The sequence below is a fragment of the Micromonospora sp. DT41 genome (genome assembly GCF_049841715.1).
In the GTDB taxonomy this organism is placed as follows: Bacteria; Actinomycetota; Actinomycetes; order Mycobacteriales; family Micromonosporaceae; genus Micromonospora; species Micromonospora profundi.
The window spans coordinates 194,834-250,286 of record NZ_JBNCKU010000001.1; the positions used below are offsets into that span (position 1 = coordinate 194,834).

Consider the following 55,453-nt stretch of genomic DNA (forward strand, 5'->3'; position numbering starts at 1 on the left):
CCCCCCCCCCCGCCGCCCCCCCCCCCCCCGCCGGGGGGGGGCCCCCGCGGCGAGGTCGGCCAGCCCTACTCGGGGCTCTCGTAGACCCGGCGGATGTCCACCTCCACGTCGCCGATCGTCTCTGCGAAGATGTCGGCGAACCGTCGCCCCCACTCCACGGCCTCCTCGTGCGAGCGCACGTCCACGAGCGCGAACCCGGCGATCAGCTCCTTGGTCTCGGTGAACGGGCCGTCGGTGACTGTGGTCTTGCCGCTGGTCACTGTGATCCGGGTGGCGTCGTCCTTGGAGGTCGGGCGGAGCCCTTCGGCGGCGAGCAGGATGCCGGACTGCCCAGCCTCCTTCATGAAGGACTCCATCCGGGCCAGGAACTCCGGGCTCGGGTTGAACGCCGCAGGCAGGGTCTCGTCAAGCTTGTGCATCATTATGTAGCGCATCGATCGATCCTTTCGTTGTCGACGAACGATGGTCAGTTGGCGAGCTGCCGACCGCAGAGCGCGGTCAGCCAGCCGAAGACGACGGCGCAGGCGAGTGCCATCCGAACGCTGATGCTGTCCTGGTCGGGCCAGCCCAGGATCGCGACGACGGCCAGCGCGCCGCCGAAGGTGACGGCCGCCCAGCCGCGCTCCCCGGCCCGCCACCAGGCACGAGCGAAGACCAGGCAGGCGATGGTCAGCGACCCGAAGGCCAGCATCGCGCCCACGCCGTGGCCCAGGGCGTGCCAGCTCATCTCCTCCGGTGCACCCTCCGGCGCGCCGGCAGGCCAGCCCATGCTGGGGTCGGAGACCAGCACACCCCCGATGATCAGACCGGCGCCGTGCACGCCGATCAGCGCTGGTCCCCACGTCCCGCCCGGCTTGCCGCGCAGCGTCCGGCGCAGCCCGACCGCGCCGGCCAGGGCGAGCAGCCCGGTCACCACGAAGTTGGTGATCTGGATCCAGCCCAGATCACCGAGGGCGAGCAGGCTGAGTGGCTGCCGGCTCAGGTCGAAACCGTCGCGGGTGAGCACCTGAGCGGCGGCCGCCAGCCCGAACAGCGGGCCGGCGGCGGCTCCGCCGACCAGCAGCGCCCTGGTCGCCGTACGCCGGGAGTCGACGCCCGCCACGGCGGACCCCGCACCACCGGTGCTGGTCATTGTCGTCATGTCGTCCTCCTCTCGCCGGCCCGGTGGCCGGTCCCGCGTGCCGGCCGGGCCGGCTCTTCACTGACGCGTCGAGCGGCCGGGCCGGGATACGACATGGCGGACGAAGAATTTTTCAGCGGGTCGGCGCGACACCACGGGCGCAGTCGCCGGCACGGGCGAGCAGCAGCGTGCGTTCGCGTTCGTTGCCCGTCAGTTCTGCGGCCCGTTCGAACTCGGCACACGCCTCGTCGTGGCGGCCCAGCTTGGCAAGCAGGTCACCGAGGACGCTTGGCAGCAGGTGATAGTGGGCCAGCGCCGGCTCCTCGACCAGCGCCTGAGCCAGTTCCAGACCGGCGGCCGGGCCGTGGGCGAAGGAGACCGCGACGGCCCGGTTCAGCTCCACGACCGGCGACGGTACGACCCGGGCCAGCTCCGCGTAGCCGTCGGCGATGCGCGCCCAGTCGGTGTCCTGCGGGGTCGCCGCGCGGGCGTGGCAGGCGGCGATCTCCGCCTGGAGGGTGTACGGACCGGGCGGGCCGTTCGCCGCCCGTGCCCGGTCCAGGGCTGCGAGGCCCCGGCGGATCAGCAGCCGGTCCCAGCGTCCCCGGTCCTGCTCGAGCAGCAGGACCGGCTCGCCGTCGGCGTCGACCCGGGCGGCGGTACGCGACGCCTGGATCTCCAGCAGCGCGGCGAGCCCGTGCACCTCCGGCTCCTCGGGCATCAGCTCTTGGAGGAGGCGGGCCAGGCGCAGCGCGTCAGCGCAGAGGGCCGGGCGCATCCAGTCGTCGCCGGCCGTGGCCGAATAGCCCTCATTGAAGATCAGGTAGATGACCTCCAGCACGGAGGCGAGGCGCTCGCCCCGCGCGGCCACGCCGGGCACCTCGAACGGCACCTGCGCCTCGGCCAGGGTCTTCTTGGCCCGGGTGATCCGCTGCGCGACAGTGGTCTCGGACACCAGGAACGCCCGCGCGATCTCCTCGGTCTTCAGCCCGCCCAACACGCGCAGGGTCAGCGCCGCCCGCGCCTGCGGCGACAGCACCGGGTGACAGGCGGTGAAGACCAGACGCAGCAGATCGTCGTCGATGCGCTCCTCGAAGGCCGCGTCGAAGTCCGGGGTGAACCCGTCGTCGTCGAGATCCTGCCCGAGTTGTTCGACCGAACGTTCCAGCAGCTTGCGGCGGCGCAGCGCGTCGATCGCCCGCCGCTTGCCGACAGTGGTAAGCCACGCGCCCGGGTTGGCCGGTACGCCGTCCCGGGGCCACTGCTCCAGCGCGGCGACGAGGGCGTCCTGGGCGAGTTCCTCGGCCCAGCCGACATCGCGTACCAGCCCGGCGAGGGCGGCGACGACCCGCCCGGCCTCGATGCGCCACACCGCCTCAACAGTGCGGTGTACCTGCTCAACCCCCATGACTGCCCATCAGAGCAGGGCGGATCGGGCTCCACAAGGACCGCTCGTTCAGTCGGCGTGACGCGGACGGGTCAGCGGGCCCCGGGCCGGAAAGCGCGACGGGGCACGCGGCGGGTACGCCTCGCAGTGCCCGTCCCACTGCGCGGCGGCGACCGTGAGGGCGTCCGCGGAGACGGTGAGGATCAACGGGTAGACGGCTGTGGTCGGGCGGCGCATCCACGGGGGCAGCGACTCGGCGGAGAACTCCACGATCAACTCCAGACGGCGGCGGCGGATCACCCGCGACCGCAGCGCCAGGTTGGGCTCGGTGAAGCGGACCGCTGCCGGTGGCGGGGTCGGCTCGGCGGCGGCTCGTGCCTGGCCGTACAGCCAACTGCCGAGCGCGCGGGCCTCCTCGACCATGAGGCTCGGGTAGTGGTGCGACCAGGTCTGACCGTCGGCGGTGCGGGCGTCCACCTCGACGAGCAGCCAGTCCTGCCAACCGGGGGCCACCCGATCGGGGTCGTCGGGCGGGTCGATGCCGGGCTGGTAGCCGACCGGGCGGATCCGCACCCGGGCGCCATCGTCGGACCGGATCTCCACTCGATCATTGTGGCCGACCGAAGCAGACTTTAATCCCCAAATCGGTCACTTCGTGATGGTCCGGCGTACGCCCCGGTGCTCAGCGCAGGCACCCGGCCGCCCACCAGCCAGGCTGACCGAGCCGTCCCGGCACTGCACCAGGTAGCCCCGACCGGCCCAGAACTGTGGCACGCACTCGAACCAGTCACACACCTCGGCAGCCGGCCGGCGAATCCGGGTGCCGCCGCAGAAGCCGTACCCCATCGGGTTTTCCGGCGCGCCGCAGCGCGGGTCGCGTGACGGGCTTGACGACGGGCGCGGAGACTTCGTCGCCTTCGTGGGTTTGGGCGTGCTGGCCTTCGCAGGCGGTGCGGGCACCGGGCGGACCAGCGCGGGCATGGCACTGGCACTCGGTGCCGGTGTGGCAGCGACAGCCACCTCCGCGCCACCGGCCGGATCGGACGGGTTCGAGTCGATGAGCGCCGCCGGCACCAGCAACGCGATGCCGGCCGCCACAGCTACAGTGCGCCGACCACCGGGCACGAACGACAGGAGCCGCGCCTGCGCGGGCGTGGCCACTGCCGGCCGGAACGGTTTGAGCTGGTCGTGCTCGGCGATCAGCTCGTCGAGCTGGGCGAGCACCGCCGGACGTTGCTCGATGGCGTCGGCGAACGCCAGCGTGAGCTTGAACCGGAAGTCCGCCGCCGCGTCGGCGGGCAGCATCAACCCGGAGGTCCGCGGCCGGTCCAACACCTGGATCAGCGTGACCGGCGCCGCCGGGTCGTGGGCCAGGCCCGTCATCCGGCCGTACGCCCAGTCGCGCCGACCGCGCCCACCCAGCAGCACCAGCCGGCGACTCGTGATGACAGCCATGCCGGCGTCGATGACGCGTACGCCGTCCGGGCGGCGTGGGCGCAGCGGCCCTGCCGGCGGGGCGACCGCGAGGTCCGGCGCGGGCAGCACTGTCGTGTGGCGCACCTCGACCAGTTGCGCGGCGGGCAGGGCCCACAGCACCACCTCGCCGTCGCCCAACTCCAGTGGCAGGCCGGCACCGGCAGCGGCGGAGCCGTGGAAATCGGCGGCCAGGGCGCGGAGCCGCCGTAACTCGTCGTCGCGACGCCGCCACGCCGCCTCGGCGCCACGGAACGTGCTGACCCGCCGCACGTTCTGCCGGTGCGCCCACCGGTACCGCCAAGTGGAACCCGTCGAATCAGTCTTTGCCACGCCGACTCCTTCGCCGCGCAGGCCACCAATCTGGGGTGTCACTGGCTTAACAGCCCCGACGCGCCGACCGGACACGCGAGACTGGACGAAATATCCGATCGGCGGACTGAATCACACGATAGGGCGATATTGCTACGGGAGGAGGTGAGGTCATGCCGCCTGACACCCTGCCCGGGGTGGTGATCGGGGTCGACATCGGCACCACAAGCACAAAGGCCGTCGCGTACGGCACCGACGGGCGGCAGCTCGCCAGCCACACGGCCGGCTATCCCCTCAACGACCCGCAGCCCGGGTACGCCGAGCAGGACCCGGACGTCATCCTCGCCGCGGTCGTCGGGTCGATCCGCTCGGTGGTGGCCGAACTGGCCACGCCGGTGGCCGGGCTGGCCTTCTGCTCCGCCATGCACAGCCTCATCGGGCTCGACCCGGACGGCAACGCACTCACCCCGTCGGTGACCTGGGCCGACTCGCGCGCCACACGGCAGGCCGAACGGCTGCGGGCGGTGCCGTCCGGGCTGGCGCTGCACCGCCGCACCGGCACGCCTATGCATCCGATGTCGCCACTGCCCAAACTCCTCTGGTACGCCGAGCAGGAGCCGAAGCTCTTCGAACGGGTCGCCCACTGGGGCGGCATCAAGGAGTGGGTGCTGGGGAGGCTCTGCGGCACGCTCGTCATCGACCACTCCATCGCCTCGGCCACCGGACTGCTGGACATCCACCACCTGGAGTGGGACACCGAGGCGATCACCATCGCCGGCATCACCGAGGACCAGCTGCCGCAACTGGTGGCCACCACCGCTGTCCTGCCCGGGCTGACCCAGCGGGCCGCTGCCGCGACCGGCCTGCCGCAGCGCACGCCGGTGGTGGTCGGCGCCGGTGACGGGCCGCTGGCGAACCTCGGTCTGGGCGCGGTGCACCCCGGCATGGTGGCCTGCTCGATCGGCACCAGCGGCGCGATGCGGGTCATGGTCGAACGCCCCGGCGTCGACCCGCTGGGCGGAGTGTTCTGCTACGCGCTCACCGAGAATCGTTGGACGGTCGGCGGCGCGATCAACAACGGCGGCATCGTGCTCAAATGGGCGGGTGCGGCGCTCGCACCTGATCTGGGTGAGGATTCCGAGGCCGACCTCGTCGCCATCGCCGCCCGCGCGCCGGTCGGCTCCGGCGGGCTCATCATGCTGCCGTACCTGCACAGCGAGCGCGCTCCACATTGGAGCGCCCTGCCGCGCGGCGCGTACGTGGGGCTGACCCACGGGCACCGGCGCGAACACCTCGTCCGGGCCGCCCTGGAGGGCGTCTGCCAGCAGCTCGCGCTGGTGCTCAGCTCGGTGCGCGCCGCCGGCAACGAGGTGGGCGAGATCCGCGCCGGTGGCGGCTTCGCCCACAGCGGCCTGTGGCGGCAGATGCTCGCCGACGTGCTCGGCGTGCCGGTGAGCTTCCCGGCCGCGCACGAGGGGTCGAGCTTCGGAGCGGCGCTGCTCGGAATGCAGGCGCTGGGGCTGATCCCCAGCATCGACGTGGCCGCCGACCTCGTGCGGATCGACGAGACCATCCGCCCCGACCCGGCCGCCGCCGCCACCTACGCGGCGCTGCTGCCGCTCTTCGCCGAGCTGTACGACGCGCTCGTGCCCGCCTTCACCTCGATGCGCCGGCTGGCGCCCGGCCTACCTGCCACTCCCGCAGGGCCACCGATGTAGTCCGTCTACGCCCACACCAGTGGCAGCCCTCGTCAGGGCGCCTCGACGCCGGAGATCAGGTAGCGGTGCACGTCGGCGTCGAGGATGGCCACCGTCTGCGCGTCGCTGGGCCCGGAGCCACGGAACGCCTCGAGCTGCTCCGGGGACTCCCAGCGTTCGTAGACGTGGATCCGACCCGGATCCAGCGGATCGGCCGCGAGCAGGAAGTCGAGACAGCCGGCGGTCGCGCGGGCCTGCGCGATGACCGGGGCGCACTCGGCGAGGTAGCGGTCGCGCGCATCCGGCCCGACCTGCAAGCTGCCAGCAATGATCAACATCGGAGTGCCCTTCCGGGGGTCGGAGTGCCGATCGGAGTGATGTCGCTGAGACATCTTTATGCCTCTGGGACATCAGGCTATCCAGGACACCGCCGCCCGGTCGGGTGACACCAGCCTCGGCCGCCCCACTCGCCTCCGGCGCTTCATATCGTGCGAACGTGAGAAAAAGCGACAAGAGACGCTCATCTTCCCTGGCGGCGATGCCTGTCCGCGTACCCATGAAGTGGCTGACGACGGCGGTCGCGCTCGTGGTCGTGGCGACGACCGGGCCGGCCACCGCCGACGGTCCAGGCCGCGCTCCCGTCGCGGAGTCGGCGCAGCAGGCCGATCCGGGGTACGGGGTCGATCCCGGCGACGACCAGGGCGACGAGCCCGGGGCGGACCCGACGCCGGAGCGGGCGCCGACCAGCGAGGTGTCCTGGCTGTCGTTTCCCGGCGGGGTGTTCGCGGTGGATTCGCTCGGGCACACCGTGCGGTACCGGGCGTGCGACGGCGACACCGGCCGCGTCGCCGACCCGGGCATGCGGGTCGCGGCCGGGGTGGCCAGCGGCGAGGTCACCGTCGACGGCAGGAGCTTCCGCTACCGGGTGCCCCTGATCGGTCGCAGCGAGGGCGAACTCGTCGTGTACGGGCGGCACACCCAGCCGGTACGTCGCACCGGCGTGGTCGTCACCAGCCCGCAGCCGCCCACCGACCCGGTCGAGGGAGCGCTGTTGTTCCCGCTCAGCGGGCAGCTCGCCCGGGTCGTCGCCGACGCCAGCCTCAACCCGTCCGGGGTCACCGTCCGGGACCTGTCCGGCCGGTACGGCGACCAGCAGATCGCGGTAAACGGCGCGCTGCGCCCCAAGGCCGCCAGCGTCATCAAGCTGTGGATCCTCGTCGAACTGCTCCGTCGCGTCGACTGTGGACAGATATCCCTCGACGACGGTGTGCTGGTGACCCCGGACGACGTGGTCGGCGGCACCGGCCAGTTGCAGTTCGAGACGTTTCCGCAGGTGGTAACCCTGCACCGGCTCGCCCAATACCTGATCAAGTACAGCGACAACATCGCCGCGAATGTGCTGATCACCTACCTGGGCGGCTTCGCCCCGGTCAACGCGCTCATCGACTCGATGAACCAGCGGTCCACCATCCTGGCCCGCCGGATGCTCGACAGCGCGGCCGCCCAGCGCGGCGAGGAGAACTACACAAGCCCCGACGACGTGGTGTCGCTGCTCGGTGCCGTCTGGGACGGCGACATCCTCACCCCGGACTCCCGCGACCTGATGATCGGCTTCATGCGGGAACAGACCCTGAACACCAAGATCCCGGCGGCGCTGCCGCCCGGGGTGCCGGTGGCACACAAGACCGGTGACCTGCCCGACGCCTCACACGACGTCGGCTACTACCTGATCCCCGGCACGGAGACCGCCGTCGCGTTCCTCACCGCCGGGCCGATGGCCACCGGCGACGAGACGGTCCGCCGCATGGCCCGTACCGTCTACGACTTCCTCGTCACCCCGACCGCCGGGGCGGTCGAGGAGTGAACAGCCGTCACACGCCGGGAATGTTCGCCGGCGGGTCCTCCCCCACCAGGTCCGCCGCCGGCGGGTCGGCCACCACGGGAAGCCCGAAATCCGAGTACGTCAGGTCGAGCTGGGCCGTCTTCGACTGCTCGGTGGCCAGCTCGATCCGGTAACGGACCAACCGACCCTGCTCGTCCACCGTGGCGGTGAACGGCACAGCGGCGGCCCGGTCGCCGAGCACACCGCCGACAGCGCTGCCCAGCACGGCGGCGCTGTCGCGCAGGTCCAGCGTGCCCGCGTACTCCCGGATGCCGGTCTGCCGGGCCTTGGCCGGCCCGGTAAGCGTGCTGGCCAGCCGGGTGTTGTCCAGGCCCTTGTTCGTGGCCGGCGAGCCCGGCGCCCCGACGTGCCACCACGTCTTGCCGTCCCACACCGGGATCCGCCGGTCCGGTGCGCTGACCCGCACGTAGACGTCCTGGCCCGTGGTCAACCGCTCGATCTTGACCTCGCCGTTGGGCACCTTCAGCGACGTGGTCTCCAGACCACGGCGAGCCTTCGGATCCCAGACGAGCACAGTGGCGTCCCCGTCGCCCGCCCCGCCGGTGCCCAGCGTCAGCTTGTACGGCTGCTCGTCCACCTTCGCGGCGGCGGCCGCCAGCACACCGACCGGATCGGTCGGGGCCGGCGCGGATGACGCGCCGGTCGAAGGGCTGGTCGGAGCGGCCGATGCGCCGGCCGACGGGCGGCTGGAGTTCGGCTCGTCACCGACGGCGATCAGGGCCCACACCCCGGCGGCCACCGCCACGGCGAGGACGACGCCGGCGGCGACCAGCTTGGGCTTCTTCACTGTCATCTCCCCCGAGCGGGGCGCCCGCCCGGCCGGTCGCCGATCGACGCTCACCGCGGTGCGGTCCGGCCAGACTAGCCGGACCGCACCGGCTCACGCGCGGCTGATCGCGTTGGCGTGGATCGCCTCGTTGAGGTACTCCGCCAGGCCCGGGGCGATGTTCTCGTAGTGCGCGGTGAACCGCTCGTCGGCAAGGTACATGTCGGCCAGCCCGGTGTGGATCTCGTACGAGCACTCGTAGAACCAGCGGCTGATGATCTGCCGATGCTCCTCGGCCAACTCCATCGCCTCCGGACTGTCCGCGGGCGCACCCGAGGCGAGCACGGCGACGATCCGCCGACCCCACTCCTCGTTCTCCGCCTTGATCCGCAGCCAGTCCTCCTTGCTGTGGCCCGCAGCCCGCCGGTTCGACTCCCGGTACGCGTCGGTGTCACCCCAACGCCGCTCGGCCTCGGCCTCGTGCTCCTCCGGCTTGAAATCCCCGAAGACCTCGAAGCGCTCCTCGGGAGTGAGGTGGATGTTCAACTTGCTCGCCTCCATCGCGAACTCGATCGCCGCAACCATCTCCTGCAACCGTTTGATCCGTACCGTCAGCAGCTCGTGCTGCCGCCGCAGGTGCGCGGCCGGGTCGACCGCCGGTTCGTCGATGATCTCCGCGATCTGCTCCAGCGGGAAACCCAGCTCGCGGTAGTACAGGACGAGCTGTAACCGTTGCAGGTCGGCGTCGTCGTAGCGGCGGTAGCCGGCTGCCGTCCGCCCGCTTGGCGAGAGCAACCCGATCTCGTCGTAGTGGTGCAACGTCCGGACCGTCACTCCGGCGACCTTGGCCACCTGCCCCACCGTGTACGCCATGGTTTCCCTCCCTTCCGGAAACCAGGCTCCCGCCTGCCGCTACGTGAGGGTCAAGCCCGATTCTGACCCACAGTGGCGGCGGCGTCCGGCCTCCCGTACAGATAGCCCTGCCCCCGTGGGCAACCGATCGCGGTGACCGCCTCGTGCTGGCGTTCGGTCTCCACACCCTCGGCGACCACTGCCAGGTCGAACGCGCCGGCCAGCCGGGTGACCATCTCCACCGTGGCGTGCGCCCGGTCGTCCGACCCGAGCCGGGCAACGAACGATCGGTCGATCTTCAGCTCGGTCGCCGGGATGCGGTGCAGATAGCTCAACGACGAGTAGCCGGTGCCGAAATCGTCGATGGCGATCCGAATGCCCAGGTCCCGGAGTTGACTCAGTCGCTCCAACACCGCGTCGGTGCCCTCGATCAACGCCGACTCGGTCAGCTCCAGTGTCAGCGCCCGTGGCGCGAGCCCCGCGGCGCTGGTGGCCGCCGTGACCGTGGCGATCAGATCGGGCCGGCGCAGGTGCGCGGCGGAGATGTTCACGGCGACCGTCGCCTCCGGTGCCCGGTCACGCCAGGTCGCCGCGGCCCGGCACGCCTCGTGGATCACCCAACGGTCGATCGGAACGATCAGCCCGGTCTCCTCGGCCAGCGGCAGGAACCTCGCCGGCGACAGCATCCCCAGCCGGGGGTGCCGCCAGCGCACAAGCGCCTCCGCGCTGCGGACCGCGCCGGTGGCCAGGTCGACGATGGGCTGGAACTCCAGGTGCAACTGCCCCTCGTCCACCGCCCGGCGCAGGTCGGCGATCAACTCGGCCCGCGAGACGGCCGACTCGCGCAGCGCCGGAGTGCACGTCCGGTACGCGGACTTGCCCGCCGCCTTGGCCGCGTACATGGCGATGTCGGCGTCGCGCAGCAGGTCCGTATGGGAGGTGTGCTGCGGCCCGTACTCGGCGATGCCGATGCTCGCCGACGGGTGCACGCCGACGTCCTCCTCGCCGTCGGAGGGCCGCAGAGCCTCCAGCAGCCGTTCGGCGAGGCGTTCCGGAGGCACCGGGCGGTCACCGTTGACAAGCACGCCGAACTCGTCCCCGCCGAGACGGGCGATGGTCCCGTCATCGCCTACCGCCGCCCGCATCCGCACCGCCAGGCCGGTCAGCAGGGTGTCACCCGTGGCGTGCCCGAACCTGTCGTTCACCTGCTTGAACCCGTCCAGGTCGAGCAGCAGCACAGCCACCGGTCGACCGTCGCGCAGCGCCAGACGCAGCCGCCGGTTGAACAGCAGCCGGTTGGGCAGGCTGGTGAGCTGGTCCGCGTACGCCAGCCGGCGCAGCCGGACCACCAGCCGCAGGTTCTCGTTGGCCGCCAATCCCTGTCGCACGGCGAGGGCGGCGAGCAGCACCATCATCGTCACGAAGATCAGTTGTGGGGTCTGGCCGCTGGGCCGACGGGCCAGCACCACCGCGATGATCGCCCCACCGACCGGCAGGTACGGCAACGCCACCCGCCACCAGGGCGGCAACGGCGACTCGGCGGTGTCGTCGGTGTCGTCGCAGTCCGGCGGCGGCGGGTTCCTGGTCGCCAGGCCGATCAGCAGGTAGCTCAACGGCCAGCACAGGTCGATCGGATGCCCGGCGGCGTAGTCGCCGCGGGCGACCAGCGACACGTAGACGACGTCGGCGACCACGCGCAGGGTGAGGCTCGCCGCGAGCACGCTCATCGGCCGCCACATCGGCCGGACCGGGCCGGAGACCGCGACCAGGATGGTGAGCTGCATCAGGTCGAACATCGGGTAGAGCAGCCCCAGTGTGCGCGCCGGGTCGGCCAACTCCGCGGCGGCGACCCCGCGGAACACAAGCACCCAGGCGATCGGCACCAGGGCCAGCGCGACGATCACCCCGTCCAGCAACGTACGGGCCCGCCCGACGGCGCTCCGCGGCGCGGACGGCGAACTGAGCAGCGCGGCCGTGCCGGTGAAGATGCCGGCGACGAAGACCGCACCCACAAGTGGCGTGTGCGGCAGGTCGCCACCGACGAGCCGCTGCGCCGTCCAGATCGCCCGACCGAGCGCGGCGAGCGCCATGGTGACGGCGAGCATCGTCCAGAAGCGGCGCAGCGGCGCAGGATGCCGGCGGGCCACTCCAACGCACGCGGCCGTCGCCCAGCCGGCCACAAGCATTCCGCCGATGTCACTGACCAGGGCGGCGCCGGGCAGCGCGGCGATCAGCCAGCACGCCTCCGCGACGATGACGGCAGCCGCGACGTACGCACCGGCAGGGCTGCGCGCCCTCGCAGCCTGCTGCACGTCCTGTCGGGACACGGTCGCTCCGGCTCGTCGTCGTGCGTGCACCCTCGGGAGGACCGGTCCACGGTAAACCCCGAAAGCCTAACCACCGCCCGAGTACGCCGCCAGGCCCGAAAGTCTCGCCGTCGGTCGCGGCGCCGCCTCTGGCGACGCAGGTCATGCCGCGTCCCGGCCGGCAGGTTCTGGCGCGCCCGGCCGGCCGGCAGATCGTGGCGCGCCACGGTGGAGCGGGTCGCTGCGTGTCTGGTGGAGCGGGCAGCGGTCAGCGGCCGGCGGAGCGGTTCCAGGGTGAACGGGGCAGTGCGGTGCCGGCCAGGGGACGGCGGGCGCGGCGACGCTTGCGCCGACCGGGGGTGCAGGGCGGGCGCGAGGCGCTGTGCACCTCGGAGCCGGCCGGCGGCGGTGGCCGGCGGATCAGCCAGCAGAGGAAGCGTTCCATCGACGGGTCAGCCGACCGGAAGACGCTCGGCGTCGGACCTGGAGATCTCGTACTGCGCCCCGCAGAACGTGCACTGCTGCGCGTACCGGGTGCGGATCGGGATGAGCGGAATGAAGAACAGGGAGAACTTTGTCGACCGGCGGGTGATCACCTGCGCGGCCTGGTTGCCGCAGTGGCGGCAGACCTGCTGCACGACACCGGACCGGTCGACCTTGGTCCGCAGACCGAAGATGAAGAACATTGCCCGCCAGTACCCACTCCACAGCGAAAAGTCACCGGATCCCGCAAGGCGATCGCAGGACAATCCCCCGCAGGACAAGATCGTGCCCGATCCAGGATGTAGTGCCCTCCGGAGCAAACGAGGCCACTGCATCCTTGATCGAGCACGATCAAGCGCCCCACGATCAAGGCGCGACCGTCAGTTTGTCGGCGCGGGCTCCAGGCCGGGCACCTCGGTGTCGAGCCAGATGGGCTGCCAGGGCTGCTCCTCGTGGAAACGACGCAGCTCGGACAGCCCGGCCACCGACCCACTCCAGGCCGCGTACGGAGGGTTGCCCTCGTCGAAGCCGCTCTGCACGAAGGTCAGCGTGGTGCGGCCGCCGGATTCGGCAAGCTCCCAACTGGTGACGCCGGTCGGTCCCCAGTCGACGGACATCCTGCGACCCGGCTCCAGGTCCACGATCTTGGCCGCGTACCCGCTCTCGAAGCCGCCCATCGCGTACCGGCCGCCGACCCACGGCTCGATCCCGATCGGGTAGCCGAACCAGGAGCTGGACTGCTCGGAGTCGGTGAGCGACTCCCACACCTTGTCGGCGGGGGCTGCGATGACCAACTCGCCGCGCAGGTCGGCGGAGGTGAAGTCGGTGCGCGGCAGGATCGGCCGGCCCTCAAGGTGGGAGGCCAGGTTGGCGATGGCCAGCGACCAGTACGTCTGGAGGACGCCACGGATGCTGGAGCCGCTCATCGCCTCGGCGAAGTCGAAGTGGCTCTGCGTAAGCGTCAGCACCGTGCTGTCGGCGCCCTCGGCGGTCAACTGGAACTCGGTGGTGGTCTCCACCCCGTCGAGCAGCCAGCCGAAGCGCAGTGTGTCGTCGTCGGCGTGCAGCAGGCGCTGATGCGGGGCGTCGCCCTCGGGCGTGTACCGGCCCCAGAACTCGTACCGTCGGGGCAGCTCGACCTCGGCGTGCTCGGCAAGCCAGAGTCGCAGCTCGGCCGGGTCGGTCAGGGCCTGGCGGACGCGTCCGACGGGCGCGGAGAGTCGGGCCTGCAGTTTCAGCAGTTCACTCATTGTCGTTGCCTTTCGGATAGCAGGCCACGGCGAGCTTGAAGGCATCCCCCTCGCTGCCGCCGTAGCGGGTGAACAGGTCTTGGAGTGCGGTTTGCAGGTCGTGCAGGAACTGCTGGCGCTGCTCGGCCGGCACCCGGATCTCGCCGGAGACCCCGATCGAGGGCAGCTCGGGGGCGGCCCGGTCCAGGGCGGCGATGTCGGCTTGGACCTCTTCCATCAGGTCGAGCAGGAAGCCGAGGCTCAGCTCGTCGCGGGCGCGGCGGAGCCCGATGCGCCCGACGAGCCGGGGCGAGAGCCAGTAGGACCGTGCGGCGGCCTGGTAGATGCCCTCGGTGATGCCGCGGACCTTGCGCTCGTTTACCAGCTCGACCAGGCCGGCCGCGACGAGCTGCTTGACGTGGTAGTAGACGCGCTGTGGCGTCTGGTCGAGTCGGGCCGCGACCTCCGTGCAGGTGCGCGGCTCGGCCAGTTGCCGCAGCACCTCGACGCGCTGCGGCTTGAGCAGGACCTCGGCCTGCTCGATCTTCTCCAGGTACAGGACATCTCTCATGGCAAAATCAGTTTGTACGTACAAAATCTGTTTGTCAATCGCTTCGCCGAAAGCCGCGCCGACTTTCCGACGCGACTTTCAGGCGATGATCAACAGGTCTGTCAGGCGAGCCAGTCGGGCCGCAGCGGATAGCCGTTCACGCCGTCCGGGCCGTTGTGGGTGGCAAGCACCTGGTGCAACTGGATGCCGTTGCGCTCGAACGCCATCCGCGACCCGGCCATGTAGAGCCCCCACACCCGGGCGGTGCCCGCGCCCACCTCCGAGACGCAGAAGTCCCAGTGCTCCACCAGGTTGCGGCACCAGGCGGCAAGCGTCAGCGCGTAGTGCTGGCGCAGGTTCTCCTCGTGGTGCACCTCCAGCCCGGCGTCGTGCACCTCACTGATCAACCGACCCGGGCCGGCCAGCTCGCCGTCCGGGAAGACGTACCTGTCGATGAACGCGCCCGAGCGGTGCGGCGCCCGATTGTCAGCGCGGGTGATGCAGTGGTTGAGCAGCCGCCCGCCCTGCCGCAGCCGGTCACGCAGCGCACCGAAGTACGCCGGGTAGTTGCGCACGCCGATATGCTCGGTCAACCCGATCGAGGAGACCGCGTCGAACTGCTCCGCCGGCGCATCCCGGTAGTCCATGTGCCGCACCTCGGCCAGCCCGGTGAGCCCCTCCCGCTCGATGGCGGCCTGCGCCCACTGCGCCTGCGCCTTCGACAGGGTCACCCCCAGCGCCTTCACGCCGTACTCGCGCGCCGCGTGCCGGACCATGCCACCCCAGCCGCAGCCCACATCCAGCAGCCGCATCCCCTTCTTCAACCCGAGCTTGCCGGCGACCAGGTCGTACTTCGTCGCCTGGGCCTGCTCCAAGGTGTCGTCCGGAGACCGGTAAACCGCGCAGGTGTACGTCATCGACGGGCCGAGAACCTTCTCGTAGAAGGCGTTCGAGACGTCGTAGTGGTGTGAGATGGCAGTGCTGTCGCGGACCCGCGAGTGGACCAGCCCGTTCATCACCCGCTTCCAGCGGGGAAGCGCCTCCTGCGGCGGGGCCGGCGGCGGCATCAGCCGCTCCCAGCCCAACCCACGCGCCAACGCCAACCCGTCGGTAAACGACGGCGGACGCAACCGCAGCTCGTCCTTGAGCACCCGCAACGCCTCGTACGGATCACCCGGGTGCACCCCCTGCAACGCCAGGTCGCCACTGACGTAGGCCCGTGCCATGCCCAGGTCGCCAGGGGCCGTGAGCAGGTACGACAGCCCCCGCTCGGAACGGATCGACAGGGTGATGCCGGCATCGGACGGGCCGACGGCGCTGCCGTCGTACCCGGTGATGCGCACCGGCAGCTGCCCGGCGGTGACCGCGCGGATGACGTCCGCAACGGTCGGACCCGTGGGCCGGCCCCCCATCGGCGGGGTGGCGGGGACGCTCGCCGCCCCCTGATCTCGGTCGGTCAGGCTCATGCTCGTGCCACCGCCTTCTCGTACAGTCCCGTCAGCCGCTGGTCCGGGTCGTAGCGGTCCTTCACCGCGCGCCAGGTCTCGCCGCCGTAGAGGCGATCGAAGGCTTCCCGGTCGTAGTACGCGTCGGAGTAGAGCGACTTGTGGCCACCCAACTCGGACACCCTGCGTTCGATCGTGCGGTTGACGTCGCCGTCGGCGGCGCCCGGCGCGATCGGCACGCTCCCCCAGAACCCAATGTTGACGTAGTCCTGCCCCGGCCGTAGGGGATACAGCGGCCAGGGCCGCGCGGAACCCGGCCCCGCCGGCTCACGCAACCGCAGCGGGCAGAGCCAGACCGGGGTCATCCCGACACTGCCCGCGAACCAGCGCAGGAAGTCGGCCGTGCGGTCCAGCGGGATCTCCACGTCCTGCACGACCCGCTCCCGGGCCGGCTGGCCGCGCAGCCTGTCGACGCGGGCCGCCACCTGGTGCCGGTGCTCCAGCCGGACCAGCCGGTGGTAGACGTCGCTGCGCCGGTAACGCGCCGGCCAGAGCCGCCGCAGCACCGGGTGCTGCGCGCCGAACGCCGCCGAACACCAGAACCAGTCGGTGTCCCAGCGCCAGAGATAGTCGTACGCGGTCAGCACGTCCCGGGTGCGCCCACGCAGCGACCGGTAGTAGATCGACTGGCCGGTGTAGTCGCTGGGCGGGCCGGCCGAGTCGGTGAACGTGCCGAGCACCAGGTACGCCTCGCCGGGGCTGAACATCACCCCGTCCAGGGCGTCGACAGGCTCACCGCCCCAGGACCGGGTGGCGGTCACCTCGGCTATCGCGTCGGTGAGCGCCTCCAGCCTGGTGAACCGGACGTTGCGCAGCGCCACGTACCTGCCGACGGGTTGCAGTTCGATGCGCAGCCGGGTGGCGTACCCGAGACTGCCCAGCGAGTTGGGAAACGCCGCGAACAGGTCGGCGTGCTCCCCGTCGGGCCGAGCCGTGACGATCTCGCCGGAGCCGGTGAGGATGTCCAGCTCCCGCACCGACTCGTGGGGCAGGCCGTTGCGGAACGACGTCGACTCGATGCCGAGGCCGGTCACCGCGCCGCCCAGGGTGATGGTGCGCAACTGCGGCACCACGAGCGGCATCAGCCCGTGCGGCAACGTCGCGTCGACAAGGTCCTCGTACGTGCACATGCCCTGCACGTCGGCCGTTCGAGCTGTCGCGTCGACCGACAGCACCCGGTTGAGACCGCTCACGTCGAGGCCCGGGGTCCGGGGAGCGGACCGGGGGCGGAACAGATTGGAGGTGCGTTTGGCCAGCCGGACAGGCTCGCCAGTGGGCACCGCGGCGTACGACCGCCGCAACGTGTCCACCGCTTCATCATGGTCAATGGGGTGATCCACACGCTCCGCGCGCATGTGATCACCTTACGCCCGCACCCGCGACATTCGTGGGACGTCGCCAGCGGTCATTTCCCGTCCGCCGGCAGGCCCGACGGCTACCGTTGCGATCATGCCGTCGCCCGCGATCGCCGCCCTGGATTCCGCCGGTCTCCCGTACCGGTTGGTCAGCCACGGGCCGGTCGGCAGCCTGGCGGAGGCCGCCGCCGCCCGGGGTGTCGCCGTCCCGGACGTGGTCAAGACGATAGTGGTCCGCCGGAGCGCGGACGACCACCTGTTCGTGCTCACCCCCGGCGACCGGGTCATCTCCTGGCCCAAGCTGCGGGCTCTGCTGGGGGTGCACCGCCTCTCCATGCCGGACGCGGCGGGAGCGCTGGCCGCCACCGGCTACGAACGCGGCACCATCACCCCGTTCGGCGCGAGCACGGCGTGGCCGGTGATCGCCGACGAGCGGCTGCGCGGTCGGCAGATCACGCTGGGCGCGGGTGAACGCGGTCTCGCCGTCGCGGTCGACGCCGACGCCGCGATCGCCGCGCTCGCCGCCACAGTGGCCGATGTCACCGACCCGCAGCCGGCCCGCTGAAAGCTGTCGTCGTCGCTGTGGCGGCCTAGTGTTGGGGACATGCCGAAAGCCGTGTGGAACGACCTGGTCATCGCCGAGAGCGACGACACCGTGCTTGTGGAGGGCAACCACTACTTCCCCCGCTCCGCCCTGCGCGGCGACCTGATCCGCGAGTCGCCGACGCACACCGTCTGCCCGTGGAAGGGCACCGCCTCGTACTACTCCCTCGAACACGAGGGCAGCACCAGCCAGGACGCGGTCTGGTACTACCCGGAGCCGAAGCCGGACGCCGAGATGGTGCGCGACCGGGTGGCGTTCTGGAAGGACGTCCGGGTCGTCGACTGACCGCTGGGTTGGCTCCGGCGCGCCGCCGTGGGCGAGGATGGCCCCTATGTCCGCGCCCGAGGAACGCCCCGAGCCCGCCGGCACCGTCTACGGCGGTCGCCGGGCGCCCCACTCCGGCCTGTTGAGCGACCCGCTGCTGCGGCTGGCGGTGGCGGTGGGGTTGGTCGGCGTACTCGTGGGGGTGGTCTTCGCCACCGGGCTGTTCGACGGTGACGAGGAGCCGGTGGTGCCGGCGACTGTCGGCGTGCCGTCCAGCGTGCCGGAGCCGACCACCGAGACGGCCGAGCCGAGCCCGACGGCCTCCGCGGAGCCGTCGCCCACCACCCCGGCCGGCCCGCCCACCGGGCCGACTGTGCTGCGGGCCGCCTCCGGTCTGTGCCTCGCTGTCGACGGCGACGGCGAGAAGGCCGAGGCACAACTGGCCGCGTGCAGCGGCGGCCCGGAGCAGCAGTGGGTGGTCAACCCGGCCGCCGCGGATGTCGTGACGCTCACCAACGCCGCCTACGGGCAGTGCCTCGACGTCGAGGGCGGCAGTGGGGACGACGGCGCGCGGATGATGCAGTTCCCCTGCCACGGCGGGCCCAACCAGCAGTGGCGGCTGAGCGCCACGGGCACCGGCCCGGCGCTGCTGGTGGCAGCGCACAGCGGCAAGTGCGCGCAGCCCGACGACGACGGCGCCGAGGCCGGCGACGACGTTCGGCAGCGGGCCTGCGACGGTCGACCCGCCCAGCAGTGGACCCTCGGCTGAGCGGTCCGGCTCAGCCCCGGAAGCTCCACGCCTTCGGGGCGGTCGCGGCGGCCAGCACGGCCTCCGGCACCGGCCGACCAGGCCGTCGGCGCAGCAGCAACGACAGCCCGGCGGCACCTATCGACAGCGCGCCCGCCACGTACCAGGCCACCGCGTAGTCACCGAGACGGTCGCGGACCAGCCCCGCGCCGGTCGCGGCGATCGCCGCCCCGAACTGGTGCGCGGCGAACACCCAACCGAACACGACAGCACCGGCGTCGCCGAAGTACTCGCGGCACAGCGCCACAGTCGGCGGCACGGTGGCCACCCAGTCCAGGCCGTAGAAGATAATGAACACCAGCATGCTCGGCCGGGCGGTGCCACTGAACAGGCTCGGCAGCACCAGCAGCGACGCACCGCGCAGCGCGTAGTAGGCGCCGAGCAGCAGCCGGCTGTCCACCCGGTCGGTGAGCCAACCGGAGGCGATCGTCCCGACGATGTCGAAGAGCCCGACCAGGGCGAGCAGCCCGGCCGCCGTGGTCTCGGCCATGCCGTGGTCGTGCGCGGCCGGCACGAAATGCGTACCGACGAGGCCGTTCGTCGTCGCGCCGCAGATCGCGAAGCCGCCGGCCAGGAGCCAGAACGGCCGGGTCCGCGCCGCGACGGCCAGCGCACCAAGCGCCCGGCTCGCCGCGCCGCCGCTGGGCGGCGGCACCGTCACGACCTCGGTCGCGCCGTAGGCGGGCAGGTCGAGATCCGCCGGGTGCTCGCGCAGCAACCACACCACCAGGGGTACGACCGCGAGGGCGGATCCGGCCACGACGAGTGCTGCCGTACGCCAGCCGTGATCGCGCACCAGCACGGCGATCAGCGGGAGGAAGATCAGCTGCCCGGCCGCCCCGCCCGCGGTCAGCACACCGGTGACGAGACCCCGGCGGCGGACGAACCAGCGACCCGTGACGGTAGCCACGAAGGCCAACGCCATCGAGCCGGTGCCCAACCCGACGAGTACGCCCCAGCACAGCAGCAACTGCCAGCTCGCCGTCATGAAGACGGTGAGCCCGCTGCCGGCGGCGACCAGCAGTAGCGCCACCGAGACCACCCGGCGGATGCCGAAGCGGTCCATCAGGGCGGCGGCGAACGGCGCGGTGAGCCCGTAGAGCAGCAGGTTGACCGAGACGGCAGCCGAGATGGTCGCAAGCGGCCAGCCGAACTCGGCGTGCAGCGGATGCAGCAGCACCGACGGGGTGGCCCGGAACCCGGCCGCGCCGACCAACGCCACGAAGGCGACGGCCGCGACCAGCCAGGCGGGATGCAGGCGGCGGTTCTTTCTCACGCCATCAGTCTGGGTGCCGCGCAGATCACCGACGAGTGGCCGGAAAGCCATCATGCGCAATAATCGGGCCATGAGCGTACGCCCGCACCGGATCGCCGTCCTCGCCCTCGACCAGGTGGTCGGCCTCGACCTGGGCACGCCGGCGCAGGTCTTCAGCACCGCAGGGGGTGCCGACGGCACATCCCGCTACGACGTCCGGGTGTGCACTCCCGGCGGGCTTCCGGTGCGCAGCACCGCCGGCTTCCAGGTGCTCCCGGACCACGGGCTGGAGTTGCTCGACACCGCCGAAACGGTGATCGTCCCGGGCATCCACGCCGGCACCGCGCTGACCGACGGCAGCATCGAGCCGGAGGTGGCCGAGGCGCTGCGCTCGGCGTATGACCGTGGGGCCCGGGTGATGTCGATCTGCACCGGGGCGTTCGTGCTGGCTGCCGCCGGCCTGCTCGACGGGCGCCGGGCCACCACCCACTGGGCGTACGCGCAGCGGTTCCGTCGCCTGCACAGCCGGGTGGACCTCGACCCGGCGGTGCTGTTCATCGTCGACGACCGGGTGCTCACCTCGGCCGGGGTCGCCGCAGGCATCGACCTCTGCCTGCACGTGATCCGCCTCGATCACGGCAGCGAGGCCGCCAACCGGGTGGCCCGCCGTTGTGTGATGCCGCCGTGGCGCGACGGAGGTCAGGCGCAGTACATCGAGCAGCCGGTGCCGAAGGTGACCGACACCAGCACCGCGAGCACGCGCGAGTGGGCACGGCAGCGGCTGCACGAGTCGATCGCCCTGCGTGACCTCGCCGAGCACGCCCGGATGAGCGTGCGCACCTTCACCCGGCGCTTCCGGTCGGAGACCGGGCTGAGCCCGGCGCAGTGGCTGCTGCACCAGCGCACCGAACACGCCCGGCTGCTGCTGGAGACGACCGACCTCACGGTCGACCAGATCGCCCACCGCTGCGGGTTCAACACCACTGCCGCCCTACGCCAACAACTCCACCAGCGCATCGGAGTGAGTCCGACAACCTACCGCCGCACCTTCCACCTCCGCCCGCCCCACTCCCCCCGCGATCTTGCACTTTCGGTCGTGGATCTGCCCGTTACGCCCTCTTCGACCAGGCAGGAAGCGCAAGATCGACGAGAATCAGGGGTTGGTGCGGAGCGCGTGTAGTTGGGCCTGGTGTTTTGGTAGGTGGACCTTTGTGTGCAGGTTCAGGGTGCGGGACCAAGGTAAGGGCTCGTCGATGTCCAGGTCGGGGCCTTCCCGCAGGCAGGTCGCTACCGGGGTTTCCGCGTTCAGGCCGAGCTGATCGACAAGCGCGCAGAGCCGTTCACTGGTGTCGTGCAGCAGCGCGGTCAGGCCACGCATGCCGCCCTGCTCGGCGACCAACGCGTCGAGCTGCGGACGGTGCATGTCGTCCAGGTCGTAGTACGCGTAGGGCGATCCGGCAAGCAAAGCCTCGGTGGCCTGAATCATCAGCTCGTCGTTGGCAACCAGATGCGCCATGATCTGCTCGGCGCTGAGCTCCCCCCGAGCAGGCGACCCGAACTCCCCACCATCGACCTCACCAAACAAGCCCCGGTAAGCAAGTCGCAGCCCCGCACTGTCCACGCCCCCAGTCAACCTCGCCCCACCCCGTCGATCATGGACTTGTGGTGCCCGGTTCACCCGGACGTGAGGCTTTTGTCACCCACCACAACTCCATGATCGACGGGATTGGGCTGGGGTTAGCGGCGGGGTTGGCGGGAGCGGAGGTAGTCGGACACCACGTACTCGCCCAGGTCGTCCGTATCGGGGGTGAACATGCGGCCTCGGCTGCGGCGGGCCACCGCGTCGACGAAGCGGCGCAGGCCCGGATCGTCCCCGAGCATGAACAGGTTGAGCGTTGCGCCGTAGCGGCTGAGCCGGTCGACCTCCCGGACGGTCGCCTCGATCGTCTCCGGCAGCGGCGGCCAGTGGAACAGCGCCTCCCCGTCGTCCGGATCCAGATGCGCTGTCGGCTCACCGTCGGTGACCACCAGCACCACCGGCTCGGCGTCCGGGTGCCGGCGCAGGTGCCGACCGGCCAGCCGCAACGCGTGCTGGAGGTTGGTGCCCTGCTGCATGTCCGGCTCGACCGCTGCCAACTCCTGCTGGGTGAGCGTCATCGCCTCCCGGCCGAAGCCGACGATCTGCAAGGCGTCCTGCGGGAAACGCGTCTCCATGAGGTGGGCAAGCGCCAGCGCCGTCTGCTTCATCGGCCCCCAACGCCCCTGCGAGATCATCGAGTACGACAGGTCGACGCAGAGAACCACCGCCGCGGACGCCCGCTTCTCGGTCTCCAGCACCTCGAAGTCGTCCACCGCGAGCTGCACCGGCACGCTCGGCCCGGCCCGGGTGACCGCCCGCGTCAGGGTGCGTACGACGTCGATTGGCTGCTCGTCGCCGTACTCCCAGGGTCGGGACGCGCCGCTGACCTCGCCGGCGGCACCCGCCGAGCGCAGGTCGTGCTGGCCGCGCGGGCCGGCGGTCAGCTCGGCGAAGACCCGCCGCAGTGCGGTCCCGCCGAGCCGGCGCAGCGCCTTCGGGCTCAACGTGAGCCCGTCCGCGTCCCGGCTCACCCAGCCCTGCCGCCGCAACTCCCGTTCCAGCTCGCGCAGCCGGCGCACGTCATCGGCGGCGTCCCGGCCCAGGGTGCGGGCGACCGCGTCGACGTCCACGTCGTCCAGGGTGGCCCCGGGGTGCTCCTGGTCGAGCTGGTCCAGCAGATCGTCCAGCTCACCGATCTCGCCGAGCGCCCCGGCCGCGTCGGCGTAGTCCAGTGGTTGCTCACCCCGGACCCGCTCGCCGCGCCCCCACCGCAGATCCGGCCGCAGCGCCCGCAGGTTCGCGTCCAGTGCGGACAACTCCCCCGCCAACCGGTCCCCCAACGACTGCTGCATCAGACCGGCCAGCTCGGCGCGCTGCCGCTCGGAGAGCGAGTTCATCAGCCGCTCGCCCGCCGCCGACCGGCGGGCCAGTACGTCGATCAGCTCGTCGACCGTTCCCGGCCGCTCCGGGAAGAACTCGCCGTGCCGGCGCATGAACTCGGCGAACGCGTCGGTGGTGTCCTCTGCGCGACCGTGCCGGGCCAGCAGGTCGTTGAGGTCACGCATCATCTCGGCCAGCCGCTGCTGCGCGGCCGGATCGGCGGACGCGCGCACCGCGTCACGCAGCCCCGCGAACCGCTGACCGAGGACGTCGTCGCGGAGCTGGTCGAGGATCTGCTGGTACGACCGGCGGGCGTCATCGCTGGCCCACTGGTAGCCGGCCAGTTCCTCCACCGCCCGCGCCGTGGACCGGGGCAGATTGTCCAGCACCGCCTCGGCGAACCGCGCGCTGTCGTCGTCGCGGCCCCGCAACTCGTCCCGCTCGGCGGCGAGCGCCTGGTCGAGCAGGGCACGAGCCCGGGTCACGGCGCCGTCCAGGTCGCCCCGGCGCAGCGCCTCCCGGCGCAACCGTCGCGCCCGGGCCGCCAGGTCGTCGAGGCCACCACGCCCCTGCGGGCCGCGACGCAGCAGGTTGCGTAGCGCCTCGCGCAGGCTGCCGCCGGCCAGCACCTCGGCGCCGACCGCGTCCACGGCCTCTTGCACGTCGTACGGGGGTGCCAGCGGGTCGGGCCCGCCGCGCCACTGCCCGTACCGGAACCGGTTGCCGGCCACTGTCAGTCCCGGCCGCCGTAGACGGTGCGCCCCGAGTCGGTGACGTCCTTGCCGAGCCGGCGGGTCAGGTGCAGCCCTTCCAGCACGAACTCGACGGCGGCGGCCGCCTCCTCGGGGGTGGGCGCGTCGCCCAGGCCGAGCCGGTCCATGACCTTGGCAAGGCCGGGTACGGTGCCCACCTGGCGCAGCACCTCTGCGGAGCCGACCAGTTCACCGGTCTCGATGGCCGCGCCCTCCTCGACGAGGGCGGTGAAGCCGGACAGGTCCAGCCCGGCCAGGCGTCCCCGGAACGTCTCGGCGGTCGCGGTACGCAGCAGGTGGGCGAGGATTTCGATCTCCCGCCCCTCCTCGCCGCTCTCGAACTCGACCTTGCCGCGCAAAGTGCTGGTAACCGAAACCGCGTCACCAACGCGCGCCACCGCCCCCTCCGCTGCAAGGAAGGGCCCCTTGTTATCGCTTTCCGTTGTAGAAGGGCCCCTTCCTAACACCTTGCTGGATGCGGCGAGCAGCCCGGCGCGGCGCAGCGCGGCACCGGCGACGGTCTCCGCGGCAGCGATCGCGAACCGGGCGGAGACGCCCGAGCGGGGGTCGACCGACGGCGACTCCCGCACCGCGCGGGCGAAACGGGCCAACACCTCCAGCACGTGCTCCGGCACCTCGGCGACCAGGTCGGCCTCCTGCCGGATCAGGGCCAGTTCCAGCTCCAGGTCGACCGGGTAGTGGGTACGGATCTCCGCGCCGAACCGGTCCTTGAGAGGTGTGATGATCCGACCGCGGTTGGTGTAGTCCTCCGGGTTGGCGCTGGCCACCAGGAGCAGGTCCAGTGGCAGCCGCAACTGGTAGCCCCGGACCTGGATGTCCCGCTCCTCCAGCACGTTGAGCAGTGCCACCTGGATGCGTTCGGCCAGGTCGGGCAGCTCGTTGACGGCGAAGATGCCCCGGTTGGTGCGGGGCACCAGCCCGAAGTGGATGGTTTCCGGGTCGCCGAGGGTGCGCCCCTGGGCGATCCGGATCGGGTCGACGTCGCCGATCAGGTCGCCGACGCTGGTGTCGGGGGTGGCGAGTTTCTCGCCGTACCGCATCGAGCGGTGCAGCCAGCCGACCGGCTGGTCGTCGCCGGCCTCGGTGACCTGGGCGCGGGACGCGGGGGTGAGCGGACGCATCGGGTGCTCGTTGAGCACCGAGCCGGGGATCACCGGGGTCCACTCGTCGAGCAGCGCAACCAGTGCACGGATGAGGCGGGTCTTGCCCTGGCCCCGTTCGCCGAGCAGGACCATGTCGTGGCCGGCGAGCAACGCCCGCTCGACCTCGGGCAGCACTGTGTCGTCGTATCCGACGATGCCGGGAAAGCGGGTCTCGCCGAAGCGCATCCGGGCGAGGAGGTTGTCGCGGAGTTCCTGCTTGACGGTGCGGTACTGGTGACCGGCGGCCCGCAGCGCGCCGAGCGTGCCGGGCAGGTCGGCCGGTGGAACCGGGATTACCGAGTTAGGCGCAGTCACCCGATCCACGCTAGCTCACGTTCATTCAAGGCCCTGAAATAACCGCAAACGACAAGAAGGACCGCAGAACCGACAGTATCGATGCCATGACGCTCAGCGGTGGTCGGCGACGTACCGCTGCGGGTCCTTGTCGTGGAACGACAGATTGCGGCCGGCCTTGTGCTCGCCGTAGAAGGTCAGCCACCGCTGGCCCAGCTCGGCCCGCAGTTCGGTGCTGGCGTGCCGACGGAAGTCGGGCAACGCCTCGTCCTCTTCCTCGGCCAGGTGCTCGCTGTTCTCCCGGCGGGCCGTGCCGACGGCCTCCCACCAGGGTTTCGAGCCGACCGGGTGCAGTTTGGCCTCGGCGATGGCGTCCCGGATCTTGTTGTGGTCGCCGATGGCGTCGGCGGTCTCGTCTTCCCCGTCGTCGCCGTGCTTGACCAGGTGCGGGTAGAGGATCGCCTCTTCTGCCTCGGCGTGGATGTCCAGGTGCAGGGCGAGGGCGTCCCAGATGGCGAGCAGTTCCTGCTCGCCGCGGGCGTCGTCGAGGCGGGCGAAGCCACGCCGGAAGGAGGCGTGGTCGTCAAGTATCAGTGCGGTGATGTCGTCCACTGTGCTCACTTTCCCGATGGGCCGGCGAACCGGGCCCGCAGCATCCGGGGCATCGCGGCGAGCCCGGTGACCGGGCGGAACCGTTTGGCGGCCTCGACAAGCGCCGCGTACTCGTCGTCGGCGAGGTCGATGTCGGCGGCTGCGGCGTTGCGTTCCATCTGCTCCACGCCGGACGCGCCGGGGATGGCCAGCACGTTGGGGTGGCGCAGCAGGTACGCGAGGGCGATCTGGCTGGGGGTGGCGTCGTGGGCGTCGGCGATCTGGCGCAGGGTGTCGATCAGAACCCCGCCGCGTTCCAGATTTTCGGGCAGGAAGTACGGGTTGGCCCGCCGGACCGCGCCGGTCGGCGGGTTCTTGGCGTCGTAGCGGCCGGACAGGAAGCCCTGGGCCAGCGGGCTGTACGCGATGACGACCCGGCCGGCCTGCCGGGCGTACGGCAGCAGGTCCTGCTCGGGCGCGCGGTCCAGCATGCTGTAGCGGACCTGGTTGCTGAGCACCCGCCGGCCGAGTGCGGCCTCGGCGGCCTGCCAGCGGCGCAGCCCGTAGTTGCTGACGCCTACTTCGGAGACCAGACCGACGTCCTGCAATGTCCGCATGCCGCGCATTGTGGTGTGGTCGGCGACGAGCGGGTTGGGCTGGTGCACCTGGTAGAGGTCGAGGGTGGTGACGCCGAGCCGGCCGGCCGAGGCGACGGCCCGCTGCTGCACCACTGCGGCCACTGGCAGCACCGGGAAGATCTTGGTGGCGATGGTGACCTTCGGCCGGTCGTCGCCGAGTGCCGCGCCGAGGATCCGCTCGCTGCGCCCGAACCCGTAGACCTCGGCAGAGTCGAAGACGGTCACGCCCAGCTCGATGGCGCGCCTGACGATCTGGGCGGCCCGCTGTTCGAAGTCGGGGCCGTAACCCCACTCCCGGGAGCCGAACTGCCAGGTGCCCAACCCGATCTTGGAGAGCGGCTTGGGGGTGTCGAGGGGGATGAACCGCATGGTGTCGAAACTACCCCGTTGTCCGGGTTCCAACGCCTCAACTCGGCTAGTCGAAGGCGGGTCTACGCTCGTGATCGTGACCTACCTCGCCGCGGATGACCGCTACGACACCATGACCTACCGGCGCAGCGGACGCAGTGGCCTGCGGCTGCCCGTCGTCTCCCTCGGGCTGTGGCACAACTTCGGTCCGGACCGCCCGCATCAGCGGCAGCGCGACATCGTCCGGCGCGCCTTCGACCTGGGTGTCACCCACTTCGACCTGGCCAACAACTACGGCCCGCCGCCGGGTGCCGCCGAGGAGAGCTTCGGTCGAATGCTCGCCACCGACCTGAAGCCGTACCGGGACGAGCTGGTGATCTCCAGCAAGGCCGGGTATCTCATGTGGCCCGGCCCGTACGGCGAGTGGGGCTCGCGCAAGTACCTGATCTCGTCGTTGGACCAGTCGTTGAGCCGGATGGGCCTGGACTACGTCGACATCTTCTACTCGCACCGGTTCGACCCGGACACTCCGCTGGAGGAGACGATGGGCGCGCTTGACGCCATCGTCCGCTCCGGCAAGGCGCTCTACGTCGGCATCTCGAACTACAACTCCGAGCAGACCGCCCGTGCCGCCGCGATCCTGCGCGAGCTGGGTACGCCGCTGCTGATCAACCAGCCGTCGTACTCGATGCTCAACCGCTGGACCGAGTCCGACGGCCTGCTCGACACCTTGGAGGAGGTCGGCGCCGGCTGCATCGCGTACAGCCCGCTGGCCCAGGGTCTGCTCACGGACCGCTACCTGGGCGGCATCCCCGCCGACTCGCGGGTGCGTACGAGCGTGTTCCTCAACGAGAGCGACCTGAGCGACGAGAAGATGGCCACCATCCGAGGGCTGGGCGCGGTCGCCGAGCGGCGGGGCCAGTCGCTGGCCCAGTTGGCGCTGGCCTGGGCGCTGCGTGACCCGAGGATGACCAGCCTGATCATCGGGGCGAGCAGCGTCGAGCAGTTGGAGACAAACGTCGCCGCCGTTGGCAATCTCGACTTCACCGCCGACGAGTTGGCCGAGGTCGACCGGCTGCTGGGCTGAGCGCCCCGCCGATACCGAGATACGACGTTGGCCGGCACCTCATCGCGGGGTGCCGGCCAACGCTGCTGCTTGGACAGGACAGCCCGGCAACGGCCGGCCGGTCATCGCCCGTCGTTGCGCCTCGCCGCTGCCAGGACCCGATCGACAAGGTCTTCGACAAACTGCCGATCCGCCGGTTGGGCCTGGAAACCCGCGCGGATCAGCACCCCGCCCACCAGTAGCGCCAGTGACGGCTCCACGTCCTCCGCGCGCAGGTGGGAGCGGAGGACAGAGTCCAGCGACCGGGTGCCGGCCGCGTAGAGCCGCTCGCGCAGCTCGTCGACGACGGGGTCGCTGCCAGCCCGCTCAAGGAGCCCGCCGAAGACCCTGACCAGGTGCCCGTCGGCGAGGTCCTGACCGAAGTCGAGCAGACCCGCGATCAGGTCGTGGCGTAGATCGCCGGTCGGCTGGGGGTGCCCGACCGCGGCACACATCTGGTCGACCGACGCCCGGACCAGGTCCAGACGCGTCGGCCAGTGCGCATAGATGGTCGCCTTGGAGTAGCCCGCCCGCTGCGCGACCTCGGCGTGGGTCACCGCAGCCCAACCCTGCTCCAGGAAGAGCGCCGTAGCGACGTCGACGACATCTCGCCGGGTCCGCTGAACCCTCGGATCGACGCTGTCGGCTTCCCGCTCCACAGTCACCGACAGTACTGAGTAACCAAACCATGCGGCAACTTCTGAACTACTTGTCAATTACTGGACGGCTGGTCTAGTTTCGGTGCACGGTTCACCCACCCCGAGAGGACCTCGTGATGACCGACTCTCCGCAAGCGCTGTTGCGGACACCGCCCGTGAGGGCACTCACCATCGGCCTGTGGGGCGCCCAGGGAGCCCTCGCAGTGATCTTCGCTGGCGGCGGCGTCTGGAAACTCGTCACGCCCATCGAGCAGGTCGCCGAGGCGTTCGCCTGGGCCGGCGAGGTCCCGCCCGGTCTGTTCTATGCCACCGCCGCACTCGACATCCTCGGCGGGCTCGGCGTGCTCCTGCCGTCGCTCACCCGGATCAAGCCAGGAGTGACGGTGCTCGCGGCGCTCGGGTGCGTCGCACTGCAAGCCTCCGCGATCGTCTTCCACCTCTCCCGGGGGGAGGCCGCGGACACGCCAGTCAACTTCGTGTTCATCGCGCTCGCGCTCTTCGTCGCCTGGGGCCGTCGCTCGAAGGCCCCGATCGCACCTCGGGCATGACGCACCGCATCACCGGCACCGGCGACAGCCGTCCGCCGTCGACAACTACCCAGCAGGGAGCAGGATGTTAAAGAGGATCTATCGCATCGTCGCGGCGTCGGCGTTGGCAGCGACCGTGTCCGTCGCGGGCGTCGGGCAGGTGACGCCGGCCGTCAGTGCGCAGGCGATGCCGCCCGCCGGCCACGAACGCGCTGTGTGGAGCGACAGGGCGCCGATGAGCACGGCACGGGCCGAGGTGGGGGTGGCCGCGCTCGGCGGCCGCGTCTACGTCGTCGGTGGCACCGTGCAGAGTGGCGACGAGCAGCCAACGTGGGCGACCACTCTGGTCACCAGCTATGACCCGCGTACCGACCGCTGGCGGCAGCACGCCCCTCTGCCGCGCCCCCTCACGCACGTCGGCGTGGCCGGGCTGAACGGAAAGCTGTACGCCTTCGGTGGCTTCACCGACATCGTGCACATGCACCCACAGCAGGTGGCCTACGCCTACGACCCGCTGCGCGACGCCTGGAGCCGACTGCCGGACATGCCTCAGAAGCTGGGCTCGGTCGGCGTAGCGGCGGTGAACGGAAAACTGCACCTGCTCGGTGGACGCGACTCCCACACGATCGTCACGCTGCCGGATCCGCCGATCTCAATGGGGTACGGCACCGTCCGGACCCACCTGGTGTACGACCCGGCGCGACGCAGTTGGTCGACGGCCGCACCACTGCCGGTCGAGCCGCGCGACCACGCGGGAGTCGCCGTCGTCGGCGATCGCGTGCACGTGTTCGGAGGCCGGGTCGCCGACGGGGAGGACAGCCTCGCACGCCACGACGTCTACGACACCCGCACTCGACGGTGGAGCAGGGCCGCCCCCTTGCCGACGCCTCGCTCGGCCGGAGCCGCAGTCGTGCTCGACGGCCGGATCGTGTACGCCGGCGGCGAGTGCCGGCCGGACGAGACCACCTACGACGACGTGACGGCGTACGACCCCCGCAAGGACCGCTGGACCACGCTGTCACCGCTGCCGCAGGGCCGGCACGGGCTCGGCGCCGCCCGGGTCGGCGATCGCGGCTACTTCGTGGCGGGTGCGCTCACCTGCGGCGGCGGGGCGAGCGCTGACACGTTGGCGCTGAACCTCAGGTGAGGTGCCGTTCGACAGAGCGCCTGGGCTGAGCATCGCCGGATGTCGGGTGGGGTCGGGTCACCAGATCCGGCGCCGCCCGGCACGGTGGTTGCGTACCTCGCACTGCCGGCCGACCGGGACGACCGCTCCGCGTCGCCGCCGGCCCACACCGATCAGCAACGCGAGGACCAGCACGGTAGCCGCGCCGGCCAGCACCGGCCACCGCGCGTCGAGGTCGCGTACCGACGCCACAGGCACGCCCGGGTCGGCCGCCGCCGCCACCGCCGACTGGGCGGCGGCCGGCCGGCTCGCCGTGGTACGCGGGACAGCCGGCGCGCTCTTCGCCGTGCCGCTCCGCGCCGCCCGGAACACCACGTCGGAGCAGGAGTAGTAGGTGTCCGGGGTGTTGGAGTTCTGCCAGATCGTGTAGATCAGGTGCCGCCCGCTCCGGCCCGCCGGCAACCGGCCCGCCATCTGGTACGCACCCGCCCGCACCGGCGGGTCGGTCACCGTCAGAAACGGGCGCGACTCCAGATCCGCCCAGGTCAGCGGCCTTCGCGGGTCGTATCCGGGCTTGGTGACGTAGAGCCGGAAGCTGCCCCGGTGCTCGATTGTGGTCCGGTACCGGAAGGTGAACTTCGCGCCGGCGGTCAGCTCGGTGCTCGGCCAGTCGGTGCGGGGCAGGTCCAGCCCCCGGTAGGCGGACAGCCCACCGCTGCACAGCTCGCCGTCCGGGATCCGCTCCCGGTCCCTACCGTTGATCGCGGCCACCCGCACGTTGTCCCACTCCCGGACCGCAGCGCCCGCCGCGACGGCCGCCCGGCAGGCGCTGCTGGCCGCGTACCGGCCCTGCGGTCCGCATGCCGCCGCCCTGCTGATCGGGTCGGTCGGGGCGCCGTGCGCGGCCGCAGGCGTGCCGGCCAGCGGCACGGTCGCGGCGGCGACCAGCACCGTGACGAGCAGCCGGCGTACGGTCATGACGTTGACCTCCCGCCAGTGGTACGGGCGCGGCGAGGCAAAGGTTCGACGCCGGGGGCGCGGGAATCGCGGCATGGGCCAGGGCGTTCCGATAGACGGTACGGATCGAGGCCAGACCCCAGGCCAGGAGGCAGACATGAAGGTACGCACCTCGTTGCGCGCGCTGAAGCAGAAGCCCGGTTCGGTGGTGGTCCGCCGGCACGGCCGGGTGATCGTGGTGAACCGCGCGAACCCGCAGTGGAAGAGCCGTCAGGGCTGATCAGCCCTCGCAACGGACATCGAGTCGCAGACGCCCCGGCCGGGAGGTTTCCGGTCGGGGCGTCTGCCATGTGTGAGCACGCCCGGACGCTCACTCAGGGAGAATGGTGACGTTCTGCTCAAGCAGCTCGTCCACGAGCCTGGCGTAGCGTTCCGGGCCCCACTGGGGTGGCTGTCCTCCGGGCTGGGGCTCGTCTCCGTTATCTACGAAGAACTTCTCGTGTCCGCCCGGGGTAAAGATGACCAGCATTCTGGCATCGGTGTCGCCCACGTTCTTGAACCTGTGCCGGTTGCCGCGGGGGATGAAGACGAAGTCACCGGCCTCGGCCACCTGGAGTTCATCGCCGTTGAGGAACTCCAGGCGGCCCGACAGCACGTAGAACGCTTCGTCCTCGTTGCCGTGGCTGTGTGCGACCGGTCCAGCCCCGGGTGGCACTGTGGCTTCGATCAGCCCGAGAGAGCCGTTGGTGTCGTCTGCGGTGACCTTGATGGTGTAGGTGTCGCCTGCGAGCCACCTGTGGGTGCCCTCGGAGCGCCGGACGAAGACACCGCCGCGAGCGGTCCACCGCGGATCGTTCTTGTCGGGCACGGGGAACGGGAAACTCATCTGCTACTCCTTGGATTCGTGCGGGGAAGGGCAGCCGGGTGCCGCCCTGTTGCGTGGGCTTTCGTGGAGGTTGAGGGAGGAATCTCGTCAGGCCTTTGCAGATCGGTGCAGGATGCCGTCGGGGTCGTAGCGCTTCCACAGCTCGCGGACCCGGTCACCGGTCGGCCCTGGGTAGGCGCGAGCGAATGTCCTCGTATCGGGATGGCTCTCGAAGTTCACGTACCCGCCGTCCACGTGCGGTGCGAAGGCGCCCCAAGCGGTCGAAAGGGCCTTCCGGCCGTACGGTGGGAACGTCGAGGCGATGACAAGCGCCTTGTGGTGGCGATGCGGGTAGGCGGTGGCGGCCGGGTCAAGGTCATTGGCGGCGCCGCCGAGTGAGCGCATCTGGATCAGGACCGGGTCGCGGCCCGTCACCGCCTTCACCAGGGCGCGGGCCGCGTCGCGGTCGATGTCCGCGAACAGCCCGTTGGTGGTGTTGGTGGGCATCTGGCCGGTATTCGGGTGCAGATGCGCGGCTGGGATCACATTCGAGTACGGGACGATATGAGCCTGTTGGACCGTGATTCCCCTGATATCGAGGAGAGGCTGAAGGGCTTTTTGGATCGTGGCCGGCTTGTTCGAGGCCACGACGGCGGTGATGGAGGCGACCGGCATGATGCCTTGGGAGGCCAGTGTCACCGCCGTCGTCAGTTCACGTGGCGCGGCCGCCATGACGGCACCCCAGCGCTGCAGGTTGCCGCCCGCAGAGTCCACTCGCATGACGAGCTGGGCGAACCCGACGTCGCGCAGTTCGGTGGCCTCGATCTCGAAGGCCACCGCGATCCCCGCACCGGCTCCCGCACCGCGCATCACCCACAACAGATCGGGCTCGGTGGCGGCATCGGCGCGGACCTGGGTGCCGTCGGGCAGGACCACCTCCACTGCGCGGACGTGGTCGATGGTGAGTCCGTAGTGCCGGACGAGCCATCCGATGCCGCCGGCCGTTGCCAGGCCTCCGACACCGACGTTGCCGTGGTCGCCGGAGCTGATAGCCAGTCCGTGCGGGGCGAGTGCCTGTGCGACCTGCGCCCAGCGGGCGCCCGCCTCCACCCGTACCAGGCGCGTACGGCGATCGAGGACGTCGACGCGGCGCATCGCGCTCAGATCGATGACGAGTCCGTTGTCGTTCGTGGCGCTTCCGGACAGGCCGTGCCCGCCACTGCGGACCGCGAGAGGGAGATTCCGCTCGCGGGCGAGCCGCAGCGCCGCGGCGACGTCATCGGCCGACTTGGCGAGGACGACTGCTGCGGGCCGGCCGACGGTGGTGTACGTGGAACGGAGCAGCCTGTAACGAGGATCGCCCTCGGTGACGATTTTGCCGGTCAGGCCGGCCGGGACGGCGCCAAGGCGCGTGGTCATCGTGTACTCCTGAGGGTTTCGACGCGATCGCGGACCGCCGGGACAATCTCGGAGGCAAAGATCGAGAGCTGGTTTTCGTGGTCGGCCACGGGCCAGAACACGAAGGTGTCGAACCCGAGGACGACCACCCACTCGCTGAGCGTGTCCACCCATTGGCGCACGCCACCCACGAGCCCCTGGGCGCCCCGGAAGTGCCCGATGGCACCGATCACGTTGTAGATTCGGCGAACCGATTCCGGGGCGCGTCCGGCAGCCGTAGCCGCCTCATCGATGATCTGCTGGCGGGCGGGCACCTGCTGCGGCGGCACGTAGATGTTCAGCGGCGAGATCCACCCGTCCGCCGACCTGCCCGTGACCGCCAGCATCTTGGGCCCCTGGGCGCCGAGCCAGAGTCCGACGGGCTTGGGCGGCCGAGGGCCGGCGCGATAGCCGGTCACCGAGTGATGGGGGGTTTGCAGTCGCACGGTGTCCGCGGCCAGGGCCGCGCGCAGGAGCATGAGCGACTCCTCCGTGAAGGTGACCATCTGTCCGCCGCGTCGGGGCACACCGCCCATTGAGGCGATCGCGTCGGCAAAAGCGCCACCGCCGACGCCGAGGTGGATGCGACCGTCGGTGAGCACGCTCAGCGAGGCGGCGGCCTTGGCGAGCATCGTCGGCGGACGCAGTTGCAGGTCCGCCACGTCGGTGAAGAAGGAGATGCGCTCCGTGGCGACAGAGAGGCTGCTGATCAGAGTCCAGCTGTCTAGGTGCCCCGGCTGGTAGGGATGGTCCTGCACCGCGAGGAGGTCCAGGCCGACGTCCTCGGCCAGACGCGCGAGGTGCCGGGTCTGGTCCAGTGACGCGGCCGAGGGGTCCAGGCTCAGCCCGAAGGAGAGTGGGCGTCCGTAGTCGGTCATGGATCCACGATGCGGCGGGCGGCACGTCCCGCCAAACGACCGGTAAGATACTTACTTCTAGTAAGTAGCCACAGGCTCGGAGGTCGCAGAAATGACCAACACCCAGCCGCTGCGCCCGCAACGCAGCTCGATCCACGATGACACTTGCCCGAGCTTCCAGGAGGCGCTCGAGCTGATCGGGCGCCGCTGGACCGGCTCGATCTTGGCCGCCGCCGCCCAAGGTGCTCGCCGCTTCGGCGAGTACCGCGCCACCATCGACGGCATCTCCGACCGATTGCTGACGCAGCGTCTGAAGGAACTCGAGGCAAACGGGCTCATCGAGCGGACCGTGATCCCCAGCACGCCGGTGCAAATCCGGTACGACCTCAGTGCGGACGGCAAGGCATTGGTGCAAGCCCTGCAGCCGCTGACGAAATGGAGCATCCAGCGTTCCGCTCGGCGCGCACGGTAGCCCTGCGGCCGGTCGGCATGCCCTGGCGCTGGCCGACGCGGTCCGCGACGACCTCTGCAGGGCGACGACTCGGTGCCGGTCGTCGACGAGACGTCGGAGGCCAGGAACGATAAAAGCCCTGGCGAGGGATTCGCTCCCTCACCAGGGCTTTCGCAAGGGTGGAGCCGAGGGGACTCGAACCCCTGACCCCCACACTGCCAGTGTGGTGCGCTACCAGCTGCGCCACGGCCCCTTGCTGTCATCCCGGTCGCCCGGGCACTGGGAAACTATACACAGACCGGCCGGCATGGTCATCTCGCGGGGGTCCCGCCGCCCGGGATCAGTTGAGCGCCACGTCCGGCGGGAAGTGCGCCACTGCGGCCATCATGCCGCCCTGCCGGCGCAGCACCATCGGCCACAGGTCGTCGGGGCGGTCGACGAAGGCGTCACCGGGCAGGGCGTCCAGCAGAAACCATGACCCGTCGGCGATCTCCTGCTCCAACTGCCCGCTGCCCCAGCCGGAGTAGCCGGCGAAGACCCGGATGCCACCGACGCTCTCCCGCAGCTTCTCCGGGTCGACTGAGAGGTCGATCGTGCCGACCGCCCCGGACACCTGGTGGAAGCCCTTGAGTCGGCGCAGCGGTTGCCGCATCCGGGCCAGGCAGATGGCCGAGTCGGGCTGCACCGGCCCGCCCTCGAAGAGCACTGCCGGTTCGCGGGCCAGGTCGCTCCAGTCGCCCAGCACCTCGGCGACCGGCACCTCGGTGGCACGGTTCAGCACCACGCCGAGCGCGCCGCCCGGCTCGTGGGCGACCAGCAGCACCACCGTACGGTCGAAGTTTGGGTCCTTGAGGGCCGGAGTCGCGACCAGCAGCCGCCCGGTCATCGACTCCACTGCCCGTCCGCCGATCGCCTGGCCCTCTCCCTGCATCCCACCTACCCGTCAGTCGTGACCCCGGTCCGGGATCCGCCACCCGTCGGATCCGGACAGTGTGTCGGGATCAGCCGCGCCGTCAACGCCATGCCTGGCACCTTAGCCTGCGTTCCGGGTGCTGGATAAGGTCTGACCGGCGGGTGATCGGAGCAGCATCACCGACGCTGGAGAAACGCCCGAAAGGTCCGTCACATCCCGATAGATTCGGCTGGTCGGGAGGGCGACCACGATCGTCCCTGCGCGTACGCGACACGGAGGCAGGTGGCGATGGCAACGGTCCGGGACGCGACGTACGACGTGCTCCGCAGCCTCGGCATGACCACCGTGTTCGGCAATCCCGGCTCAACCGAGGAGCCGTTCCTGCGGGACTTCCCGGCCGACTTCCACTACGTACACGCCCTGCACGAGGCCACGGCGGTCGCGATGGCCGACGGGTACGCCCAGGTCACCGGCAGGCCCGCGCACGTCAACCTGCACACCGCCCCCGGCACCGGCAACGGCATGGGCAACCTTGTCACCGCCTGGCACAACAAGACCCCGCTGATCGTCACCGCCGGCCAGCAGACCCGGGAGATGCTGCTGCTCGAACCCCGACTGACGAGCCGTCGGGCCGTCGAGCTGCCCGAGCCGTACGTCAAGTGGAGCTACGAGCCGGTCCGCGCGCAGGACATCCCGGCGGCGCTGCTGCGGGCGTACGCGACAGCCGTGCAGCCACCGGCCGGGCCGGTCTTCCTGTCCCTGCCCATGGACGACTGGGCCAAGCCGGCCGAGGCAGCACCCGTCCCGCGGTCGGTGGCCACCCGGTTCGGGCCGGATCCGCAGCGGTTGGCCGAGTTCGCCCAAGTGCTGGCCCGCAGCCGCAACCCGGTGCTGGTGTTCGGTCCGGGGGTGGACCGCTCCGACAGTTGGTCGGCGGCGGTAACGCTCACGGAGCGGCTGGCCGCACCGGTCTGGTCCGCACCGGCACCGGAACGGGCCGTCTTCCCGGAGGACCACCCGTACTTCCGCGGCGTGTTGCCGTTCGCGATCGAACCCCTGGCCGAGGCGCTGGACGGGCACGACACGGTGCTGGTCATCGGCGCCCCGGTGTTCCGCTACTACCCGCACGTGCCTGGTGATCACCTGCCGGCCGGCGCCCGGCTGCTGCACGTCACCGACGACCCGGACGAGGCCGCCCGCGCCCCGGTCGGGGACAGCCTGCTCGGCGACCCCGGGCTGACCCTGACCGCGCTGCTCGAACTCGTCCCGCCCGCCGACCGTCCGCCCCCGGAACCCCGGACCGCCCCCGCACCGCCGGAGATCACCGCGCCGCTGAGCGCCGACGCCCTGTTCGCCGCGTTGGCGACGCACTGGCCCGACGACGGCATCCTGGTCCAGGAGTCCCCGTCCAACCTGTCCGCGCTGCGCCGTCGGCTGCGGATCACCCGCCCGGCGTCGTACTTCACGATGGCCAGCGGCGGCCTCGGCTACGGCCTGCCGGCGGCGGTCGGCGTGGCGCTGGCGCAGCGGGACACCGGGCGTGGACGCCCGGTGGTGGCGGTGATCGGCGACGGTTCGTTCCACTACTCGGTGCAGGCGCTGTGGACCGCCGCGCGCCTGTCACTGCCCGTGGTGGTCATCGTCCCGGTCAACAAGCAGTACGCGATCCTTAAGTCGTTCGCCGAGCTGAAGGACACCCCAGGGGTTCCCGGACTGGACCTGCCGGGGCTTGACGTCACAGCGATAGCTGCCGGCTACGGCTGCGCCACCGCTGTTGTGGAATCCCCCGACCAGCTCGGCGCGGCGCTCGCCACCGGGCTACGCGCCGACCGTCCCACAGTGCTGCCGGTGCCGATAAGCACCGACATACCCAAGATCCTCTGACCTTGGCCGCCCGTCAGCGGGCGGCGATCGACAGTGGAGCGCCGGTGGCCACGTCCAGCACCGGCCGTGCCCCCAGCGGGACGGTCAGGGTGACGGTGACCGGCTCGAACTTGAGCATGTCGGGGCACACGCCGCTGGGCCTGGTGACTGCGCCACCGACCACCACCACGTCCGGGCGTTCCCGCACCAGCGGCGTGATCCCGGTGTCACACGCGCCGACACCGAGCCGGACGGTCAGCCGTACCCCGTCGACAGCCACCAGGTCCTGGGCGGCCACCAGCCCTTCGGCCAGCGGCAGTGCCGGCGCGGTGGCTTCGGGGACCGGGGTGACCGCCGTGGGCGCGACCGCGAGCCGGGCCACCGGTGTGGCCAGTTCGTCGACAGCGAACAGCCAGGCCGGGACCTGAGCCTCACCCCGACTGGTACGTACCGGCACCGCGCCGAGCGTGACACCGGTGACGGTAAGCGGGAGGCAGGCGGTCTGCGTGGTGCTGGTGGACCAGCCGTCCGGCCCCGGCTCCACTGTGGGGCCGGACGGGCTGGGCAGGCCGGGCCGCTTGGGCCGACCCGGGCACGGCAGCGGGTCACCCTGGTCGAGCTGCCGGTACGCCTCGGCGGCGCTTACCAGCGGCACTGTCGACCGGCCGTCCGGGAAACGGATCTCCCCGTCGCCCACACCAGCCGACGGGATGGGGACCTGTGCCCGGTACCAGCCGGCACGGAAGGCCGCCTCGGTCTCCGAGGTGAAGCGCGGGTCACCGGGCAGCACTGTCGGCCCCTGCAACGGGACGTACCCGGTGCGCCAGTCCGTTCCTGGTCGCCAGGCCTCGGCGACCTCGGTGGCGCGCGTGTCGAACGCCTCCGCGCCGCGTCCGGGACCGGCAGGCCCACCGGCGGGCTCGCCGCCGGTCGCGGCGCACCCAACCCCGAAGAGCAGCGGGAGTACGAGCAGAAAGACCTCTCGACGCATGCCGGGTTCGACGCGCCCGCCGACACCCCGGTTCCCTCAGGTCTCACCCCCGAGATCCGTCTGGTACGCCTGCCAGAGCAGCTCGGCGCCCCGCCGCCGGTGCCGGGTCAACGCCCGCAGCAGGTGGCCCGCCCGATGCCGCAACTCGTCGAGGCTTGCCTCGGGCCGCTCGGCGAGCCGCTGCACGGCGAGCATGGTGGCGACGATCGCGGCATGCTCCCGGGTCAGCAGCCGAACCCTGTGGTCCAGGCGAGGCGAATGGGTGAGCAACTCCCGGTAGAGGCCGGAAGGGCCCTCGGTGACCCGGACGTGTTCGGCGAAACCCTGCCCGACCGGACGCAGCCGACGCAGCACGTTCTCGCGCCAGCACGACTCGATCGTCGCGTCGGCGTCGGTGTCGGTGTCGGCGACGACCCGGGCGAGGGCGTGCACGTCACCGGCAAGCCCGGCGGGACGCGGCTGACCGGGCAACCCGACGGGGTACACCCGTGTCGCAACTGACGGCTGCTGGACCGGACCGGTGACCATGGCACCTCCCGCGCGGCGCTGCTACCTCATACCGCGATGGTGAACCCCGCCCGCCTGCCCTGTCCAGAGGGCCCGGCGGGCTCATCTGCCCCATAGGTCACAGACGTCACTCCCACCTCGGAGACCCCGGCGGTGATCGACTCGGTTTCACTGAAATCGCGGTGTCCCGGCGCTCCGGATGCCCCGGCTTCAAGGAAGCCGAGTCGATCTCAAGGAGCTGGCGCGGGCCGAGCGGCTGGCGCCGGCCGTCGACACGGGTAGAAACGGCGATGCGCCCCGGCTGGTGGGCCGGGGCGCATCGTTCGAGGTGGTGGAGGTGCCGGGAATCGAACCCGGGTCCTTCGCCGGTTTGTCAGGGCTTCTCCGAGCGCAGCTCGCTATGCCTCTACTCGGCCCCACCGCTCACGCGAGCAAGTTGGTGTGACGGGCCCAGTCGCTGATTTATCTCGCCGCACGGACCCCGCGACCGGGTCCGATTGGCCAGCCTTCTAGCTGATGCCGGCTACTGGGACGAAGGCGTTCCCAGGCCGACAGACTCACTACTCGCCTCAGGCGGCGAGAGCGAAGTCAGCGCGTTGGTTCTTGGCGCTTATTGGTTTCCGACGACCGATTCTCGAGACGACGTCGGCTTCCTCGGCTCGCTTCCCCTGTCGCTGCGTACGAAGTCGAAACCAGTCACCCCCTCGACAGGCCGCCGATGTGGCGGCACTGACAAGACTAACGCCTGCCGCAACGGGTTTCATCCCGAGCCCCGGGCCGACACGTCGACACGGACAAACGGGACGAACTAATCGTCCATGCCCTTGCCGCGCCGACCGGAGATCCGGGCGATCTCCCGGTCCGCGTCGCGCTTGGCGAGGTCCTGCCGCTTGTCGTACGACTTCTTGCCCTTGGCCAGGGCGATCTCCACCTTGGCCCACCCGTCGGAGAAGTAGACCTGCAACGGGACGATTGTCAGCCCACCCTCGCGGGTCTTGCCGAGCAGCTTGTCGATCTCGCCCCGGTTGAGCAGCAGCTTGCGGGTACGCCGGGGCTCGTGGTTGGTCCAGGTGCCCTGGGTGTACTCCGGGATGTGCATCGCGTGCAGGTACAACTCGCCGTTGCGCTCCTGCGCGAACGCGTCGACAAGCGACGCCCGACCGGCCCGCAGCGACTTGACCTCCGTGCCGGTGAGCGCCATGCCCGCCTCGTACGTGTCGAGGATCGAGTAGTCGTGACGCGCCTTCTTGTTGGAGGCGACCACCTTGCGCCCCTTTTCCCGTGGCATCGGTGCCACCCCCTCTCCTCCAAGGTCCGTGGCGAGCTACCCCACCCGGACAACCGATCATGCTACCTGAATGACAAGGGCCCTCCCGCGCCGTTTATTTCCGGCGCGGGAGGGCCCTTCGGGAGACGACGGGAGGACCCGTGCGGTAGCTAGACCCGCAGGTAGAAGCGCAGGGTGATCCAGGCGGTGGCGGCACTGACCAGGCCACCGACGCCGGCCATCAGCGGGAACACGAACAGGATGTCGCCCCAACTGATCGGCGAGAGCAGACCCTGCAACGCTCTGAGAGACCCGTCGAAGAGCAGATACTTCGCCGCGACAAGGGCCACCAGACCGAGCAGTGAACCGATCAGGCCGGCAACGACGGCCTCCAGCACGAACGGCGCCTGGATGAACCAGTTGGACGCGCCGACCAGCTTCATGACCGCCACCTCACGCCGCTTGCTGTACGCGGCGACCTGGATGGTGTTGGCCACCAGGAGCAGCGCGGCGATAGCCATCACGATCGCGGCGGCAAGGGCGATGTTCTGGATCGCGGTGAGGACGTCGAAGATCTTGTCGAGCAGTCGACTCTGGTCGACGATCTCGTCGACGCCCTCGGTGTCCTTGTACTTGTCGTAGATGTCCTTGTACTGCTCCGGGTTGTTCAGCTTGAGGCGGAACGACTCGGGCAGCTGGTCCGGCTTGACGGCGTTCACCAGGTCCGGAGCGTCCTGGTACATCTCCTGGAACTTCTTGTACGCCTCGTCCTTGTTGACGTAGATGACGTTCTTGACCAGGGGGTCGCCGTCGAGCTGGGCGTTCAGGTCGGTGCGCTGCTGCTCGCTCACCTCCTGGTTCAAGAAGATCGAAACCTCGATGTTCTTGTAGTAGAGGTCCTTCATGTCGTCAACCTGGCGGTACATGAGACCGCTGGCGCCGAGCATGGTCAGCGAGACCGCCATCGTGATGATCATCGCGATGGTCATGGTCACGTTGCGCCACAGTCCGACCAGTACCTCGGACAGGACGTATTTCACGCGCATCGGGATTTCCTCCGGGTCTCCGGCATGAAGTGTTCGTCGTCAGGCTGCGCAGGGGTGGAGCGGGGGCTCACCCGTAGACGCCGCGGGCCTGGTCACGCACGATGCGGCCGCTCTCGATCTCGATGACGCGGCGGCGCATCTGGTTCACGATGTTGGAGTCGTGGGTGACCATCACGACGGTCGTGCCGGTGCGGTTGATCCGGTCCAGCAGGCGCATGATCTCGATCGAGGTGTCCGGGTCCAGGTTTCCCGTCGGCTCGTCCGCCAGGAGGATCAGCGGGCGGTTCACGAACGCCCGGGCGACGGCGACACGCTGCTGCTCACCACCGGAGAGCTCGTGCGGGTAGCGGTGCTCCTTGCCACCGAGACCGACCAGCTCCAGCACCTCCGGCACGACCCGGCGGGCGACCGCCTTGGTCTTGCCGATCACCTCAAGGGCGAACGCCACGTTCTCGTACGCGGTGCGGTTCGGCAGAAGCCGGAAGTCCTGGAAGACGCAGCCGATCGAGCGCCGGAAGTGGGGTCGCTTCCAGGAACGCATCGAGGTGACGTCCTTGCTGTTGACGATGACGCGCCCCTTGTTGGGGGTGACCTCGTGCAGCAGCATTTTGATGATCGTGGACTTGCCGGAGCCGGATGGACCGATGAAGAAGACGAACTCGCCCTTCTCGATCGAGACGGACACGTTGTCGAGCGAAGGCCGGGACGCCTTCGGGTACGTCTTCGTCACTTGCTCAAGCTGAATCACGGGTGGTGAGTCTACGCGGTGTAACAACTTAGCCAAGCCCCACGTCCCGCCGAAGCGGCGCGCGTCGTCGATTCAGGCCTCTACCTGGAGATCGATGACGCGCTCCGCCCGCGCGCCGTCACGCACCGTCGCCGGTCAACTGCCGCTGCTTGCGCCAGCGGATACCGGCTTCGATGAAACCATCGAGCTCGCCGTCGAACACCGCGCTCGGATTGCCGGTCTCCTGCTCGGTTCGGAGATCCTTCACCATCTGATACGGGTGCAGGACGTACGAACGCATCTGGTCGCCCCACGAACCGGCGGCGTTCTCCTTGAGACCCTCCAGCTTGGCCTGCTCCTCCTGGCGCTTGCGCTCCAACAGGCGGGCCTGGAGCACCCGCAGCGCGGATGCCTTGTTCTGTAGCTGGGACTTCTCGTTCTGGCAGGTCACCACGATGCCGGTCGGGATGTGGGTCAGCCGGACCGCCGAGTCGGTGGTGTTGACGCTCTGCCCACCGGGCCCGGAGGAGCGGTAGACGTCGACGCGTACCTCGTTCTCGGGGATGTCGATGTGGTCGGTCTGCTCGGTCACGGGCAGGACCTCGACGCCCGCGAAGCTGGTCTGCCGGCGGCCCTGGTTGTCGAACGGGCTGATCCGGACCAGCCGGTGGGTGCCGGACTCGACGCTGAGGGTGCCGTAGGCGTAGGGCACCTTGACCGCGAAGGTGGCCGACTTCAGGCCCGCCTCCTCGGCGTACGAGGTTTCGTAGACCTCGGTCGGGTAGCCGTGCCGCTCCGCCCAGCGCAGGTACATCCGCAGCAGCATCTCGGCGAAGTCCGCCGCGTCCACGCCGCCGGCGCCGGCCCGGATGGCGACAAGCGCCTCCCGCGAGTCGTACTCGCCGGAGAGCAGGGTGCGGACCTCCATCTCCTGGATGGCCTTGGTGAGCCCGGTGATCTCCACCTCGACCTCGGTCAGCACGCCCGGGTCGGACTCGGCCTCGGCCAGCTCCAGCAGCACGCGGGCGTCGTCGAGCTGGGAACGCAGGCTGCCCAGCTTGCTGATCTCGCCGTTGACGTACGACAGCTGCGAGGTCACCTGCTGCGCCTTGGCCTGGTCGTCCCACAGGTCAGGGGCGGACGCCTCCTGCTCCAGGCGGGCCTTCTCCTCGTGCAGCCGGTCCAGGTTGAGGACGGCCTCGATGTTGCGCAGGGTCGCGTCGAGTTCCTTGAGCTGTTCGGCGTAATCGGCAGCGGTCACGACAGACAAGCGTACTGTGCCGCAGCCGGAGCAGCTCGTTCCGTATGCGAGAACCTGCCGATCATCATCCGGCGGGGGCGGACTTCAGCCAGGACAGCGCCGCCTTGTGGTAGGCGACGGCGAACTCCAGCGCGCTGGCGTCGTACGTCTCGCCGTCCCGTTTGGCGTTCTTGACCTGCTCACGCACCTGCGCCAGGGCCTGGGTGTGGTATTCGTTGGCCGAGGCGTACAGGCCCTTGAGCTGGCTGGCGGAGTGCAGGTTGCCGAAGGCCATCCGGAGCGCGACCGGGTTGCGGATGGTGTCCCGCCCCGGGTTCTCCGCCAGCCAACGGGAGAATGTCCGTTTTCCGCTTGCCGTGAGCGCGTACGGCTGACTCATCCGCGGGCCCGGCTTGCCGAGCCGCACGTAACCCCGCTCGGCAAGCACCGGCAACTCCCGGTAGACCTGACTGCGGGTCATCGACCAGTACGGCGCCAGCCGGCGCTCTGCGGCGGCCATCAGCTGGCCGCCTGTCATGGGACCCTCGTGGAGCAGCCCGAGCAGGGCCGCCGCCGTGGGGTTGACTCCGGATTCCGCCATGCCCGTTACGCTGCCACTTTGCGCTGTCTGCGTCCAGGTTTTGACGGTTTGCCACTCGAACGTCTTCCTATGTGCACTGTCGGCGGCAGACTGTCCGTTGAGGACTATCGATGGATTGGGCCCGCTCGGTCGCCCGCCGACGGCGCTGCGCACGCCGCCGGCGGGCCACCGCAGGTCAGCCCATGTGGGGGTACGTGTGGTCGGTCGGCGGCACGAACGTCTCCTTGATCGTCCGCGGTGACAGCCAGCGGACCAGGTTGAGCCAGGAGCCTGCCTTGTCGTTGGTGCCGCTGGCCCTGGCACCACCGAACGGCTGCTGCCCGACGACCGCGCCGGTCGGCTTGTCGTTGATGTAGAAGTTGCCGGCCGCGTACCGCATCCGCTCGGCGACCGCGTCGATCACCCGGCGGTCGGTGGCGAAGACCGACCCAGTCAGCGCGTACGGGGCGATCGACTCGGCCTGCGCGACCACCTCGTCGAAGCGCGCGTCGTCGAACACGTGCACGCCGAGGATCGGCCCGAAGTACTCGGTGGTGAAGGTCTCGTGGGCGGCGTCGGAGCACTCGAAGAGCGTCGGCCGGACGAAGTAGCCGACCGAGTCGTCGGCGGTGCCGCCGGCCAGCACCCGACAGGAGTCGTCACCGGCGATCAACTCCAACGCGGCGGTGTGCCGGGCGAACGCCTTGTCGTCGATCACCGCGCCGCCGAAGTTACCGAAGTCGGCCACGTCGCCGTACGTCAGCGAGTCGGTGGTGGCGGCCAGGCGGTCCCGCAGCCCACCCTCCCAGAGCGAGCGCGGCACGTACGCCCGGGAGGCCGCCGAGCACTTCTGGCCCTGGTACTCGTAGGCGCCACGGATCAGCGCGGTGTGCAGGGCGTCCACGTCGGCGCTTGTGTGCGCGACAACGAAGTCCTTGCCGCCGGTCTCGCCGACGAGCCGGGGGTAGCCCCGGTACCGGGCGATGTTGTCGCCGACGGTCCGCCAGAGCTGCTGGAAGACCTTCGTCGAGCCGGTGAAGTGGATGCCGGCCAGGTCCGGGTCGGCGAGTACGACGTCGGAGACCTCCTCGCCCCGCCCGGTCACCATGTTGATCACGCCGGGCGGCAGACCGGCGGCCTCGAACAGTCGCATTGTGAAGTGCGCGGCGAACTGCTGGGTCGGGCCCGGCTTCCAGATGACCGTGTTGCCCAGCAGGGCCGGCGCCGACGGCAGGTTGCCGGCGATCGCCGTGAAGTTGAACGGGGTGACCGCGTAGACGAAGCCCTCCAGCGGGCGGTGGTCAAAGCGGTTCCAGACCCCGGGCGAGGAGGCCGGCTGCTCCTCGAGCAGGCGGCGGGCGAAGTGCACGTTGAACCGGAGGAAGTCGATGAACTCGCAGGCCGCGTCGATCTCCGCCTGGATCGCGGTCTTCGACTGACCGAGCATCGTGGCGGCGTTGAGCGTGTCACGCCACGGGCCGGCGAGCAGTTCGGCGGCGCGCAGGAAGATCGCGGCCCGCTCCTCGAACGGCAGCGCCCGCCACATCGGGGCCGCGTCCTTGGCAGCCTTGATCGCGGTACGGGCGTCGTCGTGGGTGGCGTGCGCGGTGACGCCAAGCACGTGGGCGTGCTTGTGCGGCTGCACCACGTTGATCGGATCGCCGCCGGCCATCCGCTGCTCGCCGCCGATGGTCATCGGCAGGTCGATCTTCTCGGCGGCCAGCTCGGTAAGCCTCCGCTGGAGCCGCTCCCGGTCTCCGCTGCCCGGCTCGTAGTTGCGAACCGGCTCGTTGCGTGGCTCGGGTACGGAGAACACGGCGTCCATCAAGGCTCCTGTTGGCGAACTCGACAGCGGTGGCGAAAACCGGACCCACGGGCGACGACCGGACGGCCGGACACCGGGCGCCGCACGGGGTGGCCGGGCAGCGGAGGGACCTCCCGCCGATTCTTTCATGCGGACCTGGTCACCTCACCGTCACCACCGCCCGGCGTCAAGGACCGGTACACCCCTTCCCTCCTTACCGACCTGGCTCGACAAATGAGCCGTACACGGTCTCGCCAGACGGAGCTCCGGAGCGGCCGGGCCAGTCGTACCCGCTGGGCCCGTCCCGGGGTCGACGGGCACTGCGCTGGGCCCGCGTACCCTGAATGGCGGTGACCTGCCGCCTCGAAGGGGAGACGATGACCAAGCAGCCCGGCCGCGCCCCAACCGCGGAGTCGGACCAGCCGGCGGTCGACGCCACCCCCGACGGCCGTCTGGCGCCCGCGCCGGGTGCGGCGGTGCTCGCGCTGGTGGCGCTCGGCTGGCTCGCCGCGATGCTCTGGTCGACGCGGGAGGCCATCACCTCGTCCGCGGCGGGCATCACCGCGATCAGCCTCTCCGCGTTCGCCCTGCCCGGCGTGATCTCGGCCGCGCTGGTGGCCGGGGCCGCCACGGCCCTGGCCTTCGGCAACCTGCTGTCCCGGCGGTACGGCGACTCGATCACCCTGCGGTTCGTCGGCGCGATCGGCGCCGGAATGGTGGTCGGGCTGTCCGCCGCGCTGGCCATCAACCTCACCTACTTCGACACCTCGACCACAAACGTGATCGCCGGCACCACCGCAGCCGCCGCGATCATCGGTGGCGCGGTCGCCGGCGCGCGTACGGCCCCGGCGGTCGGAGCGGTGGTGACCGCCGCACTGGGCACGCTGATCTTCGTGGTCGCGTTCAGCCGCGCCCGGGACCCTCTGTTCAACCTCTTCGGCGCGGGTGACACCCAGCAGTCACTGGTGGACGCCGCCAAGTGGGTGTCGCGCACCGAATCGCTCCTGGCCGGGCTGCTCGCCGGGCTGCTCGCCTTCGGCTACCTCACCTGGGCGCGACGGCGTGCCCTGCGCCGCGACCCGGGCACGGCAGCGCTGCGCTGGCCCGCGTACCTGCTCGCCGGCGCCGGGCCGGGGCTGCTCCTGCTGCTCGCCGAGGCGATCATCCGGATCGGCGGCAGGTCACTTCTGGACCTGGCAAGCGCGCTCAGCGAGGCGGACGCCGTGGCTCAGACCTCGCTGGGCACCTCGCGGGTGGACAACGGCATCTGGGTGCTGTTCGTCGGGGCGCTTACCGCGCTCATCGCGTTCGGCCGCACGCTCGGTCCGACCCCCGACGACGAGCCGGATGCCCCCACCGGTCCTGCCGCCACTCCTGCGGCCACTCCCGCCGCCGGGACGGACCAGACCGACCGGGCTGAGCCGACCGATCCGGACGAGGTCGACGCGGACAGTGCCGACGCCGACCCGGCGAGGGTCGATCCGGCCCGCTGACCGACCAATACGGTCCCGGCCCAAGCGGCCCACTGGCTGCTTCCGGCCGGCTCGCTCGGCCCGCCGGACACGGCGCTTCAGGCGCCGGATGCCTGGTTCAGTCCGTGGCGCGGAGCAGCAGATCCAACTCCGTCACGTCGTACCACTCCAGCTCGTGGTCCTCGGCCCCGTCGACGGTGAACTGCGCGTCCGGGTCGCCAGCGTCGGCCTCGGCCACCACGTCGGCCGCCGCGGCGACCTCCGCGACGGCGTCCGCGCCGTCCACGTGGAGCGCCGCGACAGCGCCCACCGGCACGGTGTCAGCCAGCGTCACAGTGCTGGAACCCAGCTCACCGTCACCCCGTCCGATCACTGCCGGGGGCAGGTCGACCGAGACGACCACCCGGCGGCGTGGCGCGGCCGGGTCGGCCCGGAGCAGGTGCAGCGCGTCCTGGGCGGCCCTGGTGAACGCGACGTACTCCAGTTCCTCCTCGTCGCCCTCCGCGTACCACTCGCGCAGCGCCGGAGTCACGGCGTGCGCCCGGTCGGTGGTCAGCCCCTGCTCGCGCAGGCGGGCCAGCATCGGTACGGTCGCCGGCACGTACACCCGGACAAGCTCGTCGGTCACCGGTCGTCTCCCTGCTCGATCCTCCACCGGCGGCTGCCGGCACGGGCGCAGATCATGCCGCACGCCGTGATCGTCATACACCTCGCCCGCGGTCGGTGGAAGTTTCCCGACGGTGTGTCCGCCGGAGGATGGCACACCTCATTGGCCGGTCAGTGCTGGGCGGCAGAGCCTGTCGATGGCAAACTGAGGCAAACGACATCAAGACCGGGAGTGATTGTGGAGCCGAGGTTCCTGCTGCTGTCCGACGTGGCCGCCGAGCTGAACGTGTCGGACTCGCAGGTCTACCACATGGTTCGCAGCGGGGAACTGCCGGCAATCAAGATCGGCGGACGCGGGCAGTGGCGGGTCGAGCGCGCCCGGCTGGAGGAGTACATCGCCCAGAAGTACGCCGAAACCGCCGACTGGGTACGCGGCAACCCCCTCGTCGACCGCGACCCGGAGTAGCCATTTTGCTTCAACGCGCCATTGACCGGGGCCGTTCAATCGCTCAGAATCGAGCTTGTCGGAGGCAAACGTAGGCAAACGCAAGATCAAGGGAGCAGCCATGACCGAGCGGCGACCCGGTTCCTCCCGACCACCAGTGCGGCTGCGTCCCGTCCCGCCGATCGACCCGCCGTACCCGGACGAGGCCTACTGGCCCACCCACGGCCAACTCGCCCTCGATCTGTTCGCCGCGAACCGGCCGGACCCGGTCCGGCCGGCGGAGCGTCGCACGGCCCTGCGCCGGGTGCCCACCCGACCCGACACCCATCCGGGTGCCCCGCTGCCACCCGCAACAGCCCCCGAGGCGACCCGGGCCGCGCACCGCTTCGTCGGCACCTGCCTGGAGGTGGTCAACGGCTACCGGTCGCCGGCACAGCTACGCCCACTGCTCGACCCCAGTCAGGCAAGTGACCTGCTCACCGAACTGGCCCGCGCCACCAACCGGGCCGGGTCGAACCGCCGCCGGGCAGCACGGGCGGCAGTGCGCCTGCTCCGCGTACGCGTCTGCGAGCCCCGGGAAGGCGCCGTCGAGGGGGCCGCCGTCCTCACCGGCGTGGGTGGTCAGAGCTGGGCTATCGCCCTGCGGCTGGAACACCGCCGGGGCCGCTGGCTCTGCACTGCCCTCCACGTCCTCTGACAGCGCCTCGCAGGTGCGCGGCCGCAAGGGCCACACCAGACAGAGGTGGACACCGACACGGACGCGCCCACCGGTACGAGTACGCGCCCCCGGAAGAGGCGTGTACTGGCGAGGGCCAGCCCCGGCCGAAGGCCGCACCCTACGACGCCACCCACCCACGAGGGCTGCGCACCCAAGAGCGTGCGCGTACTGGGCGCCCGCCTCCGGCGAAGGCCGCACCCCTGCGATGCCGCCCACCAATGAGGGGCTGCGGCACAACCCACCCGACCAACAAAGAGCGAAATACTCCTTCCGGGTCAAATGCCTCGCGGCGACAGGGCAGCCCGGCCCTGACACCGAACTGGGGCGTGTGATCCACTCGGCTTCCTTGAAATCGGGGTATCACCCAAAGGCGGACACCCCGATTTCAAGGAAGCCGTGATGATCTTGGGCACAGGGCGGGAGCGGAGGCGCAGCGCGGGCGCGGAGGGCGAGGCGCGGCGCGGACGCAGGGCGCGGACGTAGGGCGCAGCGCGAGGCGGGCGCAGCGCGAGGCGGGCGCAGCGCGAGGCTCGGCCTGGGCACACGCCGACCAGCCCACGCCCGCCGATCCGCCCACGCACGCGACCAGCGCACGCACGCCGATCCGCCCACGCACGCGACCAGCGCACGCACGCCGACGGGCCCCGGCCTTGGTGGCTGGGGCCCGTCGGGCTTGCTTTCGGTCAGTTGCCGCCGTTGGGGGCGCCGTGGCAGCGCTTGTACTTGCGGCCCGAGCCGCAGGGGCACGGCGCGTTGCGGGACGGGCCGTTGCTCGCCTCGGCCTGGTTCGCGGCGGACCGGCGGGCGCCGGCTGACGGGACCGCAGGCCCACGCAGCCCGGAGCCCGGCCGCTGTGGGGCGGACGGGGCGGTACGGCCCGGTGCCGCCGGGGCACCCTGCGCCGGGCGGCCCACGCCGAGGGCAGGCGCCTGCTGGCTTTCCTGCTCGACGGCGACCGCACCGGGGCTGGCGTCGCCGTCGATGGTCGGGGCGGAGTATTGCAGGCCCTGTCGCCGTGGCGCCCGGTCGAGGCCCTTGGCCCGGATCTCCACCGGCTTGTCGAGCAGCTTGACCTCTTCGGTCTCCTCGGTGGTCTCGGGTTCGGCGACCTGGACTTCCATGTTGTAGAGGAAGCCGACGGTCTCCTCCTTGATGCCATCCATCATGGTGGCGAACATGTCGAAGCCCTCGCGCTGGTACTCCACCACCGGGTCACGCTGGGCGTACGCCCGAAGGCTGATGCCCTCCTGCAGGTAGTCCATCTCGTACAGGTGCTCGCGCCACTTTCGGTCGATCACCTGGAGCAGGACCATCCGCTCGAGCTGACGCGTCCCCTCGGCGCCGAGCTGCTCCTCGCGGCGGTCGTACGCGGCGTGCGCGTCGTCCTTGAGTCGGGCGATCAGGAAGTCGGCGTCCATGCCGGAGCGGGAACCGCCGGCCTCCTCCTCCATCTCCTCGATGGTCACGCCGACGGGGTAGAGCTGCTTGAGGCTGGACCAGAGCTGCTCGAGGTCCCAATCCTCGCCGTAGCCCTCGGAGGTGGCACCGCGCACGTACGCCTCGACGGTTTCGTCGATCATGCTGCGGACCTGCTCGGACAGGTCTTCGCCGTTGAGCACCCGCAGCCGCTCGGCGTAGACGACCTGGCGCTGCTTGTTGAGCACCTCGTCGTACTTGAGAACGTTCTTGCGGATCTCGGCGTTCTGACCCTCGATCTGGGCCTGGGCGCTCTTGATCTGGCGGGTGACCATCTTGGACTCGATGGGCACGTCCTCGGGGATGTTGAAGCGCTCCATCACCGCCTCGACAGCGCCGGCCCGGAAGCGTCGCATCAGCTCGTCCTGGAGCGACAGGTAGAAGCGGGACTCGCCCGGGTCACCCTGCCGGCCGGCGCGACCACGCAGCTGGTTGTCGATCCGTCGGGACTCGTGCCGCTCGGTGCCCAGCACGTAGAGGCCACCGGCGGCGGCGACCTCCTCCGCCTCGGCGTCGCAGGCCTGCTTCCACGTGGGAAGGACCTCCTCCATCGCCTTGGCGTACTCCTCCTCGTTCTCCAGCGGGTCGAGGCCACGCTGACGCAGCTCGTTGGCCGCGAGGAACTCGGGGTTGCCGCCGAGCAGGATGTCGGTGCCACGACCGGCCATGTTTGTGGCGACTGTGACCGCGCCCTTACGCCCGGCCTGGGCGACGATCTCGGCCTCGCGGGCGTGGAACTTGGCGTTGAGCACGTTGTGCGGGATGCCCCGGCGGCGCAGCAACTGGGAGAGGATCTCGGAGTTTTCCACCGAGACGGTGCCGACGAGCACGGGCTGGCCCATCTGGTGCCGCTCGGCGATGTCCTCGATGACGGCGTTGAACTTGGCCTTTTCGGTCTTGTAGATGACGTCCGGCCGGTCCTCACGGACCATCGGGCGGTGGGTCGGGATGCTCACGACGCCGACCTTGTAGACCTTGTTGAACTCGCCGGCCTCGGTCTGCGCCGTACCGGTCATGCCGGACAGCTTGTTGTAGAGGCGGAAGTAGTTCTGGAGGGTGATGGTGGCCAGGGTCTGGTTCTCCTGCTTGATCTCCACCCCCTCCTTGGCCTCGATCGCCTGGTGCATGCCCTCGTTGTAGCGACGGCCGTGCAGGATGCGACCTGTGAACTCGTCGACGATCAGGACCTCACCGTCGTTGACGATGTAGTCCTTGTCGCGCTTGTAGAGCTCCTTGGCCTTGATGGCGTTGTTGAGGTAGCCGACCAGCGGGGTGTTCACCGACTCGTACAGGTTGTCGATGCCGAGGCGGTCCTCCACCTTGGCGACACCGCGCTCGGTCACCGCGATGGTGCGCTTGGAGTAGTCGACCTCGTAGTCGCCCTCGCCGTCGGTGCCGGGCTGGAGCCGGGCCACCACTCCGGCGAACTCGCCGTACCAGCGGGCCGAGTGCTCGGCGGGGCCGGAGATGATCAGCGGGGTACGCGCCTCGTCGATGAGGATCGAGTCGACCTCGTCGACCACCGCGAAGTTGTGCCCGCGCTGGACCAGCTCGTCGTGCGACCAGGCCATGTTGTCGCGCAGGTAGTCGAAGCCGAACTCGTTGTTGGTGCCGTACGTGATGTCGCACTCGTACGCGGCCCGGTGCTCGCTGGCCGGACGGTTGGGAAGCACCACGCCGACGGTCAGGCCGAGGAACTCGTGCACCCGACCCATCCAGGCGGCGTCGCGCTGGGCGAGGTAGTCGTTGACGGTGACCACGTGCACGCCGTCGCCGGAGAGCGCGTTGAGGTAGACGGCCATGACCGAGGTCAGCGTCTTGCCCTCACCGGTCTTCATCTCGGCGATGTTGCCGAAGTGCAGCGCCGCGCCGCCCATGACCTGGACGTCGTACGGTCGCTGGCCGAGCACGCGGGCAGACGCCTCGCGGGCCACCGCGAACGCCTCCGGCAGGAGGTCGTCGAGGGTCTCGCCGTCGGCCAGCCGTTCCCGGAACTGTTCGGTCATGCCGGCCAGTTCCTCGTCGGTGAGGTTGACGTAGTCGTCCTCGATCGAGTTGACGGCGGCGGCGATGGCCTTGAGCCGGCGCACCATACGGCCCTCGCCTGCGCGAAGGACCTTTTCCAGAATCGACACGGATCAACGCTCCCCTAGACGGTCTCGAACCATCGTAGGCGCTCCCCGGGCGCAATGGTCACTGGTGGCGGCGGTCCATCCCGCCGAACCCGACATAACTCGCGCACGAGGTGCGGCCAGGACGATATCCGGTTACGCCGTCGGCGAACGTTCCGGCACGATGCACGAGTGAGCGATCGGAAGATCATCGAGGACGGGTTGCTGCTGCGGCCCTGGCAGGAGGCGGACGCCGACGCGGTGCACCGCGCATGCCAGGACCGCGACATCCAGCGCTGGACCACTGTGCCGCGGCCGTACCGGCGGGAGCACGCGCGCAGCTTCGTCACGGAACTCAGCGGACGGGCCTGGGCGGAGGGCACCGGGGCGCCGTTCGCGGTCTGCGACCCGACCAGCGGGGAACTGCTCGGCTCCTGCGGGCTGATCTCCATCGACGGCAACGGCACCGGCGAGGTCGGCTACTGGACGGCACCCTGGGCGCGCGGGCGGAACGTGATGGTCCGTGCCACCCGGGCGCTGGCCCGCTGGTCGTTCGGGACGCTCGGCCTGCGCCGGCTGATCTGGCAGGCCGAGGTGGGCAACCACGCCTCCCGGCTTGTCGCGCTCCGCGCCGGATTCCGGATCGACGGCCGGCTGCGGCTGGCCGGGTCGGCATCGGACGGCGGCGGCCCGGAGGGCTGGATCGGCACGCTGCTGCCCGGCGAGGTGCCCGAGCCGGGGTCCACCGGACCGGCCGGCCCCGGCACCCTTGTCGCCCGCCGGGCCGCCGTGTTCGGCCGCCCGCAGCCGACCCTCTTCGCCACGGCCGGGGCCGGTGAGCTGCGGCTGCGGCCGATGGAGGAGCAGGACCTGGACGCCGTGGTGCTCACCTGCCGGGACCCGGAGACCATTCGCTGGACCACGGTCCCGGACCCGTACCAGCGCGCCGACGCACAGGGCTATCAAGGTTTCGGCCAGGCCGCCTGGGCTCGGGGGGACGCCGCCTGTTTCGTCATCGCCGACCCCGACGACAGGTACGTCGGCTCGCTCGACCTTCGCCTCTCCCCCGCTGATCCGCTGCTCGCCGACGTGGGCTTCATGACCGCCCCGGCGGCCCGTGGCCGGGGTTACCTGCCGGCCGCGCTGCTCGCGCTCAGCGCCTGGGGGTTCACCACGCTGGGCCTGGCGCGGATCGAGTGGAAGGCGAACGTGGGCAACAACGCCTCCCGCCGGGCCGCCGAGAAGGCGGGCTTCGGGTTCGAGGGGATCGCCCGTGGCGGAGTGTCGCACCGGGGTGAACGGGTCGACGCCTGGGTGGGCGCGCTGCTCGCCGAGGACCTGGCGTGACAGGAGAGAAGGTCGTCGAGGCGTACGGGCTGCGGCTGCGGCAGTTCCGGGCCGACGACATCGCGGACGTGGTCGACGGCTGCGCGGACCCGCTCAGCCAGCGGTTCGTCACGAGCCTGCCGGCGCCGTACACCGAGGTCGACGCCCGTTGGTGGATCGAGGCGGGCGCGCCCGCGGCCTGGACCGGTGGCGGCACCGCGTACGCCATCGCGGACCCGGCCACCGACCGGCTGCTCGGCGGGGTCGGCCTGAACTATCCGGTGCCCGACCGTGGCCAGGTCGAGATCGGCTACTGGGTACGGCCGTCGGCGCGCGGGCGCGGGGTGGCCACTGCCGCCACCCGCGCGTTGAGCGAGCACGCGTTCGCCGCCGGAGCGATCCGGCTGGAACTGCTGACCGAGCCGGAGAATGCGCCCAGCCAGCGGGTCGCGCTGGCCGCCGGCTACCGGTACGAGGGCCTGCGTCGGTCCGCCGGCCGGTCCCGGGACGGCGGTCGGCACGACCTGCTGGCATGGGTACGCCTCGCCGAGGACCCGCCCGGCCCGACTGCCCGCCTGCTGCCCGACCTGCCCGACGGTGTGCTCACCGATCAGGTGGTGGCGCTGCGCCGGCTCGGGCCGGACGACGCGGAGCTGATGTACCGGCTGCACAGCCGGCCGGAGGTGGTGGCGAACCAGGCGCCGCCGGTGCCGCCGGCGCGGGAGTCGATCGAGCGGCGCTGCGCGACGGCGGAGAGCGCCTGGCTGACCGGCGACATCGCCCGGCTGCTGATCACCGACGTGGCCACCGGGGAGCCGGCGGGCAGTTGCGGGCTGTCGTATTCGGACGTGGGCAGCGGTGAGGGGTCGATCGGCTACGCGCTGCTGCCGGGCTGGCGTGGCCGGGGGTACGCCACGCGGGCGGTGCGGCTGCTCGCCGGTTGGGCGTTCGGGCGGGCCGGCATGGCGCGGCTGACCGCCGGCACGGTGCCGGAGAACACCGCCTCGCACCGGGTGTTGGAGCGGGTCGGGTTCCAGCGCGAGGCACTGCAACGGGGTCGTCTGCCCGGACTGGCCGGCACCCGTCTGGACGACCTGACCTGCGCGCTGCTGCCGGACGAGCTGCGCTGACTGATCATGGAGTTGTGGTGGGGAAACACGCCCACCACAACTCCATGATCATTGCTGGTTACTGGTCGGTGGCGAGGGAGATGATGCCGTAGTCGTAGGCGTGCCGTCGGTAGACGACGCTGGGGCGGCCGGATTCCTTGTCCTGGAACAGGTAGAAGTCGTGGCCGACAAGTTCCATCTCGAACAGCGCGTCGTCGATAGTCATCGGCTCCGCCGGGTGCACCTTCTCCCGGGCGATGTGCCACGGCTGCTGGTCGTCGTGCTCCTCCTCGACCCGCTCGACGACGGCGGTGCCGGCACGGGCACCGTCACCCGGCGCGCTCAGCGGGGCGGCCACCAGGTCCGCGACCGGCAGGCCTGCGGTGGCGGCGGCGACAGAGATCGGCGCGTGCCGACCCCGGTGTACGCGGCGGCGGTCGGCCGCGCGGCGCAGGCGGGTGTCGAGCTTCGCGATGGCGGCGTCGAGCGCGCTGTAGAAGTCGTTCGTGCAGGCCTCGGCCCGGATCACCGGGCCTCGCGAAACGCAGGTGATCTCCACCCGCTGGCAGTGGTCGGCCTGGCGCGGATTGCGCTCGTGGAACAGCTCGACATCGATGCGAATAAGTTTATGGTCGTAGCGTTCGACCTTTGCGA

At 70.7% G+C, this 55,453-nt stretch carries 54 protein-coding genes, 1 tRNA gene and 1 other RNA gene (1 of these 56 only partly in view); 17 read left to right on the plus strand and 39 right to left on the minus strand.

Going from position 1 to position 55,453, the window contains the following annotated elements; genetic code table 11:
* Positions 1-65: 65 nt before the first annotated feature.
* From ACLQ23_RS00825 to ACLQ23_RS00845, 5 genes are all read right to left on the minus strand, one after another.
* Positions 66-434, minus strand: a complete 369-nt coding sequence (locus ACLQ23_RS00825; protein WP_355592374.1) for a YciI family protein — start codon at positions 432-434, stop codon at positions 66-68.
* Between the two features lie 32 nt (positions 435-466).
* On the minus strand, positions 467-1,141 hold the full coding sequence (locus tag ACLQ23_RS00830; RefSeq protein ID WP_355592376.1) for a DUF998 domain-containing protein: 675 nt from the start codon (positions 1,139-1,141) through the stop codon (positions 467-469).
* A gap of 112 nt (positions 1,142-1,253) precedes the next feature.
* A complete protein-coding gene (locus ACLQ23_RS00835; RefSeq protein ID WP_355592378.1) occupies positions 1,254-2,528 on the minus strand; it encodes an RNA polymerase sigma factor in 1,275 nt (424 codons plus the stop codon).
* Positions 2,529-2,576: 48 nt separating this feature from the next.
* Complete coding sequence (locus ACLQ23_RS00840) at positions 2,577-3,110, minus strand: WapI family immunity protein (protein WP_355592379.1); 534 nt, start codon at positions 3,108-3,110, stop codon at positions 2,577-2,579.
* A 45-nt stretch (positions 3,111-3,155) separates the two neighbouring features.
* Positions 3,156-4,313 carry a hypothetical protein gene (locus tag ACLQ23_RS00845; protein ID WP_425880227.1) on the minus strand — a complete coding sequence of 386 codons (1,158 nt, stop codon included), beginning with the start codon at positions 4,311-4,313 and terminating at the stop codon, positions 3,156-3,158.
* Positions 4,314-4,465: 152 nt separating this feature from the next.
* On the opposite strand from ACLQ23_RS00845, the gene ACLQ23_RS00850 reads away from it, so the two are divergent.
* The gene (locus ACLQ23_RS00850; RefSeq protein WP_425734746.1) at positions 4,466-6,010 is read left to right on the plus strand and encodes a gluconokinase; all 1,545 of its coding nucleotides are present in this window, start codon (positions 4,466-4,468) and stop codon (positions 6,008-6,010) included.
* A gap of 32 nt (positions 6,011-6,042) precedes the next feature.
* On the opposite strand, the gene ACLQ23_RS00855 is transcribed toward ACLQ23_RS00850, so the two are convergent.
* A complete protein-coding gene (locus ACLQ23_RS00855; protein ID WP_355592385.1) occupies positions 6,043-6,327 on the minus strand; it encodes a putative quinol monooxygenase in 285 nt (94 codons plus the stop codon).
* 200 nt (positions 6,328-6,527) lie between these two features.
* Between ACLQ23_RS00855 and ACLQ23_RS00860 the strand changes: the two genes are divergently transcribed.
* Complete coding sequence (locus ACLQ23_RS00860; protein WP_425734745.1) at positions 6,528-7,853, plus strand: serine hydrolase; 1,326 nt, start codon at positions 6,528-6,530, stop codon at positions 7,851-7,853.
* Positions 7,854-7,860: 7 nt separating this feature from the next.
* On the opposite strand, the gene ACLQ23_RS00865 is transcribed toward ACLQ23_RS00860, so the two are convergent.
* The 8 genes from ACLQ23_RS00865 to ACLQ23_RS00900 form a co-directional block, all read right to left on the minus strand.
* The gene (locus ACLQ23_RS00865) at positions 7,861-8,679 is read right to left on the minus strand and encodes a hypothetical protein (protein ID WP_425880228.1); all 819 of its coding nucleotides are present in this window, start codon (positions 8,677-8,679) and stop codon (positions 7,861-7,863) included.
* 93 nt (positions 8,680-8,772) lie between these two features.
* Positions 8,773-9,531, minus strand: coding sequence for a MerR family transcriptional regulator (locus ACLQ23_RS00870; RefSeq protein ID WP_355592391.1), 759 nt, complete (start codon positions 9,529-9,531; stop codon positions 8,773-8,775).
* A gap of 50 nt (positions 9,532-9,581) precedes the next feature.
* The gene (locus ACLQ23_RS00875) at positions 9,582-11,837 is read right to left on the minus strand and encodes a putative bifunctional diguanylate cyclase/phosphodiesterase (protein WP_355592393.1); all 2,256 of its coding nucleotides are present in this window, start codon (positions 11,835-11,837) and stop codon (positions 9,582-9,584) included.
* Between the two features lie 431 nt (positions 11,838-12,268).
* Positions 12,269-12,502 (minus strand): zinc-ribbon domain-containing protein, encoded by a 234-nt coding sequence (locus ACLQ23_RS00880; RefSeq protein ID WP_355592395.1) that lies wholly within the window; start codon positions 12,500-12,502, stop codon positions 12,269-12,271.
* 177 nt (positions 12,503-12,679) lie between these two features.
* Positions 12,680-13,549, minus strand: a complete 870-nt coding sequence (locus ACLQ23_RS00885; RefSeq protein ID WP_355592397.1) for an SRPBCC family protein — start codon at positions 13,547-13,549, stop codon at positions 12,680-12,682.
* The gene (locus tag ACLQ23_RS00890; RefSeq protein WP_355592399.1) at positions 13,542-14,099 is read right to left on the minus strand and encodes a helix-turn-helix domain-containing protein; all 558 of its coding nucleotides are present in this window, start codon (positions 14,097-14,099) and stop codon (positions 13,542-13,544) included. Before ACLQ23_RS00890 ends, ACLQ23_RS00885 begins: the two co-directional genes overlap by 8 nt.
* A gap of 101 nt (positions 14,100-14,200) precedes the next feature.
* Positions 14,201-15,544 (minus strand): class I SAM-dependent methyltransferase, encoded by a 1,344-nt coding sequence (locus ACLQ23_RS00895; protein ID WP_425734742.1) that lies wholly within the window; start codon positions 15,542-15,544, stop codon positions 14,201-14,203.
* Positions 15,541-16,938, minus strand: a complete 1,398-nt coding sequence (locus ACLQ23_RS00900) for an FAD-binding oxidoreductase (RefSeq protein ID WP_425880229.1) — start codon at positions 16,936-16,938, stop codon at positions 15,541-15,543. The genes ACLQ23_RS00895 and ACLQ23_RS00900 overlap by 4 nt, the downstream gene beginning before the upstream one ends.
* Positions 16,939-17,032: 94 nt before the next feature.
* Here ACLQ23_RS00900 and ACLQ23_RS00905 point away from each other — a divergent pair, with 94 nt between their 5' ends.
* The 3 genes from ACLQ23_RS00905 to ACLQ23_RS00915 are packed head-to-tail and all read left to right on the plus strand — an operon-like array spanning position 17,033 to position 18,575.
* Entirely contained in the window at positions 17,033-17,503 is a 471-nt protein-coding gene (locus tag ACLQ23_RS00905; RefSeq protein ID WP_425880230.1) for an aminoacyl-tRNA deacylase, read from the plus strand.
* Between the two features lie 39 nt (positions 17,504-17,542).
* Complete coding sequence (locus ACLQ23_RS00910) at positions 17,543-17,827, plus strand: DUF427 domain-containing protein (protein WP_425880231.1); 285 nt, start codon at positions 17,543-17,545, stop codon at positions 17,825-17,827.
* Between the two features lie 46 nt (positions 17,828-17,873).
* A complete protein-coding gene (locus tag ACLQ23_RS00915; protein WP_355592409.1) occupies positions 17,874-18,575 on the plus strand; it encodes an RICIN domain-containing protein in 702 nt (233 codons plus the stop codon).
* A 10-nt stretch (positions 18,576-18,585) separates the two neighbouring features.
* On the opposite strand, the gene ACLQ23_RS00920 is transcribed toward ACLQ23_RS00915, so the two are convergent.
* Entirely contained in the window at positions 18,586-19,941 is a 1,356-nt protein-coding gene (locus tag ACLQ23_RS00920; protein ID WP_425734741.1) for an MFS transporter, read from the minus strand.
* Between the two features lies 1 nt (position 19,942).
* Here ACLQ23_RS00920 and ACLQ23_RS00925 point away from each other — a divergent pair, with 1 nt between their 5' ends.
* Positions 19,943-21,049 carry a GlxA family transcriptional regulator gene (locus ACLQ23_RS00925; RefSeq protein WP_355592413.1) on the plus strand — a complete coding sequence of 369 codons (1,107 nt, stop codon included), beginning with the start codon at positions 19,943-19,945 and terminating at the stop codon, positions 21,047-21,049.
* Here the strand turns inward: ACLQ23_RS00925 and ACLQ23_RS00930 are convergent.
* From ACLQ23_RS00930 to ACLQ23_RS00950, 5 genes are all read right to left on the minus strand, one after another.
* Complete coding sequence (locus ACLQ23_RS00930; RefSeq protein ID WP_355592415.1) at positions 21,023-21,490, minus strand: hypothetical protein; 468 nt, start codon at positions 21,488-21,490, stop codon at positions 21,023-21,025. The genes ACLQ23_RS00925 and ACLQ23_RS00930 overlap by 27 nt on opposite strands.
* A 116-nt stretch (positions 21,491-21,606) precedes the next feature.
* Positions 21,607-23,559, minus strand: coding sequence for a vWA domain-containing protein (locus ACLQ23_RS00935; RefSeq protein ID WP_355592417.1), 1,953 nt, complete (start codon positions 23,557-23,559; stop codon positions 21,607-21,609).
* Between the two features lie 2 nt (positions 23,560-23,561).
* On the minus strand, positions 23,562-25,067 hold the full coding sequence (locus tag ACLQ23_RS00940) for a sigma 54-interacting transcriptional regulator (protein ID WP_355592419.1): 1,506 nt from the start codon (positions 25,065-25,067) through the stop codon (positions 23,562-23,564).
* 84 nt (positions 25,068-25,151) lie between these two features.
* Positions 25,152-25,649, minus strand: a complete 498-nt coding sequence (locus ACLQ23_RS00945) for a hemerythrin domain-containing protein (protein ID WP_425880232.1) — start codon at positions 25,647-25,649, stop codon at positions 25,152-25,154.
* 5 nt (positions 25,650-25,654) lie between these two features.
* Complete coding sequence (locus ACLQ23_RS00950; protein WP_355592423.1) at positions 25,655-26,635, minus strand: aldo/keto reductase; 981 nt, start codon at positions 26,633-26,635, stop codon at positions 25,655-25,657.
* A 70-nt stretch (positions 26,636-26,705) separates the two neighbouring features.
* Between ACLQ23_RS00950 and mgrA the strand changes: the two genes are divergently transcribed.
* Positions 26,706-27,701 carry an L-glyceraldehyde 3-phosphate reductase gene (gene mgrA / locus ACLQ23_RS00955; protein ID WP_425880233.1) on the plus strand — a complete coding sequence of 332 codons (996 nt, stop codon included), beginning with the start codon at positions 26,706-26,708 and terminating at the stop codon, positions 27,699-27,701.
* A gap of 101 nt (positions 27,702-27,802) precedes the next feature.
* On the opposite strand, the gene ACLQ23_RS00960 is transcribed toward mgrA, so the two are convergent.
* Entirely contained in the window at positions 27,803-28,378 is a 576-nt protein-coding gene (locus ACLQ23_RS00960; protein WP_355592427.1) for a TetR/AcrR family transcriptional regulator, read from the minus strand.
* Between the two features lie 116 nt (positions 28,379-28,494).
* Here ACLQ23_RS00960 and ACLQ23_RS00965 point away from each other — a divergent pair, with 116 nt between their 5' ends.
* Together ACLQ23_RS00965 and ACLQ23_RS00970 are read left to right on the plus strand one after the other, a co-directional pair.
* Complete coding sequence (locus ACLQ23_RS00965; RefSeq protein WP_355592429.1) at positions 28,495-28,926, plus strand: DoxX family protein; 432 nt, start codon at positions 28,495-28,497, stop codon at positions 28,924-28,926.
* A 64-nt stretch (positions 28,927-28,990) separates the two neighbouring features.
* Positions 28,991-30,052, plus strand: coding sequence for a Kelch repeat-containing protein (locus tag ACLQ23_RS00970; protein WP_355592431.1), 1,062 nt, complete (start codon positions 28,991-28,993; stop codon positions 30,050-30,052).
* A 57-nt stretch (positions 30,053-30,109) separates the two neighbouring features.
* On the opposite strand, the gene ACLQ23_RS00975 is transcribed toward ACLQ23_RS00970, so the two are convergent.
* Positions 30,110-31,009: a lytic polysaccharide monooxygenase auxiliary activity family 9 protein gene (locus ACLQ23_RS00975; protein ID WP_355592433.1), complete on the minus strand. Its 900-nt coding sequence runs from the start codon at positions 31,007-31,009 to the stop codon at positions 30,110-30,112.
* A 136-nt stretch (positions 31,010-31,145) separates the two neighbouring features.
* Between ACLQ23_RS00975 and ACLQ23_RS00980 the strand changes: the two genes are divergently transcribed.
* Positions 31,146-31,268: a ribosomal protein bL36 gene (locus ACLQ23_RS00980; RefSeq protein ID WP_053657252.1), complete on the plus strand. Its 123-nt coding sequence runs from the start codon at positions 31,146-31,148 to the stop codon at positions 31,266-31,268.
* 90 nt (positions 31,269-31,358) lie between these two features.
* On the opposite strand, the gene ACLQ23_RS00985 is transcribed toward ACLQ23_RS00980, so the two are convergent.
* The 3 genes from ACLQ23_RS00985 to ACLQ23_RS00995 form a co-directional block, all read right to left on the minus strand.
* A complete protein-coding gene (locus ACLQ23_RS00985; protein ID WP_355629177.1) occupies positions 31,359-31,874 on the minus strand; it encodes a quercetin 2,3-dioxygenase in 516 nt (171 codons plus the stop codon).
* Between the two features lie 87 nt (positions 31,875-31,961).
* The gene (locus ACLQ23_RS00990) at positions 31,962-33,272 is read right to left on the minus strand and encodes an FAD-binding oxidoreductase (protein WP_355629174.1); all 1,311 of its coding nucleotides are present in this window, start codon (positions 33,270-33,272) and stop codon (positions 31,962-31,964) included.
* Positions 33,269-34,168: an LLM class flavin-dependent oxidoreductase gene (locus ACLQ23_RS00995; RefSeq protein ID WP_425880234.1), complete on the minus strand. Its 900-nt coding sequence runs from the start codon at positions 34,166-34,168 to the stop codon at positions 33,269-33,271. Before ACLQ23_RS00995 ends, ACLQ23_RS00990 begins: the two co-directional genes overlap by 4 nt.
* Positions 34,169-34,259: 91 nt before the next feature.
* On the opposite strand from ACLQ23_RS00995, the gene ACLQ23_RS01000 reads away from it, so the two are divergent.
* Positions 34,260-34,619 carry a winged helix-turn-helix transcriptional regulator gene (locus ACLQ23_RS01000; protein ID WP_425880235.1) on the plus strand — a complete coding sequence of 120 codons (360 nt, stop codon included), beginning with the start codon at positions 34,260-34,262 and terminating at the stop codon, positions 34,617-34,619.
* Between the two features lie 159 nt (positions 34,620-34,778).
* Here the strand turns inward: ACLQ23_RS01000 and ACLQ23_RS01005 are convergent.
* Both ACLQ23_RS01005 and ACLQ23_RS01010 read right to left on the minus strand, forming a co-directional pair.
* Positions 34,779-34,851 (minus strand) — tRNA-Ala (locus tag ACLQ23_RS01005).
* Positions 34,852-34,938: 87 nt separating this feature from the next.
* Positions 34,939-35,529 (minus strand): YqgE/AlgH family protein, encoded by a 591-nt coding sequence (locus tag ACLQ23_RS01010; protein WP_053657262.1) that lies wholly within the window; start codon positions 35,527-35,529, stop codon positions 34,939-34,941.
* 270 nt (positions 35,530-35,799) lie between these two features.
* Between ACLQ23_RS01010 and mdlC the strand changes: the two genes are divergently transcribed.
* Positions 35,800-37,395 (plus strand): benzoylformate decarboxylase, encoded by a 1,596-nt coding sequence (gene mdlC / locus ACLQ23_RS01015; RefSeq protein ID WP_425880236.1) that lies wholly within the window; start codon positions 35,800-35,802, stop codon positions 37,393-37,395.
* Positions 37,396-37,408: 13 nt separating this feature from the next.
* Here the strand turns inward: mdlC and ACLQ23_RS01020 are convergent, their stop codons facing one another.
* The 9 genes from ACLQ23_RS01020 to pruA form a co-directional block, all read right to left on the minus strand.
* Positions 37,409-38,365, minus strand: coding sequence for a hypothetical protein (locus tag ACLQ23_RS01020; protein WP_425880237.1), 957 nt, complete (start codon positions 38,363-38,365; stop codon positions 37,409-37,411).
* Between the two features lie 36 nt (positions 38,366-38,401).
* Complete coding sequence (locus tag ACLQ23_RS01025; protein ID WP_425880238.1) at positions 38,402-38,893, minus strand: hypothetical protein; 492 nt, start codon at positions 38,891-38,893, stop codon at positions 38,402-38,404.
* Positions 38,894-39,201: 308 nt separating this feature from the next.
* Positions 39,202-39,576: a transfer-messenger RNA gene (ssrA, locus tag ACLQ23_RS01030) on the minus strand.
* 104 nt (positions 39,577-39,680) lie between these two features.
* Positions 39,681-40,160 carry an SsrA-binding protein SmpB gene (gene smpB, locus ACLQ23_RS01035; protein WP_167945801.1) on the minus strand — a complete coding sequence of 160 codons (480 nt, stop codon included), beginning with the start codon at positions 40,158-40,160 and terminating at the stop codon, positions 39,681-39,683.
* Between the two features lie 149 nt (positions 40,161-40,309).
* Complete coding sequence (gene ftsX / locus ACLQ23_RS01040; RefSeq protein WP_355592449.1) at positions 40,310-41,185, minus strand: permease-like cell division protein FtsX; 876 nt, start codon at positions 41,183-41,185, stop codon at positions 40,310-40,312.
* A 67-nt stretch (positions 41,186-41,252) separates the two neighbouring features.
* On the minus strand, positions 41,253-41,933 hold the full coding sequence (gene ftsE / locus ACLQ23_RS01045) for a cell division ATP-binding protein FtsE (RefSeq protein ID WP_007455859.1): 681 nt from the start codon (positions 41,931-41,933) through the stop codon (positions 41,253-41,255).
* A 118-nt stretch (positions 41,934-42,051) separates the two neighbouring features.
* Positions 42,052-43,173: a peptide chain release factor 2 gene (prfB, locus tag ACLQ23_RS01050; RefSeq protein ID WP_053657278.1), complete on the minus strand. Its 1,122-nt coding sequence runs from the start codon at positions 43,171-43,173 to the stop codon at positions 42,052-42,054.
* A gap of 64 nt (positions 43,174-43,237) precedes the next feature.
* Positions 43,238-43,753 (minus strand): PadR family transcriptional regulator, encoded by a 516-nt coding sequence (locus ACLQ23_RS01055; RefSeq protein WP_425880239.1) that lies wholly within the window; start codon positions 43,751-43,753, stop codon positions 43,238-43,240.
* A 175-nt stretch (positions 43,754-43,928) separates the two neighbouring features.
* A complete protein-coding gene (gene pruA, locus ACLQ23_RS01060) occupies positions 43,929-45,557 on the minus strand; it encodes an L-glutamate gamma-semialdehyde dehydrogenase (protein ID WP_425880240.1) in 1,629 nt (542 codons plus the stop codon).
* A gap of 356 nt (positions 45,558-45,913) precedes the next feature.
* On the opposite strand from pruA, the gene ACLQ23_RS01065 reads away from it, so the two are divergent.
* The gene (locus ACLQ23_RS01065; RefSeq protein ID WP_355592455.1) at positions 45,914-47,029 is read left to right on the plus strand and encodes a hypothetical protein; all 1,116 of its coding nucleotides are present in this window, start codon (positions 45,914-45,916) and stop codon (positions 47,027-47,029) included.
* Positions 47,030-47,126: 97 nt separating this feature from the next.
* Here ACLQ23_RS01065 and ACLQ23_RS01070 read toward each other — a convergent pair whose 3' ends face one another.
* Complete coding sequence (locus ACLQ23_RS01070; protein WP_355592457.1) at positions 47,127-47,636, minus strand: DUF6912 family protein; 510 nt, start codon at positions 47,634-47,636, stop codon at positions 47,127-47,129.
* Between the two features lie 213 nt (positions 47,637-47,849).
* Between ACLQ23_RS01070 and ACLQ23_RS01075 the strand changes: the two genes are divergently transcribed.
* Both ACLQ23_RS01075 and ACLQ23_RS01080 read left to right on the plus strand, forming a co-directional pair.
* A complete protein-coding gene (locus ACLQ23_RS01075) occupies positions 47,850-48,080 on the plus strand; it encodes a helix-turn-helix transcriptional regulator (protein ID WP_355592477.1) in 231 nt (76 codons plus the stop codon).
* 100 nt (positions 48,081-48,180) lie between these two features.
* Complete coding sequence (locus tag ACLQ23_RS01080; RefSeq protein ID WP_355629168.1) at positions 48,181-48,756, plus strand: Rv3235 family protein; 576 nt, start codon at positions 48,181-48,183, stop codon at positions 48,754-48,756.
* A 704-nt stretch (positions 48,757-49,460) separates the two neighbouring features.
* Here the strand turns inward: ACLQ23_RS01080 and secA are convergent.
* Complete coding sequence (secA, locus tag ACLQ23_RS01085; protein ID WP_355597367.1) at positions 49,461-52,388, minus strand: preprotein translocase subunit SecA; 2,928 nt, start codon at positions 52,386-52,388, stop codon at positions 49,461-49,463.
* A 168-nt stretch (positions 52,389-52,556) separates the two neighbouring features.
* Here secA and ACLQ23_RS01090 point away from each other — a divergent pair, with 168 nt between their 5' ends.
* Positions 52,557-53,711 carry a GNAT family N-acetyltransferase gene (locus tag ACLQ23_RS01090; protein WP_355597365.1) on the plus strand — a complete coding sequence of 385 codons (1,155 nt, stop codon included), beginning with the start codon at positions 52,557-52,559 and terminating at the stop codon, positions 53,709-53,711.
* A complete protein-coding gene (locus ACLQ23_RS01095) occupies positions 53,708-54,820 on the plus strand; it encodes a GNAT family N-acetyltransferase (RefSeq protein WP_355597363.1) in 1,113 nt (370 codons plus the stop codon). The genes ACLQ23_RS01090 and ACLQ23_RS01095 overlap by 4 nt, the downstream gene beginning before the upstream one ends.
* A 58-nt stretch (positions 54,821-54,878) precedes the next feature.
* Here the strand turns inward: ACLQ23_RS01095 and hpf are convergent, their stop codons facing one another.
* On the minus strand, positions 54,879-55,453 hold the 3' portion of the coding sequence (gene hpf / locus ACLQ23_RS01100; RefSeq protein WP_355597361.1) for a ribosome hibernation-promoting factor, HPF/YfiA family. The gene runs 70 nt beyond the window's last position; the window shows 575 of its 645 coding nt (coding positions 71-645); the start codon falls outside the window, past its right edge — the gene reads right to left on this strand; its stop codon occupies positions 54,879-54,881.

Excerpts from the sequence above, each read along its gene's own strand:
- ACLQ23_RS00825 (WP_355592374.1), bottom strand. The coding sequence starts at position 434 with ATGCGCTACATAATGATGCACAAGCTTGACGAGACCCTGCCTGCGGCG.
- ACLQ23_RS00830 (WP_355592376.1), bottom strand. The coding sequence starts at position 1,141 with ATGACGACAATGACCAGCACCGGTGGTGCGGGGTCCGCCGTGGCGGGC.
- ACLQ23_RS00835 (WP_355592378.1), bottom strand. The coding sequence starts at position 2,528 with ATGGGGGTTGAGCAGGTACACCGCACTGTTGAGGCGGTGTGGCGCATC.
- ACLQ23_RS00850 (WP_425734746.1), top strand. The coding sequence starts at position 4,466 with ATGCCGCCTGACACCCTGCCCGGGGTGGTGATCGGGGTCGACATCGGC.
- ACLQ23_RS00855 (WP_355592385.1), bottom strand. The coding sequence starts at position 6,327 with ATGTTGATCATTGCTGGCAGCTTGCAGGTCGGGCCGGATGCGCGCGAC.
- ACLQ23_RS00860 (WP_425734745.1), top strand. The coding sequence starts at position 6,528 with ATGCCTGTCCGCGTACCCATGAAGTGGCTGACGACGGCGGTCGCGCTC.
- ACLQ23_RS00870 (WP_355592391.1), bottom strand. The coding sequence starts at position 9,531 with ATGGCGTACACGGTGGGGCAGGTGGCCAAGGTCGCCGGAGTGACGGTC.
- ACLQ23_RS00880 (WP_355592395.1), bottom strand. The coding sequence starts at position 12,502 with ATGTTCTTCATCTTCGGTCTGCGGACCAAGGTCGACCGGTCCGGTGTC.
- ACLQ23_RS00885 (WP_355592397.1), bottom strand. The coding sequence starts at position 13,549 with ATGAGTGAACTGCTGAAACTGCAGGCCCGACTCTCCGCGCCCGTCGGA.
- ACLQ23_RS00890 (WP_355592399.1), bottom strand. The coding sequence starts at position 14,099 with ATGAGAGATGTCCTGTACCTGGAGAAGATCGAGCAGGCCGAGGTCCTG.
- ACLQ23_RS00895 (WP_425734742.1), bottom strand. The coding sequence starts at position 15,544 with ATGAGCCTGACCGACCGAGATCAGGGGGCGGCGAGCGTCCCCGCCACC.
- ACLQ23_RS00900 (WP_425880229.1), bottom strand. The coding sequence starts at position 16,938 with ATGCGCGCGGAGCGTGTGGATCACCCCATTGACCATGATGAAGCGGTG.
- ACLQ23_RS00905 (WP_425880230.1), top strand. The coding sequence starts at position 17,033 with ATGCCGTCGCCCGCGATCGCCGCCCTGGATTCCGCCGGTCTCCCGTAC.
- ACLQ23_RS00910 (WP_425880231.1), top strand. The coding sequence starts at position 17,543 with ATGCCGAAAGCCGTGTGGAACGACCTGGTCATCGCCGAGAGCGACGAC.
- ACLQ23_RS00915 (WP_355592409.1), top strand. The coding sequence starts at position 17,874 with ATGTCCGCGCCCGAGGAACGCCCCGAGCCCGCCGGCACCGTCTACGGC.
- ACLQ23_RS00920 (WP_425734741.1), bottom strand. The coding sequence starts at position 19,941 with ATGGCTTTCCGGCCACTCGTCGGTGATCTGCGCGGCACCCAGACTGAT.
- ACLQ23_RS00925 (WP_355592413.1), top strand. The coding sequence starts at position 19,943 with ATGCGCAATAATCGGGCCATGAGCGTACGCCCGCACCGGATCGCCGTC.
- ACLQ23_RS00950 (WP_355592423.1), bottom strand. The coding sequence starts at position 26,635 with ATGCGGTTCATCCCCCTCGACACCCCCAAGCCGCTCTCCAAGATCGGG.
- ACLQ23_RS00965 (WP_355592429.1), top strand. The coding sequence starts at position 28,495 with ATGACCGACTCTCCGCAAGCGCTGTTGCGGACACCGCCCGTGAGGGCA.
- ACLQ23_RS00970 (WP_355592431.1), top strand. The coding sequence starts at position 28,991 with ATGTTAAAGAGGATCTATCGCATCGTCGCGGCGTCGGCGTTGGCAGCG.
- ACLQ23_RS00975 (WP_355592433.1), bottom strand. The coding sequence starts at position 31,009 with ATGACCGTACGCCGGCTGCTCGTCACGGTGCTGGTCGCCGCCGCGACC.
- ACLQ23_RS00980 (WP_053657252.1), top strand. The coding sequence starts at position 31,146 with ATGAAGGTACGCACCTCGTTGCGCGCGCTGAAGCAGAAGCCCGGTTCG.
- ACLQ23_RS00985 (WP_355629177.1), bottom strand. The coding sequence starts at position 31,874 with ATGAGTTTCCCGTTCCCCGTGCCCGACAAGAACGATCCGCGGTGGACC.
- ACLQ23_RS00990 (WP_355629174.1), bottom strand. The coding sequence starts at position 33,272 with ATGACCACGCGCCTTGGCGCCGTCCCGGCCGGCCTGACCGGCAAAATC.
- ACLQ23_RS00995 (WP_425880234.1), bottom strand. The coding sequence starts at position 34,168 with ATGACCGACTACGGACGCCCACTCTCCTTCGGGCTGAGCCTGGACCCC.
- ACLQ23_RS01000 (WP_425880235.1), top strand. The coding sequence starts at position 34,260 with ATGACCAACACCCAGCCGCTGCGCCCGCAACGCAGCTCGATCCACGAT.
- ACLQ23_RS01010 (WP_053657262.1), bottom strand. The coding sequence starts at position 35,529 with ATGCAGGGAGAGGGCCAGGCGATCGGCGGACGGGCAGTGGAGTCGATG.
- mdlC (WP_425880236.1), top strand. The coding sequence starts at position 35,800 with ATGGCAACGGTCCGGGACGCGACGTACGACGTGCTCCGCAGCCTCGGC.
- ACLQ23_RS01020 (WP_425880237.1), bottom strand. The coding sequence starts at position 38,365 with ATGCGTCGAGAGGTCTTTCTGCTCGTACTCCCGCTGCTCTTCGGGGTT.
- ACLQ23_RS01025 (WP_425880238.1), bottom strand. The coding sequence starts at position 38,893 with ATGGTCACCGGTCCGGTCCAGCAGCCGTCAGTTGCGACACGGGTGTAC.
- smpB (WP_167945801.1), bottom strand. The coding sequence starts at position 40,160 with ATGCCACGGGAAAAGGGGCGCAAGGTGGTCGCCTCCAACAAGAAGGCG.
- ftsX (WP_355592449.1), bottom strand. The coding sequence starts at position 41,185 with ATGCGCGTGAAATACGTCCTGTCCGAGGTACTGGTCGGACTGTGGCGC.
- ACLQ23_RS01055 (WP_425880239.1), bottom strand. The coding sequence starts at position 43,753 with ATGGCGGAATCCGGAGTCAACCCCACGGCGGCGGCCCTGCTCGGGCTG.
- pruA (WP_425880240.1), bottom strand. The coding sequence starts at position 45,557 with ATGGACGCCGTGTTCTCCGTACCCGAGCCACGCAACGAGCCGGTTCGC.
- ACLQ23_RS01065 (WP_355592455.1), top strand. The coding sequence starts at position 45,914 with ATGACCAAGCAGCCCGGCCGCGCCCCAACCGCGGAGTCGGACCAGCCG.
- ACLQ23_RS01080 (WP_355629168.1), top strand. The coding sequence starts at position 48,181 with ATGACCGAGCGGCGACCCGGTTCCTCCCGACCACCAGTGCGGCTGCGT.